The sequence below is a fragment of the Enterococcus sp. DIV0970a genome (genome assembly GCF_051711265.1).
Lineage (GTDB): Bacteria > Bacillota > Bacilli > Lactobacillales > Enterococcaceae > Enterococcus_D > Enterococcus_D casseliflavus.
The window spans coordinates 1-53,664 of record NZ_JBIOMF010000002.1; the positions used below are offsets into that span (position 1 = coordinate 1).

At 35.1% G+C, this 53,664-nt stretch carries 55 protein-coding genes, 6 pseudogenes and 1 riboswitch; of the genes and pseudogenes, 22 read left to right on the plus strand and 39 right to left on the minus strand.

The annotated features are described in order from the left end of the window. The 7 genes and pseudogenes from IGK14_RS16535 to IGK14_RS16565 all read right to left on the minus strand — a co-directional run. On the minus strand, positions 1–151 hold a 151-nt coding region (locus tag IGK14_RS16535), incomplete at its 3' end, for an ArsR family transcriptional regulator (RefSeq protein WP_438712710.1). A gap of 23 nt (positions 152–174) precedes the next feature. Further along, positions 175–2,142 carry a heavy metal translocating P-type ATPase gene (locus IGK14_RS16540; RefSeq protein ID WP_201706031.1) on the minus strand — a complete coding sequence of 656 codons (1,968 nt, stop codon included), beginning with the start codon at positions 2,140–2,142 and terminating at the stop codon, positions 175–177. A gap of 29 nt (positions 2,143–2,171) precedes the next feature. Continuing rightward, entirely contained in the window at positions 2,172–2,507 is a 336-nt protein-coding gene (locus IGK14_RS16545; RefSeq protein WP_074536935.1) for a hypothetical protein, read from the minus strand. A 384-nt stretch (positions 2,508–2,891) separates the two neighbouring features. Then, entirely contained in the window at positions 2,892–4,232 is a 1,341-nt protein-coding gene (locus tag IGK14_RS16550) for a murein hydrolase activator EnvC family protein (protein WP_201706032.1), read from the minus strand. 396 nt (positions 4,233–4,628) lie between these two features. Then, positions 4,629–5,348, minus strand: coding sequence for a glycoside hydrolase family 1 protein (locus IGK14_RS16555; protein ID WP_270288494.1), 720 nt, complete (start codon positions 5,346–5,348; stop codon positions 4,629–4,631). Between the two features lie 35 nt (positions 5,349–5,383). Beyond that, positions 5,384–5,806: pseudogene (locus IGK14_RS16560) on the minus strand (family 1 glycosylhydrolase); the annotation flags it as partial. Between the two features lie 3 nt (positions 5,807–5,809). Then, a pseudogene (locus IGK14_RS16565) lies at positions 5,810–6,259 on the minus strand (recombinase family protein); the annotation flags it as partial. A 407-nt stretch (positions 6,260–6,666) separates the two neighbouring features. On the opposite strand from IGK14_RS16565, the gene IGK14_RS16570 reads away from it, so the two are divergent. Continuing rightward, the gene (locus IGK14_RS16570; RefSeq protein ID WP_031645850.1) at positions 6,667–7,347 is read left to right on the plus strand and encodes an IS6 family transposase; all 681 of its coding nucleotides are present in this window, start codon (positions 6,667–6,669) and stop codon (positions 7,345–7,347) included. A gap of 249 nt (positions 7,348–7,596) precedes the next feature. On the opposite strand, the gene IGK14_RS16575 is transcribed toward IGK14_RS16570, so the two are convergent. Continuing rightward, entirely contained in the window at positions 7,597–9,456 is a 1,860-nt protein-coding gene (locus tag IGK14_RS16575) for a heavy metal translocating P-type ATPase (RefSeq protein WP_002337545.1), read from the minus strand. Positions 9,457–9,586: 130 nt separating this feature from the next. After that, positions 9,587–9,695, minus strand: a riboswitch (NiCo riboswitch). A 687-nt stretch (positions 9,696–10,382) separates the two neighbouring features. On the opposite strand from IGK14_RS16575, the gene IGK14_RS16580 reads away from it, so the two are divergent. The 3 genes from IGK14_RS16580 (at position 10,383) to IGK14_RS16590 (ending at position 12,856) form a co-directional block, all read left to right on the plus strand. Then, positions 10,383–11,063 carry an IS6 family transposase gene (locus tag IGK14_RS16580; RefSeq protein ID WP_031645850.1) on the plus strand — a complete coding sequence of 227 codons (681 nt, stop codon included), beginning with the start codon at positions 10,383–10,385 and terminating at the stop codon, positions 11,061–11,063. Positions 11,064–11,320: 257 nt separating this feature from the next. Further along, entirely contained in the window at positions 11,321–11,743 is a 423-nt protein-coding gene (locus IGK14_RS16585; RefSeq protein WP_002341373.1) for a cupin domain-containing protein, read from the plus strand. A 432-nt stretch (positions 11,744–12,175) separates the two neighbouring features. Further along, positions 12,176–12,856, plus strand: a complete 681-nt coding sequence (locus tag IGK14_RS16590) for an IS6-like element IS1216 family transposase (RefSeq protein ID WP_162985213.1) — start codon at positions 12,176–12,178, stop codon at positions 12,854–12,856. A 305-nt stretch (positions 12,857–13,161) separates the two neighbouring features. On the opposite strand, the gene IGK14_RS16595 is transcribed toward IGK14_RS16590, so the two are convergent. From IGK14_RS16595 to IGK14_RS16610, 4 genes are all read right to left on the minus strand, one after another. Then, entirely contained in the window at positions 13,162–13,926 is a 765-nt protein-coding gene (locus tag IGK14_RS16595; protein WP_002337614.1) for an ABC transporter permease, read from the minus strand. Next, positions 13,923–14,576: an ABC transporter ATP-binding protein gene (locus IGK14_RS16600; protein ID WP_413118968.1), complete on the minus strand. Its 654-nt coding sequence runs from the start codon at positions 14,574–14,576 to the stop codon at positions 13,923–13,925. Before IGK14_RS16600 ends, IGK14_RS16595 begins: the two co-directional genes overlap by 4 nt. An 83-nt stretch (positions 14,577–14,659) precedes the next feature. Beyond that, complete coding sequence (locus IGK14_RS16605) at positions 14,660–15,082, minus strand: cupin domain-containing protein (RefSeq protein ID WP_002307506.1); 423 nt, start codon at positions 15,080–15,082, stop codon at positions 14,660–14,662. A 604-nt stretch (positions 15,083–15,686) separates the two neighbouring features. Then, positions 15,687–16,112 carry a thioredoxin family protein gene (locus IGK14_RS16610; RefSeq protein ID WP_086293238.1) on the minus strand — a complete coding sequence of 142 codons (426 nt, stop codon included), beginning with the start codon at positions 16,110–16,112 and terminating at the stop codon, positions 15,687–15,689. Between the two features lie 374 nt (positions 16,113–16,486). Here IGK14_RS16610 and IGK14_RS16615 point away from each other — a divergent pair, with 374 nt between their 5' ends. Continuing rightward, positions 16,487–16,816, plus strand: a complete 330-nt coding sequence (locus tag IGK14_RS16615; RefSeq protein WP_333719112.1) for a hypothetical protein — start codon at positions 16,487–16,489, stop codon at positions 16,814–16,816. Between the two features lie 401 nt (positions 16,817–17,217). Here the strand turns inward: IGK14_RS16615 and IGK14_RS16620 are convergent, their stop codons facing one another. The 4 genes from IGK14_RS16620 to ssb all read right to left on the minus strand — a co-directional run bounded on the left by IGK14_RS16620 (position 17,218) and on the right by ssb (position 19,424). Further along, positions 17,218–17,361, minus strand: a complete 144-nt coding sequence (locus IGK14_RS16620; RefSeq protein ID WP_221928441.1) for a putative holin-like toxin — start codon at positions 17,359–17,361, stop codon at positions 17,218–17,220. 345 nt (positions 17,362–17,706) lie between these two features. Further along, positions 17,707–18,066 (minus strand): transcriptional regulator, encoded by a 360-nt coding sequence (locus IGK14_RS16625; RefSeq protein WP_236596215.1) that lies wholly within the window; start codon positions 18,064–18,066, stop codon positions 17,707–17,709. 186 nt (positions 18,067–18,252) lie between these two features. Beyond that, complete coding sequence (locus IGK14_RS16630) at positions 18,253–18,678, minus strand: hypothetical protein (protein ID WP_201706002.1); 426 nt, start codon at positions 18,676–18,678, stop codon at positions 18,253–18,255. 290 nt (positions 18,679–18,968) lie between these two features. After that, entirely contained in the window at positions 18,969–19,424 is a 456-nt protein-coding gene (gene ssb, locus IGK14_RS16635; RefSeq protein ID WP_333719111.1) for a single-stranded DNA-binding protein, read from the minus strand. 80 nt (positions 19,425–19,504) lie between these two features. Between ssb and IGK14_RS16640 the strand changes: the two are divergent. The 4 genes and pseudogenes from IGK14_RS16640 to IGK14_RS16655 all read left to right on the plus strand — a co-directional run. Next, positions 19,505–19,738, plus strand: a pseudogene (locus IGK14_RS16640) (IS30 family transposase); the annotation flags it as partial. 228 nt (positions 19,739–19,966) lie between these two features. Beyond that, positions 19,967–20,311: a hypothetical protein gene (locus IGK14_RS16645; RefSeq protein ID WP_333719110.1), complete on the plus strand. Its 345-nt coding sequence runs from the start codon at positions 19,967–19,969 to the stop codon at positions 20,309–20,311. Positions 20,312–20,387: 76 nt separating this feature from the next. Further along, positions 20,388–20,777 carry a hypothetical protein gene (locus IGK14_RS16650; RefSeq protein ID WP_333719109.1) on the plus strand — a complete coding sequence of 130 codons (390 nt, stop codon included), beginning with the start codon at positions 20,388–20,390 and terminating at the stop codon, positions 20,775–20,777. Positions 20,778–20,827: 50 nt separating this feature from the next. Then, entirely contained in the window at positions 20,828–21,004 is a 177-nt protein-coding gene (locus tag IGK14_RS16655; protein ID WP_010748115.1) for a hypothetical protein, read from the plus strand. Between the two features lie 114 nt (positions 21,005–21,118). Here the strand turns inward: IGK14_RS16655 and IGK14_RS16660 are convergent, their stop codons facing one another. Together IGK14_RS16660 and IGK14_RS16665 are read right to left on the minus strand one after the other, a co-directional pair. Beyond that, positions 21,119–21,457 (minus strand): hypothetical protein, encoded by a 339-nt coding sequence (locus IGK14_RS16660; RefSeq protein ID WP_333719108.1) that lies wholly within the window; start codon positions 21,455–21,457, stop codon positions 21,119–21,121. Positions 21,458–21,483: 26 nt separating this feature from the next. Beyond that, complete coding sequence (locus IGK14_RS16665) at positions 21,484–22,026, minus strand: hypothetical protein (protein WP_333719107.1); 543 nt, start codon at positions 22,024–22,026, stop codon at positions 21,484–21,486. Between the two features lie 285 nt (positions 22,027–22,311). Here IGK14_RS16665 and IGK14_RS16670 point away from each other — a divergent pair, with 285 nt between their 5' ends. Both IGK14_RS16670 and IGK14_RS16675 read left to right on the plus strand, forming a co-directional pair. Further along, the gene (locus IGK14_RS16670; RefSeq protein WP_333719106.1) at positions 22,312–22,566 is read left to right on the plus strand and encodes a hypothetical protein; all 255 of its coding nucleotides are present in this window, start codon (positions 22,312–22,314) and stop codon (positions 22,564–22,566) included. Between the two features lie 57 nt (positions 22,567–22,623). Then, positions 22,624–23,268 (plus strand): S41 family peptidase, encoded by a 645-nt coding sequence (locus IGK14_RS16675; RefSeq protein ID WP_333719105.1) that lies wholly within the window; start codon positions 22,624–22,626, stop codon positions 23,266–23,268. 525 nt (positions 23,269–23,793) lie between these two features. Here the strand turns inward: IGK14_RS16675 and IGK14_RS16680 are convergent. Continuing rightward, complete coding sequence (locus tag IGK14_RS16680) at positions 23,794–24,027, minus strand: hypothetical protein (protein ID WP_005237737.1); 234 nt, start codon at positions 24,025–24,027, stop codon at positions 23,794–23,796. Positions 24,028–24,148: 121 nt separating this feature from the next. Here IGK14_RS16680 and IGK14_RS16685 point away from each other — a divergent pair, with 121 nt between their 5' ends. Beyond that, positions 24,149–24,235, plus strand: a complete 87-nt coding sequence (locus tag IGK14_RS16685) for a type I toxin-antitoxin system Fst family toxin (RefSeq protein WP_115224856.1) — start codon at positions 24,149–24,151, stop codon at positions 24,233–24,235. 572 nt (positions 24,236–24,807) lie between these two features. Here the strand turns inward: IGK14_RS16685 and IGK14_RS16690 are convergent. From IGK14_RS16690 to IGK14_RS16710, 5 genes are all read right to left on the minus strand, one after another. Further along, positions 24,808–25,161: a nucleotidyltransferase family protein gene (locus tag IGK14_RS16690; RefSeq protein ID WP_333719104.1), complete on the minus strand. Its 354-nt coding sequence runs from the start codon at positions 25,159–25,161 to the stop codon at positions 24,808–24,810. A gap of 345 nt (positions 25,162–25,506) precedes the next feature. Beyond that, positions 25,507–25,941 carry a hypothetical protein gene (locus IGK14_RS16695; RefSeq protein ID WP_438712701.1) on the minus strand — a complete coding sequence of 145 codons (435 nt, stop codon included), beginning with the start codon at positions 25,939–25,941 and terminating at the stop codon, positions 25,507–25,509. 1,199 nt (positions 25,942–27,140) lie between these two features. Next, entirely contained in the window at positions 27,141–27,455 is a 315-nt protein-coding gene (locus IGK14_RS16700; protein ID WP_142437834.1) for a hypothetical protein, read from the minus strand. A 3-nt stretch (positions 27,456–27,458) separates the two neighbouring features. Beyond that, a complete protein-coding gene (locus IGK14_RS16705) occupies positions 27,459–27,746 on the minus strand; it encodes a PrgN protein (protein ID WP_012481689.1) in 288 nt (95 codons plus the stop codon). Between the two features lie 135 nt (positions 27,747–27,881). Next, positions 27,882–29,381 carry a primase C-terminal domain-containing protein gene (locus IGK14_RS16710; RefSeq protein ID WP_192415568.1) on the minus strand — a complete coding sequence of 500 codons (1,500 nt, stop codon included), beginning with the start codon at positions 29,379–29,381 and terminating at the stop codon, positions 27,882–27,884. Between the two features lie 552 nt (positions 29,382–29,933). Between IGK14_RS16710 and IGK14_RS16715 the strand changes: the two genes are divergently transcribed. The 4 genes and pseudogenes from IGK14_RS16715 (at position 29,934) to ltrA (ending at position 34,471) form a co-directional block, all read left to right on the plus strand. Beyond that, positions 29,934–30,845 carry a ParA family protein gene (locus tag IGK14_RS16715; protein ID WP_005237640.1) on the plus strand — a complete coding sequence of 304 codons (912 nt, stop codon included), beginning with the start codon at positions 29,934–29,936 and terminating at the stop codon, positions 30,843–30,845. Between the two features lies 1 nt (position 30,846). Continuing rightward, entirely contained in the window at positions 30,847–31,218 is a 372-nt protein-coding gene (locus IGK14_RS16720) for a hypothetical protein (protein ID WP_016612373.1), read from the plus strand. 308 nt (positions 31,219–31,526) lie between these two features. Continuing rightward, positions 31,527–32,516: pseudogene (locus tag IGK14_RS16725) on the plus strand (IS30 family transposase). Positions 32,517–33,364: 848 nt separating this feature from the next. Continuing rightward, entirely contained in the window at positions 33,365–34,471 is a 1,107-nt protein-coding gene (gene ltrA, locus IGK14_RS16730; protein ID WP_225582047.1) for a group II intron reverse transcriptase/maturase, read from the plus strand. Positions 34,472–34,714: 243 nt separating this feature from the next. Here ltrA and IGK14_RS16735 read toward each other — a convergent pair whose 3' ends face one another. Both IGK14_RS16735 and IGK14_RS16740 read right to left on the minus strand, forming a co-directional pair. Then, positions 34,715–35,143, minus strand: a complete 429-nt coding sequence (locus IGK14_RS16735) for a universal stress protein (RefSeq protein ID WP_005237651.1) — start codon at positions 35,141–35,143, stop codon at positions 34,715–34,717. 10 nt (positions 35,144–35,153) lie between these two features. Beyond that, positions 35,154–36,701: an Nramp family divalent metal transporter gene (locus IGK14_RS16740; RefSeq protein ID WP_141323609.1), complete on the minus strand. Its 1,548-nt coding sequence runs from the start codon at positions 36,699–36,701 to the stop codon at positions 35,154–35,156. Positions 36,702–37,011: 310 nt separating this feature from the next. Between IGK14_RS16740 and IGK14_RS16745 the strand changes: the two genes are divergently transcribed. From IGK14_RS16745 to IGK14_RS16755, 3 genes are all read left to right on the plus strand, one after another. Next, positions 37,012–38,811, plus strand: coding sequence for a heavy metal translocating P-type ATPase (locus tag IGK14_RS16745; RefSeq protein WP_005237655.1), 1,800 nt, complete (start codon positions 37,012–37,014; stop codon positions 38,809–38,811). A gap of 131 nt (positions 38,812–38,942) precedes the next feature. Next, positions 38,943–39,632: a helix-turn-helix domain-containing protein gene (locus tag IGK14_RS16750; RefSeq protein ID WP_034879047.1), complete on the plus strand. Its 690-nt coding sequence runs from the start codon at positions 38,943–38,945 to the stop codon at positions 39,630–39,632. After that, complete coding sequence (locus IGK14_RS16755; RefSeq protein ID WP_142437796.1) at positions 39,620–40,516, plus strand: IS3 family transposase; 897 nt, start codon at positions 39,620–39,622, stop codon at positions 40,514–40,516. Before IGK14_RS16750 ends, IGK14_RS16755 begins: the two co-directional genes overlap by 13 nt. A gap of 147 nt (positions 40,517–40,663) precedes the next feature. Here IGK14_RS16755 and IGK14_RS16760 read toward each other — a convergent pair whose 3' ends face one another. Beyond that, a complete protein-coding gene (locus IGK14_RS16760; RefSeq protein ID WP_005237664.1) occupies positions 40,664–40,864 on the minus strand; it encodes a hypothetical protein in 201 nt (66 codons plus the stop codon). Positions 40,865–40,967: 103 nt separating this feature from the next. Then, entirely contained in the window at positions 40,968–41,213 is a 246-nt protein-coding gene (locus IGK14_RS16765; protein ID WP_225582048.1) for a hypothetical protein, read from the minus strand. A gap of 237 nt (positions 41,214–41,450) precedes the next feature. On the opposite strand from IGK14_RS16765, the gene IGK14_RS16770 reads away from it, so the two are divergent. Then, positions 41,451–42,065: a recombinase family protein gene (locus IGK14_RS16770; RefSeq protein ID WP_270288498.1), complete on the plus strand. Its 615-nt coding sequence runs from the start codon at positions 41,451–41,453 to the stop codon at positions 42,063–42,065. A gap of 166 nt (positions 42,066–42,231) precedes the next feature. Here the strand turns inward: IGK14_RS16770 and IGK14_RS16775 are convergent. The 8 genes and pseudogenes from IGK14_RS16775 to IGK14_RS16810 form a co-directional block, all read right to left on the minus strand. Then, positions 42,232–42,443: pseudogene (locus IGK14_RS16775) on the minus strand (hypothetical protein). Positions 42,444–42,512: 69 nt separating this feature from the next. Continuing rightward, positions 42,513–43,610 carry a hypothetical protein gene (locus IGK14_RS16780; protein ID WP_270288497.1) on the minus strand — a complete coding sequence of 366 codons (1,098 nt, stop codon included), beginning with the start codon at positions 43,608–43,610 and terminating at the stop codon, positions 42,513–42,515. Between the two features lie 358 nt (positions 43,611–43,968). Further along, a complete protein-coding gene (locus IGK14_RS16785; RefSeq protein ID WP_160806155.1) occupies positions 43,969–44,190 on the minus strand; it encodes a hypothetical protein in 222 nt (73 codons plus the stop codon). Positions 44,191–44,763: 573 nt separating this feature from the next. Next, positions 44,764–46,416: an ATP-binding protein gene (locus tag IGK14_RS16790; RefSeq protein ID WP_160806157.1), complete on the minus strand. Its 1,653-nt coding sequence runs from the start codon at positions 46,414–46,416 to the stop codon at positions 44,764–44,766. After that, positions 46,403–47,776 (minus strand): SIR2 family protein, encoded by a 1,374-nt coding sequence (locus tag IGK14_RS16795; RefSeq protein ID WP_160806159.1) that lies wholly within the window; start codon positions 47,774–47,776, stop codon positions 46,403–46,405. The genes IGK14_RS16790 and IGK14_RS16795 overlap by 14 nt, the downstream gene beginning before the upstream one ends. A gap of 379 nt (positions 47,777–48,155) precedes the next feature. Beyond that, positions 48,156–48,422, minus strand: coding sequence for a Txe/YoeB family addiction module toxin (locus tag IGK14_RS16800; protein WP_125395864.1), 267 nt, complete (start codon positions 48,420–48,422; stop codon positions 48,156–48,158). Beyond that, positions 48,407–48,658 carry a type II toxin-antitoxin system Phd/YefM family antitoxin gene (locus IGK14_RS16805; protein WP_125395862.1) on the minus strand — a complete coding sequence of 84 codons (252 nt, stop codon included), beginning with the start codon at positions 48,656–48,658 and terminating at the stop codon, positions 48,407–48,409. Before IGK14_RS16805 ends, IGK14_RS16800 begins: the two co-directional genes overlap by 16 nt. Before the next feature lie 237 nt (positions 48,659–48,895). Beyond that, positions 48,896–49,501: pseudogene (locus IGK14_RS16810) on the minus strand (recombinase family protein); the annotation flags it as partial. Positions 49,502–49,800: 299 nt separating this feature from the next. Here IGK14_RS16810 and IGK14_RS16815 point away from each other — a divergent pair. Both IGK14_RS16815 and IGK14_RS16820 read left to right on the plus strand, forming a co-directional pair. Beyond that, the gene (locus IGK14_RS16815; RefSeq protein ID WP_003726380.1) at positions 49,801–50,160 is read left to right on the plus strand and encodes an ArsR/SmtB family transcription factor; all 360 of its coding nucleotides are present in this window, start codon (positions 49,801–49,803) and stop codon (positions 50,158–50,160) included. Further along, a complete protein-coding gene (locus tag IGK14_RS16820; protein ID WP_270288495.1) occupies positions 50,157–52,274 on the plus strand; it encodes a heavy metal translocating P-type ATPase in 2,118 nt (705 codons plus the stop codon). Before IGK14_RS16815 ends, IGK14_RS16820 begins: the two co-directional genes overlap by 4 nt. Before the next feature lie 286 nt (positions 52,275–52,560). Here the strand turns inward: IGK14_RS16820 and lspA are convergent, their stop codons facing one another. From lspA to IGK14_RS16835, 3 genes are all read right to left on the minus strand, one after another. Then, positions 52,561–53,025 (minus strand): signal peptidase II, encoded by a 465-nt coding sequence (lspA, locus tag IGK14_RS16825; RefSeq protein ID WP_201706028.1) that lies wholly within the window; start codon positions 53,023–53,025, stop codon positions 52,561–52,563. Between the two features lie 23 nt (positions 53,026–53,048). Next, complete coding sequence (locus IGK14_RS16830; RefSeq protein WP_201706029.1) at positions 53,049–53,273, minus strand: hypothetical protein; 225 nt, start codon at positions 53,271–53,273, stop codon at positions 53,049–53,051. A gap of 206 nt (positions 53,274–53,479) precedes the next feature. Then, the coding region (locus IGK14_RS16835) for an ArsR/SmtB family transcription factor (protein ID WP_438712709.1) at positions 53,480–53,664 on the minus strand (185 nt) is incomplete at its 5' end.

The following is a 53,664-nucleotide window of genomic DNA, read 5'->3' on the forward strand; positions in this document are numbered from 1 at the left end:
TGTGTGATCTTTGGACCAATGACTGTAATTCAGAGACATTTCTTTCTTGTTTCGACAAAAAAAACAGTATTTTTAGTCTGGTTCGATCATTGAGTACTTTTACGATTTTCTGGACTCCCTCAACTGATCTTTCTAAATCCTTATTTTTCATTTAGAATCTCCGTCCTATAATTTTCACATTTCTTTTTGAGGAATTAATAATCTCAATCCGTTAAAAATAACCAACACAGTACTTCCTTCGTGAGCTAAAACTCCTATTCCTATAGTCATTTTACCTAAAAAGTTTAATGATATTAATAGCAACACAATAAACATTGAAAAGATAATATTCTGCCAGACAATTTTATTTAATCGTCTAGATACTTTATGAGCATAAACTAAATTCGATATGTCATTCTTCATTAGAACCACATCCGCTACATCGATAGCAACATCCGTTCCATCGCCCATAGCAATTCCTACATCCGCATTAACTAAAGCTGGCGCATCATTGACTCCGTCACCTACCATTGCAGTTAGTCCATATGAATCCTGTTGCTGTTTAACAATTTTCGCCTTATCTTCCGGTAAAACATTAGCAATTACTTGACCAATCTTTAGCTCATTGCCAATCGATTCACCCGTAAGTTTAGCATCCCCTGTAATTAAAGTAGTGTGAACACCTTGATCATTGAAGTATTCTATTGCATCTTTTGCATTCAAGTTAGGGACATCCATTAATGCAATTAAACCTATAACTTCCTTATTGATTGCTATTAAAACAACAGTCTTTCCGTCTTTTGAATACTCATTAACTTTTTCTTTTATGTTTTTATCATAACTATTAAATTCCGAAGGTTTAGAAATTCTATACTCATTATCATTGAAAGTTGATACTAATCCTCTGCCAACCTCATTTTCTACTGATAGTGTTTTTGTCTCCGTATGTGGAAAATTACTAACTATAGCAGTCGCTAAAGGATGATTTGATTCTTTTTCCATTGATACAATAACGTCGATTACCTCCTCTTCGTCGACCCCATCAATGAAATATTGATTTGTAACAACGGGTTTTCCTTTCGTCAAAGTCCCTGTTTTGTCAAAAGAAATAGCTTTGAGTTCCCCTAAATTAGATAAAAATGATCCCCCTTTAAACAGTACACCTCCCTTAGCTAAATTAGAAATCGCTGATAAAGTAGCGGGTACCGCACTAGCTGCTAATGCGCACGGTGAAGAGGAAATTAAAAATACAATACTTCGATATAAAGTTACATTCCAGCTCCATCCAAAAACTGTTGGACCCAAGACCAATATAAATGGGAAAATCATCAATACTAAGGTCACATACTTGGGCTCTAACCTCTTTATGGTTGTTGCTGTTTTACTCAAATTTTTCTGCGATTGATCAACTAGTTTTAATATTTTTGCAAATACAGTATCGCTACTATCTTTTGAAACTTCCATAACAAACGAACCGGTACCATTAATTGTACTTCCGAATACATCGTCACCTACTGTTTTTTCTTTTGGAATACTTTCACCGTTTATAGACGACTCATCGATTGATGTTGTTCCAGAGATTATTTTTCCATCTGTAGGCACTTGTCCTCCATTTAAAACTTGCACTTTATCTCCGACCACTAATTGATCAACTGACACGACTTCAACAGAGTTGTCAATTGATAGTCTTCTGGCTTCCGTGGGATTTAGCTTTAGCAGATTCGTAATTTCTCTCTTACTCTTCCCCTCTGCGTAATCTTCTAAGAAATGTGCCCCTGCAAAAATCAAAATTAATAGACCAGCTTCCTCGAAACTGCCAATAATCATTGCAGCAGCTGCTGCTAATACCATTAAAAAATGAATATTAGGCATAAATTTTTTTGTTTTCAAACTATCTTTTATTGTATCTCCAAAGCCCTCTATGATTACATGGTACCCTGCAGAAACCACCGTAATACTAAATAACATGTTAGAAAGTATAAGTAGATCTTCTCCTAAAAATAGAGCAATTAAAAATGCGATTAACCCAATGAAGTAAAAATACACTGGGATATTCCCATGACTGTGATCGTGTTCTTCATTATGTTTATGCTCAGTACCCCCATGGTTACTAGTCTCGTTTTTAAGAGAATGATTTTTATTGTTGATTTCTTCTTTGTCCATTTATGTTACCTCCTAAATATTGTTTATGATTAATCATAGTTTTTGAATTCTTTGTTTTCATTTAAAATCTCATCCACATTTCGCCGATAAAAATCATGCTCTTTCAACCACTCCTTAAAGCTACCCTCAGATAACTGATAGATTCCTTTTATTTCTTGGTTATTGAAACCTAAGCTAAGTAATTTTAAATATTTTTCTAAAGTTAAGTCTCCAATTTTTTTGTTTTTGGAGCTATATCCTAGAAACTGTCCCAACAACTGAATTTCTTTTTTTAGTTCTGTATGATCACTATCTAACCAGTTAGGATTTTCATTTAAAAGCTTAATCAATTTTCTCCGTATTTCTTTTTTTCTTTCTTTTGACATCTTACTCATCCTTTAGTTAATGTAATAATATTATAAATGACCAACCAAACATATGTCAAATCATTCATATGTTTTTTAAAAAAATACGGTTTTTCTTCTGTGTAATTAGCTTCGATCGATTACTTTTGAACATATAGCACCAATTTTTACCTAAATTTACGTCGATATCTAAACCACATTCTATAAATGAGATTAAACTATTTTGAAAAATATTGAAATAATTATCTAATTTATATTCTTTATACTTTTCTTTAACGTATTAAAAGTTAATTCTATTACTTCGAATAGTTTAAAAAAAGGTGTATAAATCAAATGAAAAATCTAGCGTAATAAAGCATACTGCCTTAAACACTAGATTTTTCTAAAACAAAAAAATTTGCAATTCTATAAGCCTATATAAGTCGCTGGGTCCACAAAACCGGACCACAATCCTGTAGACATGCCCAAGTGAAGGTGAACTCCAGTAGAATTACCCGTCGTTCCCATCCCTCCTAAGTATTCTCTTGAAGAGACTGACTGGCCTACTGATACCGCCGGTGGTGTACTCATATGCATATAATAACTATACATACCGTTAGAGTGTTTTATAATCACATGATTTCCAGTAGACGGTCCATAACCTGCCGCAACAACTTCTCCGGAATTAATTGAATAAATCGGAGTTCCAGTAGATCCGGTAAAATCTAAACCGTCATGCTGATTTCCAGAATATCCTGTAGGATCTGAGCGAAACCCAAATCGGCTTGAAATATTAATAGAATCTAGAGGCCTAGTCCAACCATTATTTGACGAACTAGACTCCTCGGTTGATGGAACATCTTTTTCTTTGGAAGACAAATCTACGTTGCTTTTTTCTTCATCCGATACAACATTTTCTTCAGATTTACTTGTCTCGCTTGGATTCTCTTTTATTGGTTTTTCATCAACCAATTCCGCATTCTCTGCTGAATTATTATTACTTGTCTCTTGTTTCTTAGATACTTCCAAATCAGCCATTCTTTTAGCTTCTTCTTCAATTTTTCGTTGCTTTTCCAAAGCCTCTAAAGCTAATTTCTTTTTCTTTTCTGCCTCATCTCTTTCCTCAATGAGTTTCTGTTTCTTTTCTTCTTCAGTATTTAGGGATAAGGATAATTCAGCTATTTCTAATTCTTGTCCCAATTTGATATCTACTAAGTTTCTCTGTTTCTTATCTAATTCAGAAGATTGATCTTCGATGTCAGCTAGTTTTTTTTCTAATTCTTTTTCAAGTACAACACTTTTTTCTATATCCATCTGCTGTTGTTCCACTATACCATTACTCGCGTTCATAATCGTAATAGAGGCAACTGCTTTATTTATTGCATCACTAATAGATTCTGAACTGAGTAATGTCTCCATTAAACTATTTGATGAATCAGAAGTTTGAATATCTCTAGCTTGATTTCTTAGTAAATCTTTTCTTTTGTTAATCTTTATAGTGAGCTCCGTTATTTCTTTAGAAATTTCATTTGCTTTTTTTTCTGTAACTGATTTATTTTCGAGTATTTCTTTAATCTCGGCATCAATTTTCTTAATTGAATTATCGGTATCTAACTTTTGCTCCTCTATGGTCTTTGTTTCTTTCTTTATAACATCAATTTTCTGTTCCTGTTTACCGATCTCATTGTCTAGATCCTCCGCATATGCAGAAACCACTGACATAGAAAACAACATTAAAATACTGGAAATAAAAATATTTTTTTTCACAAACAGTTCTCCTATACTTTTAATAAATATTATTTATATAAAGCATAGCAAATAGAATAAATAATATTCGAAATAATAGAATTTAAAACAAATAGAAACAAATAGAAATATTTTGTCATATTTTTGAAATACAATTAACCGATTTTGATAGTAATCCGATGGATACTCAACAATATCTGATTACACCTTGTAGCATTAAAAAAGATATACACTCCCTGTTAAGCTTTTTCTTATCCTATCTCAATTTTACGTAAGTGTGAGGACTAAAGGATTTTAGCCAATTAATTCCCTTTGTAATTCTCATCTTAATAATAAGCTTTTCTTAAATTGAAATATTAGAGACTTGTAAATCTAAAAATTTTCTACATTTACAGTTCATGAGTAAGCAGTGGCTTCCTACAAGTTATTCCCATTGGAACCAATAACATCTTTATACCAATAAAAGGATTTTTTCTTGTATCTTTCAAAGTTTCCTTTCTGGTTGTCATTTCTATTGACATAAATCAACCCATATCTCTTTTTCATCTCCCCTGTGCTTGAACTGACAATATCTATAGGACTCCAAACCATATAGCCCCAGACTTCCACACCCTCATATATCGCTTGCTTCATTTCTATTAAATGAGATTTTAAGTAGTTAATTCTGTAATCATCATTAATTGAACCATCTTCTGTAACTTTATCTACTGCCCCCAATCCATTTTCTACAATCATTAAAGGAATATTATAGCGATCATACAATTTATGCATTGTGTATCTTAAGCCCACTGAGTCTATTTGCCAACCCCAATCAGAAGTATCTAAGAATGGATTTTTAATCCCACCTAAAAGATTACCCGCCGATACTTCATGCCCATCCTCGGAGGAGATGCAATTGCTCATGTAATATGAAAAAGAATAGAAATCAACTACCCCTTCTTCCAAGACCTTCTCATCATAATCAGATAATTCTATTTTTATATTATTTATCTTAAAATAGTTTTTTGCATAATATGGATACTTTCCTTTTACTTGAACATCTGCACAAAAATCGTTAAACATTCTATCCATCTCCTGAGTCAATATGTTATCCTCAGGTCGACTTGTTAATGGATACAAGGTAACATGAGCAATCATGCATCCGATTTTAAAGGATGGGTTGATTTTACGTCCTAACCTAACAACTTTGGAACTTTGGCACTTGCCATAAAAACATTGTGCAATGCCTCAAAACGTGCCTCTTTCGACTTTCTAAGATCCAAATCATTGATTCCTAGAACTTCTAAAGCTCCATCTTCTAACAAAGAAAAGTTAATTTCATTAAAAGTAATCCAATATCTCACTTTACTCTTAAATCTCTCAAAAACTGTTCGTGCATATCTCTCAAAAAATGTAATTGTTTCCTTACTATAAAAACCATTAAAATTTCTAACTAAATGCATAGGAAAATCAAAGTGACACAGTGTAACGATTGGTTCAATCCCATACTTCGCACATTCATCAAACACACTGTCATAAAATTGAAGTCCTTTCTCATTCGCGTGCTTTTCATCACCGTTAGGGAAAATCCTACTCCAAGATATAGACAACCTAAAAGCTTTTAGGTTCTGTTGCCGACCTTTGAATTTGCCTTTTTTCTTAGCAATTTCGATTCCTTGTGCCTGACGTTCCTTAATTTTTTTTCGTTCTGATTCTGCTTGATACTTGTACAATTCAATGACAAGGCTATTAATCAAACGCCTTAAATTTTCATCTTCAATACCATTCATTGAGGGTAAATTTAAGACTTCCAGGGTTGCGCCCTTAATTTGAATTTGATTCATCAATTCTGTTAATTCTTTATTATTCCGTGCTAATCGATCTAATTCAGTAACAACAACAATATCCCCTTCACGGATATAATCAAGCATAGCTTGTAATTGTGGTCGTTCAGTGGACTGTCCGCTTATTTTGTCTGAAAAGACTTTAGAAACGCCCTGTAACGCTTGTAATTGCCGATCTAAGTTCTGTTCTTTGCTACTTACTCGTGCATACCCTACTTTAGTCATGTTAAAAAACACCTCCCTTGTTAAGAAAAAAATAAATTGGATATGGATTCTATTTAATCACTTTGACTAGCAAATACTAACAACAAGACACACACACCAAAAATCAAAAATTCACTACTTTTAGTTAAAAACCACGTAACCACAAGAACTAATCCAATCCATGTAATCGGGTTCTTCAAATATTTCTCCAAGATTTTTCTCCTCTAATATGCTCAACTTAAATGACCTATTCAATAAATCGGCTCTATAATTTATGGGACTGATGAATCAGAATTGATTCTTCAGCCCCATTTTCATTTTAGGTATAAAAAAACATATCGTTCTCTAGTATGGGTTCTGTTGCAAAGTTTTCTGATAAACTGATTTTAAGGTAAAATGAATGGAAAAGATAGCTTGGAGGAATCAAGATGGATCATTTTAAAGGCAAGCAATTTCAGAAAGATGTGATTATTGTCGCCGTAGGCTACTACCTTCGGTATAATCTTAGCTATCGTGACGTCCAAGAAATCCTATATGACCGTGGCATTAACGTTTCTCACACCACCATCTACCGCTGGGTACAGGAATATGGAAAACTACTTTACACTATTTGGAAAAAGAAAAATAAACAATCCTTCTATTCGTGGAAGATGGATGAGACCTATATTAAAATCAAAGGGAAATGGCACTATCTTTATCGAGCCATCGATGCAGATGGTTTAACCTTGGATATTTGGTTACGTAAAAAACGGGACACACAAGCAGCCTATGCTTTTCTTAAGCGGTTAGTGAAGCAGTTTGATGAACCGAAGGTTGTAGTCACAGATAAAGCCCCCTCTATTACAAGTGCCTTTAAGAAACTAAAAGAATACGGCTTTTATCAAGGGACAGAACATCGTACCATTAAATACCTGAATAATTTGATTGAACAAGACCATCGTCCAGTAAAGAGACGCAATAAATTCTATCGAAGTTTACGCACTGCCTCTACCACGATTAAAGGCATGGAAGCCATCCGAGGATTATATAAGAAAACCCGAAAAGAAGGCACTCTCTTCGGGTTTTCGGTCTGTACTGAAATCAAGGTATTATTGGGAATCCCAGCTTAAATCATAGATACCGTAAGGGATTTTATTCTTTATTTAAAACTTTACAACAGAACCTTGATGACAATCAAGTTTGAATAAACGATTTTTAGCATGTATTTAAAATAGATAAAGCTGATAATTTCTGTTCAGAAATTATCAGCTTTTTTGACGATTTAGGCTTTCGCCAAGGGTAAGCTTCATTCCCTACAGATACAAATTTAAAAAGCTGTAGATATTCGCTCACCCTTTCAGCTAATATCATGATGCAGTCTAATAAGCACCACTTAATTCCGCTTTTGTTTTTTCGGACCCTAACAACCGCAAGCCGTTTAAGATGACGAGGATTGTGGAGCCCTCATGGAATAGTACTGCTAAAGGAAGTCCCAGAACGCCGAACATATTTAAAGTAATCAAGCTGACAATAACAGCGATGGAGAAAATGACATTTTGAATAATGATTTTATTTAATTTCTTGCTTAGCTGATAGCTATAAAACAATTTAGACAAATCATTCTTCACTACAACGACATCAGAGGATTCCATTGCGACTGACGAGCCACTTCCCATCGCAATTCCGATATCTGCATTCGCTAGCGCGGGCGCATCATTGATCCCATCGCCAATCATCCCAACAACTTCTTCTTTTCCTTGGCTTTTTAAGACAAAATCTATTTTATCTTCCGGTAACATGGAAGAAATATAGTCATCTACCTTTACTTCCTTTGCAACCTGTGCCGCAACCTTTTCGTTATCTCCCGTTAAAAGATAAACCTTGATGCCCTCTTTTTGGAAATCCGCAACCGTACTCGCTGACTGCGGACGAATTCGATCCCGGAGTGAGAAGTAACCGACGACTTCATTTCCCTTCGCTACAAATATGGTCGTATCGCCTTTTTCCAGTAGCTTTTCAAACTGATCAAATTTATCATATTGCTTAAATGCATCCGGTTTTCCAACTAGGATTGCCCCTTTTTTAATTCCCGAACCAGCAATTTCTTCAATCGATTCCGCTTGATTCACTTGTGCTAAGTTAATCTCTTTAAAGGCAGAAACAATTGCTCTTCCGATTGGGTGACTGGATTGTTGCTCCATATAAATGACTTCTTTTAACAGCTCTTGGTCCAAATGATAATCGACCACTTGGAAGTCGCCATACGTCAATGTTCCGGTCTTATCTGTATACAAAATATTCATTGTACTTAACGCTTCCATTGCGGCTCCACCTTTAAATAAGATACCGTTTTTGGCTCCATTACTTATCGCGCTTAACGTAGCCGGTGTAGCTGATGCCATCAATGCACATGGACTAGCCACTGTTAAAAGTACCATTCCACGATAAAATGCTTCTTCTAATGGTAGGCTTAGGAAATAATATAGAAAGAAGATGAAAATAGGTATGATAATTAAAACGCCAATCACGTACTTACTTTCAATACGGTCTATAAACTTTGCGATTCGAGAAGGTTTGTTTTGTGCTTCTTCAACCATCCGGATAATATTGGAAAACATGGTTTGATTCAGTGTCTTGTTTACTTCTATATGAAAAACATTTCCTTCATTAATCGTTCCGGCAAAAACTTCCTCCTTTAACTCTTTTTCTACTGGGACAGACTCACCCGTTAAAGCCGCTTCATTCACGATTGCATTTCGGTCGATCAAGCCATCAATAGGGATTTGACCACCTTTCGATACCACGACAATGTCCCCAATAACTAACTCTTTCGTAGGGGTAACCACTACATCCCCATTTTCTTTTAGCACTTGGGCTGTGTCGGGTACTTGCGCCATTAATTCTGAAATCGCGCTGGTGGATTTGTTCGTTGCATAATCTTCCAAAACTTCTGCAGCAGCAAAAATCAATAGCAACGCCGCTCCTTCAGACTCAAAATCAATGATTACTGCACCAACTGCTGCCAAAACCATTAATAGGTCGACATTTGGTGAGCGATCTTTAATCGTTTCAACAACAGCATGTTTTGCCGCATAGAAGCCTAAAAAGAAAATTGAAATATAAAATAGTATGGAACTGTATGCATCATTTAGTGGGATAAAGATAAACCCTAAGATTGTAAATAAAACACCGACAACTAAAAATTGTCCTTGCCTACTTTTTGTTAGATACTCAACCATTTCTAAAACCTCTTTCTTATTTTTTGTTTTTTTGCTTACCAATTATTACAAATCCATTTCATCTCATCTTTTCACTCCCCTTTATTTAGAAATATATATATAAAAAAGGGCACACCTATAGAACAGAATTAACTGTCCCACAGGTATGCCCTTATTATTTACATACTCTGCTGCCGCAAAAATTGCAGCCCGGCTGCATGGACCTTTTATATGTCCACCGCCTGTTCAGATCACAATGAATATAACCAACAAACAAAATCTGTTATATTCCAAAGCTTTCATTATTTAGTTTTAATATGCTTCATTGATTCTCATGTGACTATTATAACAAATTTTTTTTGAATTTCAAATCGCTTTTCCATTATTTGAACAGGGTAGAATAGCAATCGCAGCCATAAGCTTTGTGGCGGATCGAAGTCTAGGAAATGTATGCTTCCTTAGTTAGTTCATAAAGTTTTATTTCCACTTTTTTAAATAATTTTTGATATTCTTCTCCCATTTTTTGGTAAATTTCTAATAATTGCATCAATTCTTTTTTTTTAATAAATCACCCATGTGTTCACTCCTGTTCTCCCTCTGTTGTTTTGAATATTCATAATACTTTAAAGTTAATATTCTTATTTTACCCTATTCCGTTATACGATTGTTTGAAAGTATTCATATAATTATTTACTCTTTATACTATTTTCCTACCTGATATTTTCTGGATTTATTTTCATATTAGAAAACAAACAAATACGGGTCAACAAAATATGTTAATCTATCAATAATTAAAAATGAACATATAAAAAAGGTTCTTAATAAGGCTAAAAAAGACTTAGTAAGAACCTTTCCCAATTTTAAAAAATTATGGTTCTGTTGCAAAGTTTTCTGATAAACTGATTTTAAGGTAAAATGAATGGAAAAGATAGCTTGGAGGAATCAAGATGGATCATTTTAAAGGCAAGCAATTTCAGAAAGATGTGATTATTGTCGCCGTAGGCTACTACCTTCGGTATAATCTTAGCTATCGTGACGTCCAAGAAATCCTATATGACCGTGGCATTAACGTTTCTCACACCACCATCTACCGCTGGGTACAGGAATATGGAAAACTACTTTACACTATTTGGAAAAAGAAAAATAAACAATCCTTCTATTCGTGGAAGATGGATGAGACCTATATTAAAATCAAAGGGAAATGGCACTATCTTTATCGAGCAATCGATGCAGATGGTTTAACCTTGGATATTTGGTTACGTAAAAAACGGGACACACAAGCAGCCTATGCTTTTCTTAAGCGGTTAGTGAAGCAGTTTGATGAACCGAAGGTTGTAGTCACAGATAAAGCCCCCTCTATTACAAGTGCCTTTAAGAAACTAAAAGAATACGGCTTTTATCAAGGGACAGAACATCGTACCATTAAATACCTGAATAATTTGATTGAACAAGACCATCGTCCAGTAAAGAGACGCAATAAATTCTATCGAAGTTTACGCACTGCCTCTACCACGATTAAAGGCATGGAAGCCATCCGAGGATTATATAAGAAAACCCGAAAAGAAGGCACTCTCTTCGGGTTTTCGGTCTGTACTGAAATCAAGGTATTATTGGGAATCCCAGCTTAAATCATAGATACCGTAAGGGATTTTATTCTTTATTTAAAACTTTGCAACAGAACCAATTCACGTCTTTTGTTAACGCCAATAATCACTATGAGGCTATTAGGGATATGATTTAAGTTAAATAAGCTATTGGAATTTGGAATTGATTATCATTGTCATATAAGCCTGTTTGGTAATTGATTTAATATGTGTCATGTTATAGTATTGATAGGATGAAGAGAAAAAATTTTCACCCTACAATAAAAAAGGAGGGTTTTGAAATGAGTTTAGATTATTCAGATCGAGGGAAACAACCTGTTGTAGAAAATATTGAGGCGATGACTGTCGAAAATGAAAATTTTCGAACAACTATTTGGACTGGTGAAAAGTTACAAGTGACGGTTATGTCAATTGAACCTGGTGATGATATTGGCTTAGAGATTCATGAAGGAATTGACCAATTTTTGCGTATAGAATCAGGTAGTGGAGTTTGCAAGATGGGACCAAAAGAAGATGATCTTTCATTTGAAAAGCCAGTAAAAGATGATGATGCAATTTTTGTTCCTGCTGATACTTGGCATAATGTGGAAAATACGGGAGACGTTCCTTTGAAACTGTATACTATTTATGCGGGGCCAGATCATGTAAAAGGAACCGTTCACCCTACTCATGAAGATGCTAGAAACGATCCGAATGAAGATTAGAAATTAATAAATGACTAGATAATAAGCAACCCCTACTATTTGCCGGTAATTTTTCGGTAAGTAGTAGGGGATATTTTTTTCTAAAAACCGAATTTGCAAAGTGTGTAAAATTTGCTAACTATTATTCGAAAATGTCCACCATTCATAAACAAAAATTTGTTTCATAAGCGGTTGACAAATGAATGGTCGTTCATATATGGTTGTCTTAACATATGATTCTTGGTTCATATGAATGAATTTAATGGTTGAGGAGATGAAGTTAGGATGGATAATTCTAAAATGAATAATTTCGAACAACATAGTCATACACATAGCTATGTTGGTGAGCATACACACGAACATACGCATGATCATAGCGGTTCTGTTGCAAAGTTTTCTGATAAACTGATTTTAAGGTAAAATGAATGGAAAAGATAGCTTGGAGGAATCAAGATAGATCATTTTAAAGGCAAGCAATTTCAGCAGGATGTGATTATTGTAGCCGTGGGCTACTATCTTCGTTATAACCTTAGCTATCGTGAAGTTCAAGAAATCTTATATGATCGTGGCATTAACGTTTCTCATACGACGATTTATCGTTGGGTGCAAGAATATGGCAAACTACTCTATCAAATTTGGAAAAAGAAAAATAAAAAATCCTTTTATTCATGGAAAATGGATGAAACGTACATCAAAATTAAAGGAAAATGGCATTATTTGTATCGAGCCATCGATGCAGATGGTTTAACCTTGGATATTTGGTTACGTAAAAAACGGGACACACAAGCAGCCTATGCTTTTCTTAAGCGGTTAGTGAAGCAGTTTGATGAACCGAAGGTTGTAGTCACAGATAAAGCCCCCTCTATTACAAGTGCCTTTAAGAAACTAAAAGAATACGGCTTTTATCAAGGGACAGAACATCGTACCATTAAATACCTGAATAATTTGATTGAACAAGACCATCGTCCAGTAAAGAGACGCAATAAATTCTATCGAAGTTTACGCACTGCCTCTACCACGATTAAAGGCATGGAAGCCATCCGAGGATTATATAAGAAAACCCGAAAAGAAGGCACTCTCTTCGGGTTTTCGGTCTGTACTGAAATCAAGATATTATTGGGAATCCCAGCTTAAATCATAGATACCGTAAGGGATTTTATTCTTTATTTAAAACTTTGCAACAGAACCGTTCGTCGAAAGTTCTCATTGGTTGAGGATAGGCATGTTCAAAACAATCAGTCCGATATCCTTTTAATCCAGTTGCTGCACTATATAAAAAATTTCATCATAGTTTCGCCCTAGTCGTTCCAAAGATTCGATGACAAAAATATCCTTCTTCCTTAAAAAATGAAGTTCTTTTTGCAATTATTCTCGTGAGGTCTTCTTTTAACTACATAAAATTGTAACCACTGGTTTTAAGAGTAGTGTATCATCCCAAATCATATAATTAATTGACTGCGATTGTTATAAAACTCACGGTAAGCCATATAACTAGCAATAAACGAAGAAATCGCAGTAACTGAAATCAACATAAACATCACAACAATTTGGTAACGAATCGCTTGAACAGGATCAATTCCCGCAAAAACCAACCCTGACATCATACCTGGTAGGCTGACAAGTCCAACCGTTTTTGTTTGGTCAATTGAAGGAGCCATGCCCGTTTTGACGCTTTCTCTTACAATACTCATGGACGCTTGTTTTTTATTGGCTCCCAATGCCAATTTTTCCAATACCTGTTGGCGTTGGTCCGTAAATTTTGAATTCAAAGACCGATAGGTCACTCCAATCGCAGTCATGGCGTTGCTGGCAATCATGCCTGTAATTGGAACGATTTGGGAAGGGGACCAGTCAATGACTCCTGAAAAAACAAGAATGAGTAAGGACAAGGCTGTTCCTACTCCAATAGCCGTCGTTGAAATTTTAAAAGAGCGGTTGATCCCCTCACTGCGTGTATGGGCGTTATAAGAAGCGTTGAACACAATGAACAAAACCATCGCTAAAGTGAGAAAGTTGTTATCCACTCGTAATACGTAGCTCAATACATATCCAATAAGGAATAATTGAACGACAGCGCGAATTCCCGCAATAAAAATGTCGTTTCCTAATCCCAATTTCTCTTTGTAATCAATCAACAAGGCAACTATCAAGAGGACAGAGGATAAAAGCAAAGAAAGATTACTGATTTCCAAATTGTTTGTCATTTCGATTCCTCCATTTTTCCACCTTTGATAGTAATCAGACGAGAAGCTTGGTCGATTTCTTCCTGGTTGTGAGTGACGGCCAACACCGTAGTTTGTTGGTCTTTCATCATGTCTCGGACTAAATCAAGGACAATCGCTCTGTTTTCTTGGTCCAATGAACTGGTAACTTCATCCAGGAGCAACACTTTCGGTTGATACATCAAATTTCGGACCAATGCAACCCGTTGTTTTTCCCCTCCTGATAGTTCCTTGACCTCTTTCGATAAGTAAGTTTCAGGTATTTGAACTCGTTCTAACAATTTTTTTGCACGCTCCCGATCAAATCCTTCTTCTCTTATGCGGGCAGGAAAAGACAAGTTCTCTTGAACTGTCTCATCGAATAGAGAAGCGTTTTGAAAGAAATAAGAGACTTCTTTTCTATACTCCACAGAATCGATTTTTTGCAGATCCGTACCTCGATAATAAATTTTTCCGGAAGTTGGGGAAAGCAGCGTACCAATTAATTTCAAAAGGGTACTTTTTCCACTTCCAGAAGGACCAGAAAAAACAATCACTTCCCCTTTGTTTACTGTAAAAGAGATATCTTGAAGGATTTGGTTTCCGTTTGCCTGAAAACCAACCTTCTCTAATTGAAACAATGAATCACTCATACCACTTCTCTCCTTTATAAAAAAGCCCTGCACCAGTGGACCATCCATACGGGTGCAGGGCTTTTGTTTCATCCTAGTGTACCTCAGTGTTCGTTTGGATCGTTTTTGGCGTCTTCATGAGTAGGGTGAACCGTTCCTTCAAGGTGATCTGGACCAGCATAAATGGTATACAGTCTGAGCGGCTTATCACCGGTGTTTTCGATGTTGTGCCACATGTCCGCCGGAACAAATACGGCGTCATCATCCATCACTTTTTGTTGAACATGTAAGTTATCTTTAGAAGGCCCCATTTTACACACGCCTTCTCCTTCTTCAATACGGATAAATTGGTCAATGCCTTCGTGCACTTCCAAACCGATGTCATCGCCCGGTTGAATGGACATTACGGTGACTTGCAGTTTACTGCCTGTCCAAATGGTCGTCCGGTAATTATCATTTCCTGTGGTGGCGTCTTCAATATTAATGATATACGGCTTCTTCCCATGATCCTTGTAGTCTATTTCCATCTTCCATTCCTCCTAGTCTTTGTACTGAAACAATGATACCTACTTCTTATTTATAATAATTCTAATTAATGGTACCACATCTAAAATTCTATGCAAAAAAATTGGCTTTTTGGAGAGCGATTCTAAACAAAGACCATATAACCCGCAATTACAATTGGTACCCCTTAATCCTCAGCACATAAAGGAAAAAATATGGAATCAAAAAATAACCGATATGTACTCTGGTTATGACTTGAATCAGGGAGAATTTCAGAGACGACACATCATACTTTTTTAGTTTGCACTTGTAAACTAACTAGCGTACATTAATTGTAGCCTATCCAGATCTTTATAAATGTAATTAAAGCAGCGATTCCTGTTAGGACTGCAGGGACGAACATTACGTATGTTGATTCAATTACGTACGCATCTACAAGGTATCCTTGCATTACAGAAAATGCAAGAACTGAAATGATATTCAATATAGTAATAATATAAAGTAAGTAATTTTTATATTTTTCTCGATTATTATCCTTTTTATAGACTATAAGTAACAAAAACACTTGTAGCAAAAATGGGACAACAGTAAGAAAAAAACCGATATTTTCTAACATCAAATCAACCTCTATTCTAAAAAATTATTTATGCTACCAATTTGATCGGTATAAGAGAAGCGCTCTTTAGTTTTCATATTTACTATAGTTGGAACTTCGGTTATCTCTAACTCATTAATATACCATAAAGTAGAAGGATTAGTTTCTTTTGTGTCCGTATCTATAATCAAGAATTTTTTATCTTCATATTGAGAAGATAAAAATAGTTTAGGGGCAAATGCATTGCAATACGGACAAGATTCTCTTGTAAATAGTACATAGTCAAAGTTATTAATATCTGATTTAGTAGTCACTGAAGTTTTTGCAGAGATTTCTTTTTCATAATAACTATATGAAAATACTGATCCAGAGGTCAACTGATTTTTAAACAAAAATAATACAAGCAAAATCGAGGTCAAAGCAAAAATACTTGAAATAACTTTAATTACTATTCTCATTAAGGATTACATGCCTTTGCAACAGTACCAGCAAACGTCTTCCATTTCCTTTTTTTTCAAATACGTCCTCAATTCTATCAATTTTTTTGCAAGGATTAAACTACCTTTTATCAACTTGATTCATTAGTTATAAAGGATTTATTATTTAACGAGCTGTATTAATAATACGTTTTATTTTAATTACATACATCGTTTTTATTCTAAAAAGTAAAATTTATTTTGCTTCAAACAATATGTTCAAGACACTTGGTATTTATCCAATTTAGCATCATCTATTTTTATGTTATTTTATAAAATGTTTTAATCTCATGATATTGTAACCCCTTTCTCAAATTTAAATTTAGTGTTATACTATAAAAAAAGGGGATTAAACTATGTCGAAAATATGTTTTACGCTAACTTCAAATTCTGGTATAGGAACAACTACAATATTCGCTACTCACGCTAGACTTAATATAGATGATTTATTAGCTTATTTTTCTGAATATTATAATGTAACAGCAGATTACCCAGAAGATAAAGATACTGTCGATATACTTGTTATCCCAGATTCCTTTGTAGCATTCATTAATAAACGCAATCTACCTGTTATTAAGGTACCTACAATTTTATTTTTAGAGAGGGACTTTGAGAAAATCAAGTTTTATATTGATAACTATTTTTTGGAAACTTCAAAAAACAAAATTCAGGTAGACAAAATATAATTCATTATTTAACAGTAGCTCTATTCAATGTCTCAGAATTTTTCATTGTTCACTCAGTTTCTTCATGCGTATGAAAGGTATTTCAAGTACCTGATGGATTTAGAATACCGAGGAGATAGTTTGTTAAATTACGAAACAATGGTGGTACTTAGGCCTTTTTTTAAGAAAGAAAAGCGATCTTTTTTGCCCTCTACGTTCCAGCCGTTTCCACCACTTAGGAGGACAAAAAAAATAGACGTGCAAGGCACATCTGTAGAGCAAAAGGTTGATATTTCACTGAAATCTTGCTATACTAACTATGTAAAGAGGAGTTGCGCTAACAACTCCCCTACAGCACCGTTTAAGACGGTGGCAGTACTATTATTTAAACGAAAATAACCGTGACCTGCTAAAGTAGACGGTTATTTTTTTTTGTCATTTTTCACTGCTGTTAGGATGCCAAAGATGATCGTTGCGATTAAAGAACCGAAACTAATCATTAGCCCTAATGCTTCAGCTACAGACAAAAAGCTTCTCCTTTCTAAAGAGTGAACACTTACTTTCATAAGCATCACCACCTTCCAAAAGATAGCCACCGTCACAAACTTTACTGTACTCATATTATACCATAACCCACGCTGAAAACCTATATTTATCAAGGTTTTTAGCGTTTTTTATCAACATTATTTAAGCCAATAAGCTTGTTCCTTCAGTCGCTCCAGCCACCACCACCGCTCCTTCAGAAACCGTGTTGTGGACACAACCCGAAGTGATCAATAGAAAAAAGTACCAGCATCAGGCAGAGATCTCTTGTTCTTTTAAAGCTAAAATAGACAAAGCATTCGCAAACTGCAGTAAGCTGGATTGAGAATCATCGACGATCACATTTTTCTGATAATGGATCCGATCGCTCACATGATTGATAATCCGTAGACAAAACGCATCAAAAAAATCTTTCGTCTCCGATCGGTGATTTCTGGTTTATATGGATGGCTAGTGGCCGTCAGACCCAAAGAAAATAAATGGTGAAAATAAAGAAACTCTTGTTTGAACTGCTGATTTTCTTGAACAAAGCTAGAGTGTTTGATTTCTGGTATATCTTGGTCTAAGAGCGAATACGTAGAATGGATCGGCGGCATCCTCGTCAATCCCATCCTTTCTCTTGAAACAAGATAACTAGAGAGCATCGATCCGATCTCTCTTTTGGTTTTATCCCAATCAATCACCTTTTTTTCAGGTAATTCAAATTGGTGAACATCAAATAATCGCACGTTTTTCCTCTTTTCATATTAAAGTAGTCACTGTTGTATGAGTATGGTTTACTCATACAGGCTTTGGCTAAGACGAAGGTGTAGCTTATACTATTGTCATTTGTTTTTTAGACACGAAAAAGCCCACGAGAGAATCATCGTGGGCTTTTTATAGATTAACTTATATCAGAGAATCAAACTCTAATATTAGTTAGAAATAAATAATGCACCTGAATAAGTTGCAATGTAAGAATTTCCACTTTTTTTAGATGATTGGAAAGTCAAAGTTCCTCTGTACCAAGCATTATATTTATATTCACTATATTTTGTACTTGATGGAAAATTTGTATTGCTGAAGGTCATTGTAATTGTTTTGTTATACGATCTGATTGGGACAACAGCTGCGGCTATAAAACCAGAATCGTTATTGTTACTTTTTTCTGGTTCGACTGAAATCCCTTCTAAAGAACCTAAATACCCCTTTTCAAATTCTAAATACTGCTCATCGTTCACTTCTACTTTTGCACTATTACCATTTATCTCTGCGTTATCAGTAACCGTAGAAGCATTTGCCTCATGTGAAAATACCATAAAAGATCCTAACGCAAGTAACATAACCATCAATTTTTTCATGCAATTAACTCCTTCTTATAAATATTTTTAAATTTTAAAAATACCATGAAGAATTTTTTAATCAATAAATCTATTTTGAACGATCCAACAATCATTATTTATTCTTCAACACTTAGAAATTGACTAGCTATTACCAAAATAGTAAGCTAAAGCTATGTTGATTATATGAGGTTAAAAAATCCAATAAGTGCACCTTTTATTTTCAACTCTCTCAGTGCCAACGTTACCAAACGTTGGCACTTTTTTGAGTTTTATTTCTGCAATCATTGGCTTTTGTATAATTAAAAAGGTTAATAATCATTTGACACATCAATTGCCGAACTGCTTTGTGCAAATGGATCCGTTTCTTGTTTTGGTAGCGGCGGCGGTGTTGGTTTGTTTTTTTCAGCTGTTTCGTTGGATTCATTCGCACGCTGCTCAGACACATCTTTTGATTCCATTAATTGAAACGTCTCTGCCACGACTTCTGTGACGTACACTCGCTGTCCTTGTGGGTTATCGTAAAATCTTGTCTGAATACGTCCAGTCACGCCGAGAAGCGTCCCTTTCTTTGCGTAAGTGGCAAGGGTTTCGGCTGGTTTACGCCAAATGACACAATTTATGAAGTCAGCTTCTCTTTGACCGCTTTGATTGGTAAAATTTCGATTCACGGCCAAAGTGAACGTGACCACTGCAGCACCGTTCGGTGTAAATTTTAATTCTGGATCTCTCGTTAATCTTCCTACTAATACGACGTTATTGATCATGCTTTATTCCCTACTTTCTTTGCTTTTTTTGGCGCATTGACAAATGAGACAAAAGTGATCTGTCCCGTATCGCTCAACTTGATTTTTGCATTATAGAAGGTGACACCATTGTCGGTAGAAAACATAAAAGTGCAGTCATTACTCTAGTGGAACAATTGTCCAAAGTAATCATTACGTTAAAACCTACTGGTAGACAAGCCAAGGATATTGAAAATAGATTGAATCAGTGGTTTGAAGCTGTCCCTAAACATTTATTTAAATCAATTACATTTGATTGTGGAAAAGAATTTTCTAATTGGAAAAGTATTAGCAACATCGATGTATCCTTAACAAGAACAAGCAAGTGGACGGATTTATAGTCCACTTGCTTGTTCGATAAATTTATTTGATATAAATATAGTGATTCGGTATAATTTTCACAATATTTAAACTTTTCAAAATATTAAATGTTCGGGTGAGAAATTCGAAAGAAAGGAGTAGATATAAAAAATATGAAGCGTTCAAAACAATAAATTCTCTGATTTGTATTCCCAAGTTTCTACATGGGAAAAACTGGGAAAACGTATACTACCAATGAAAATGGTATTGGGTATTCTGTTGTTGAAATTAGTACTGAAAATATATTTGAAGTGCCAGCCAGTCTTCCTATTACAGCTACAGATTATGAAAATGGCGTATTAGTTGATTACGATGGAAATGACAATGATTTTCAAGTGACATGGACAACAAGCGGAAATATGAGCGAAACGGTACACATGGATTCGAGTTTTAACGTTATAGACGAAACAACTGGAAAAACAGTTTCTAGTGAAGATATGAAAGTTGTAAAAAATGTTTTTACTAATGTGAAAGATAAGTGGAATCAAATCAATCAAAATTTGCAATAGTTTGAAGTGTTGTGCATGAAGAAATATTTGTTTTTATTGGGAGTAGTTGTGTCTTTGGGCGTATTGTTTTCTAAAAATGTTGAAGCTTCAGAAACGAAGGTCGCTACTATTTGACAACGAAACGGTAGCTTTAGAAAAAGTTGAAGACTTAGAAACAATTAGCTCGATTTTAGAAGAATATGGTTACTCGACAGAAGAAGTTGGATCTGTATATAAATATACTGTTGAAGATCCTGTACCAGTTTTTAATCGCACACGTGCTTACAGAGTGGATGTTCTATCTGCAGCTTATAGAAAGCATAAAATTGCTACAGGAGCAGCAGTTGGGGACTATTATAATAAGCGCTATAAGGCTTTAAATGTTCGAAATGGTTATGAATGGATAAGTGGGTATGCAGTTTATGTCAAGCAGGTAAGCACGACAGAGGAAGTTCTGGATCATATTCGAGTTTATAGGACATGGTAATATGCCATCTAAAAAAGTGATTCTTGAAAGGAAATAAGAGGTATTTAGAAATGAAAGTATTATTAGGCTCACAAGTAGACATTCTATTTTTAAACGATAAAATAGAAAATATTAGAGGTACAGTAATAAATATTTTTGAAGATTCTATGAGAGTAGAAGTTGAAACAACAAAAAAGCATTTAATCATATTGAAAACAGCAATCGCAACAATAACACTTTTGGATTAACTCAGTTAGTTTAAATATAGTTAACACAAGACGCCCGTCAATCAAACGATTGACGGGCGTTCTTTGTGATTTTCAATTGGTCTAGCTATGTTGAAAGCCTAAAACGTCGGTAAATCAAGCTTCTTCTCTTTGGGTCTTTTGTGAAGAAACCGGGGGGACGAGTTGGAACGGTGTTATGTTCCAAGCAGGACTCGTCGCAAGATAAGCGAAATGTTGCTTTTCTAACAAGCGTAAAATGCAGCGGACTTGATCCGCTGTTTTGTCAGACGCAATGGCCAGACATTCCACAAAGTCAGCAGGCAAGGAGAAAACGGAACGATTCGCTGTCTGCCAACCAGTGACGATCGTTGGATCAAATTCATACCTACGACAAAAATCACCCACTGATAAACCAAGGTGACCTACGATATACGCAGTCACAGGATAGCTGGCAACATAAGCTGAAAACGACATACACAATTCATCCTTTCAACACTATCTTAGAGTTCACGGAAAAAGTGCCACCACTTCTTCTGTCTTTCTTGTTTCGGTCGCATGACTTCATTTTCAGGAGTAAATTTCCCTTTATGTTCTGAGGGGCTCTCATAACCAATCTGAGACGTTTTAAAATTTTTGGTATTATTGTAGGATTCTTTGTTTAAATCTTCTGAAAAATGTTCCTGCGACGTCAGAAGCAGTATTTGTTTGTTCGCTTGCAAAGTTAGTTGTTGTTGCTGATCAAGAAGTTTTTGTTGTTGGGCTAATAACGACTGCAGCTGTTCAATTTGTGCGTCCTTTTGTTGCAACTGTGCAAACAACTTAATTTCTATACTGTCAGAGCTTGCTACGTCAGGAAGTTCGAACGCTTCAAGCAATTCGGTACGTCCTAGCTTGTCAGCAAGGTGCAACACCCCTGACCATAGCACTGTCTTGTATCCTTGGCTATTTTTAGCAAGGTACGTTGGCTCTAGGTTGTCAACATGTTTCCTCATAGCTTGTCTGCTAATACCAAAAAGTTCAGCAAGTTCTTTTACTGTCAACATTTGTTTTGGTTATCTATCCGTTGTCACAAGGGTGTCACCTCGTTTGTTTTTCTTTTAGTATACAGGAATCCAATCTAATAAACGAATTTCAATAAGATCCTTTCTAATCAATTAGAAAATATTTTTCAAAAATGCATATGAAAAAAATATAATAAGCAACTATTTAGAGATTAGAGAGAAAAATGAACGCTAATAGTTTTTATCACTAATCGGTCGAAAGGTCCATGGTTTTCCATCCAAATTATGTTTTAATAATGTTAAAATCATTTATGGAGAATACTTAGTATGAAAATAGTGAAGCGTATTTTATTAGCTGTAGTGACAATATGTGTTTTATTTTTAGGGATTATCTATTTTTGGGGGTATAAATTAAACATATATTTAGTACCACCATCCCCTCAGAAGTATGTACAAGTTGCCCTAAATAACATGGACGAACTTGGGCTGTTCACTGACTCAAAAGAATGGGTAGAAACTAAAAAAAATACGATACAAGAAACATCAAATGCTAAAGATTATGCAGAAACAATCCCTAATTAAAAAAAGGCGATTAGAGTTGCAGGAGGCAAGCATTCGTTTATTGAAGATGAAGAAAATATGTCAAAAAAAAGTATTGAAGAATATATAAAACCCAAGGCAGAAGTCGAAAATGATATTTTAGTATTAACTATTCCTGCATTTACTGGAAGTGATAAAGAAGCTGAAGAGTATACTACTATTTTAGAAACGGCATTGCATAAGAAAATTTATAAGTCCGTAATTGTTGATTTACGTGGAAATACAGGAGGAGATATGGCTCCTATGATATTAGGTCTATCTGCCATATTACCAGATGGTAAATTATTTAGTTATGTAGATAGAAACAACGATTTAGAGCCTGTAACTCTTAAAAGTGGCGAATTAAACAGTAACATCTCAACAATAAAAATAAGTGATAACAAAAAAATAAAAAAAGTGCCGATTGCCATATTAATAGACAGTAATACAGGGAGTTCTGGCGAATTAACCGCTTTGTGCTTTAAGGGGATCCCTAATGTTAAATTTTTTGGGTCTGATTCAACAGGTTACACTTCTGCCAATCAAACTGTCTATTTATACGATGGATCGACATTACAAATAACTTCTGCTTTTGTAAAAGACAGAACAAATAAAATTTATAAAAATGTTCCTATTAATCCAGATGTTCAAACAAATAATAGCAAAAGTTCTGCAATAGAATGGATAAAATCTCAATTAAAGTAAAAAAACTTGCAAAGAAAAATCTTTGCAAGTTTTTTTTACTTTGCTACTTGTGCTTTTTTCTTGCAACATGAGTAAATCCAATACTTAACCACCCGAAAAATAACACTAACCAAATTGTACTATGTCTTGCTAGAAATGCGATTAAACTTAAAATAGCGACAATAAAATATAAAAAATAATCATATTTTGAAAAGAATTTACCCATAACTATTCCACCTTAGAGTTATATTTTCTATAATATATTCTCTTTTCTTAATGTTGGTCTATCAGTTTTTAGTCTTAGTATACGTGCAGCTGCTGTGTCAGGAACTTCGAACGCTTCAAGCAAATCGGGACGACCTAGCTTGTCTGCTGATACCAAAAAATTCAGCAAGTTCTTTTACTGTCAACATTTGTTTTGGTTATCTGTCCGTTGTCACAAGGGTGCCACCTCGTTTGTTTTTCTTTTAGTATACATGAATTCGCTTTGCCAAGAGAAACCGATTGAATGCAGCAATCAAAGTAGAGGAACATGCAGTAAGAAAACTACATGTTTTCTTCTAGTAATTTTAGTGTATAGTCGTCCGCTATGATCTCACCTTGCATGATCAGCAGTAAATGGTCGAAAGGGATTTTTGTGGATTTACTGAGTCGGTTCAGTTCTTCCTCACTCTTGATCCTTTCATAAATTTTTTTGGTTCGCTCGATTCGATCCCATTCTGTATTGGTCAAGTAGCGGGAAAGTTCATAGGTTAGCCGAGAATCCTCTTCACCGTGCACAAGATCAACTCCTCTTTTTATGGATTATTATAAAGGCAATAGAAAATAAAGAAACAACTGATCACTTGAATTGTTCATGTTATACTCGTTAATGGCAACTGCCCCGTGAGGGGGTGTAAATATGCTAGAAACTTTAATATCGCTGATTATCGCTCCACTATTCGTGGGTCTAGTACTCTTACTAGTTGATCGCTGGCTAGACGATTAGCCGATAGTCGAAGCAGTTGCCTTCTGGCCCCAACGCTGGAGTCGCAACAGCGCAAAAAAAGCCCTCCTATTCGCAGTAGGAGGGCTTTTTGGTGTAAACATGCTTGTTCTTTAATATCGCTTCGCACATTTATTATAGCAAGAAATTTTGAAAAAATCAAAATGCAGCAATCAGTACCGATCGTTTTTTCACATTGAAACTATTTGCGATTTTCTGTCTAAAAAAGTTGGTTACATTCTCAACTTTTATCGGTCAAAAATGTAACCAACTTTAAAATTGCTCAATCCCTTGCAGCACTGAGGTTTTTCTGACCTCGTTACATGTAGGAAGTCGTTTCCTAACCCCCCTATTAGTAAATGGGGGTCACGGTCACTTCAGCTTGCTGTGCGAGCTGAAGTGACCCAGAAAGGCTACAAGGATTTTTTGCTAGCGCAAAAATCCTACAGCGTCTGCACAGCAAACGCTGTACGCCATTTCTCTTTTTTATCATAACGAAAGTAAACTATTTTGCAAAGTTTTTTCTCTCTAGCTAAACAAAAGTTTTGTAAAAAACGATCAATGATATCTGCGCTTCAACCCTTTACTTTAAATGAGTCGCTCGTTTTAAAATCATAAATCATTACACAATCTGCTTCTATATTTTCTTTGAGAAGAGGGTTTCTTTTTTTGTTTGTTTCTGCGTTGATTGCACGTAGTGTAATAAGGTCTATCTCTTTTTTTAATGCGCTACTTAATTTACTTTTTAACCGAATCACATCAAATATATTGTGGAGCAAAGACCCTTCAGCGTCGATTAAAATATCTAAATCACTGGTTTCTGTTGCTTCGTTTCGAGCGTATGACCCAAACAAAAAAGCTTTTTTTATTTTCCATTCTAAAAATATTGGTGTACATAATTTTTGAATGTCACTAATTATATAAATCAACTAACCGAACTCCTTGTCTTCAATTTGAATATTAAAATAAAAATGAAAAGCGACAATTATACTCACCGTTTAGGAAAAAATATTGATAAAAAAGTGAAGGAACAGGTAAATCGATTGCTTCTTTTAGATCAAAAAAGGGAAAGAGCATAAGGTAAACGCACCACTCTCATGTTGAAAGTGGGAAAATAGGCTGTGCCTATTGCGTTTTGAAGAAAATAAATGTGATATCACAGCATAGTTTTTAGCAGTTGTCAGGGAGTTGTTCAGAGACTACTCAAGTAGTCATTTTTGCGAAAAGTAGTCTCTAGGTACCACCATCGATCGTCCTTTTTGAAAGACAAATTTTTACAAATACTTCGCAATCAGATCATTGTAAGTGAGCGATTCTGAATTTTTTTTTTCTTCTTTTGCTTTCTCTTTTTGATTATTAACGGGTCTTTTTTGTGATTTATTTTTTGCTTTTTTTCGCCGACTATTCGCCCATTTTCCTCTTTGTTGTGCCTTTACTTCTTTGTATTTTTCAGAATTTTCGAGATCAAAAATATCGACGTCCATCGTTTCCGCAAAACTATTTGAATAAATTAAAAGTTCATCCAAACGGTTTAAAAGTGCCCGCATTTGGATATTTTCTTTTGTCTTTAATCGATACAATTCCAAAATAATATAGCGAATTAAGGCACTATCCGTTGCTGAATCTTCCACTGCTAACAGTTCTTTTAATTCTTCTAATGCTTCTCTATGTTCAGGATCAATATAAATTTGCAGCCGTTCCTTTGTCATTTGTTTTCACTTCTTTCAGTCTGTTTATTTTTTAGTCGTATATTTTGTTACTTCTTAGGTATAATAAATATAAACAATTAAAATATTCAGAAACAACGGTGCAAATAATGTTAGTGGGTTTTGGTTGTGCTAAACACTTTATATAAATCTTCATATTGTATTATCCCCCTCTATTTGTAACAACCGTCATGCATTTTACGAGCTTTATCTAAATGATCAATAGGATTTATCTTATTTATTCCCTAGTCCATATTGTTTTCCATATGATATTCTAGATATTCTAAATTATTAGTATAGTGAAGTTTATTCTCTTCTTTACTTCTATTTAACGCCTCACCTATTGTATTAATAAATCTCGATCTTGGTTAATAAGATCAATTTTTAAAACCAAATATATATCCTGATTTCAATCACTGACAACACATAGATTCTTCTTCTCTAACGAATCTATTATAAATTGAGATAGTTCATAATCGCTAGATATGAATTTATCCACTGTCGAATTTGCTGGATTAGATACTAGTATTATAAATGTATTTTAAAGAAAACAAGTGTCTTCTTCATAACTATTACATCTCCTCCATCCTCAAAAATTTATACCAAAAAATAAGAAAACAAATGCAATATAAAGGAGGATTCCCCCTCCCAAAACAATAAAAAAGTAGAAAACGTATTTAGTCGTTTTGCTAATATCATTCGCATTTCTTATCTTAATACTAATAAAAATATAAAACCCTATGAGTATTAAAAGTGGTAGCATTTTGATCAACAATTTTTATCCTTCCTTTGAGAAAATCATTTTGGAACTTTTTTTTTATGTTAACCGATATTATAATTTAAATTTTAATGATTATTCATACACATTATATTCGTCAAGTAAATCGCTATAATTAAAAACTAAGAGATATACTGTAACAACTATACATAAAATAGCAATACATTTTGAAAATGGATCAACTTCAACGTTAAAGACACTTTTAATTATGTTAGATAAAGTAATCGCCACAGTAACTCACATGGTTTCTTGAAAACTAAAAATGCGGACGCAATCCTTTAGGAATTTACTATAGATCTATTTACACCATTTTTCTGACAAAAATACTACCTGTCCAAATAATACTCATATTCCACCTGTATACATTTTAAAAACATAAGAGAAAGCCTAGTATTCTTTACTCAGCTTTTATAGATACATATATCTATACCTTCAATTCCTTCTTCCAACATTCATAAGACTCAACAGTTGCACTTTTTTTCATTCTCCTGCAAATTCCACTAAACAATGACCACTTATAATCATCAAGAATGGCAGTACCTACTCCCCCTAATCCTAAGAAAAACAGTAAAAGTAAATATAAAAATAACATCATATTCGTCCATAACGATAAAAAAGTCAACAAAAGAGAAACTAAGCCTACTGTAACAAATGAAAAGAACAGAATACCATAATAAATCTTCAAAAGAACAGACCATTCTTTGATTCTATTAAGAACAGATAACTCCTCCTCCGTCATGAATCAGTCCACCTGTTCTTTCTTCTTCTTTGGATCAATACTCTTTAAAAACCTCTCCTCCAATACCAATAAATGACGATAAACATCATCCATCGACCAGCCTGAAGAAAGACTAAGACAATACAAAAAATCACAAGGCAACGTCTTTACGGTACGGTTTCTTGTTACCCAACTTGCTACTGTACTCTGCTTATAGCCATGCAACTCACAAAATTGCTCTACTGTCATCCCTAGCCGCGAAATAATAAATACATTGATCGGGTAGGGATATACAAAGGTATTGATACTCATAGTCAGAAAGACCTCCCACCATATTATTACGTTTGCGATAATAATACTACTCTTTCTTAAGACCAGCAAGCAAGGCGGAGAAAAAAAGGAACGTATCATAGATATAATGTAAAAGGCAATTTGCACCTTTTAGTTTCAACCTGTATCGATCATGAACAGATCTGTTTGCACACCGATCCTATTAGGTTCTATCAAGCGTTTCAGGGCTGTCTGGATAAACGTGTATTCTCTTCCAAAAGCTTCTGAGATCGCAGTGAAATAAGCCCCATGGCTTTCTTTTTTTAGCCGGATAACGGAGCGCATCAATCCATGTATCGAAGCTAGCATAATACCTCCATTACGACCAGCACGAACACGAAAATGAATTTTGTTCTCTTCTTTTAACTGCTTCAGTACTTTGTCCAGGGAACGTTTTGGGATCTTTAAACGTTCAGTTAACTCTTTTTTTGTAGAAAGAATGTATGGTTGTTCTTCATAGGATTGCTCATTCAAATAGGACAGTAGATCTTCTGCCCATTCATAACTATGTGAGTACTTGCGAACAGCTCTTTCTTTCTTGAATTTCCACCAACCCCGTTTTTTATTGAATAGCTGCTCTTCAGAAAGATTGGCATCGACCCACTCTTGGCATAATAGGACAACTTTTTCTCTGTGCGCTGCTTGATATTTTCCGGAGTAAGCGGAACGAATGATTCTGGTTAATTCTCGATCAGATAAAGGGTTAGCCAAGCGGTCATTGAATTCTAACATCGTCAATTCACATGCTTCTACTTCGTATCCTGACGAAAAGTATGCCAAAGACAAGGTGAATATGACATTATTTCGACCATATACGCCCTTTTCACCTTGTATTTTTTGACTTTTTAGCAACAGCTGGAACCATGGTTCATCGACTTGACGAAATTCTTGAGTAGATGGTAATACAAAAACGTTCTTGATCTCCGCTTTTTTGTCCGCATCTTCTCTCATTGACCAGTCGATCCATTCTTCGAAACTATAACGATACTGTGGTTCAAAGAATAAAACATTCTCTTCAGAAGGCATTCGTGTGATCCCAAAATGATTGGCATTTACATCAACTGGAAACCGATAATCATTTGAAAATTTGTTTCTTAGATTTTTTGAAATCATTTTGGCCACATTGATCACTTTAAAATTTGATTTCTTCGTCACGTATGCAGGCTTGTCTAGTACATAGAAAGCTTGAAATCCATGCGGTGTACGTAGAATCATTGTCGGCATAAAGCCGATCTCGTGACTAGCTAAGATAATTTCTCCGTAGTCAAAGTTTGGATCCAATGTGTCAAAATCAACAAAGAAAGTATTGATTTGGCGTAAATTGTCCTCAGAATGACCTTTTGTAAACATTCTGGCTTCATCAGCATACGTTCCATAGCGAAATACATTTGGTGTCCAATGAGTGAATCGATTATTGTTTTCGATCACCCCTTCTTCTGAAGTGATCACTAGTCCAATCCCCTCGATCATGTGTTCCTTTGAACGGTACGCAAAAATAGCCCCCTTTCCCGACTGATCACTAAAAGAGACCGGTTTTAAGTGGCTGTTTTTATATTTAAATTTACGGATACCATTTTGTAATACCGTCGAATATACGACATCCAAAGAAGCTGCCATGACTTTATTCCTTCCCAAACTAAAAGAGAACACAAATAATCTTAAAGATTTGTGTTCTCCCAATAGCTTAGAAGTCTTAAATGAATGACAAAATAAGCGTGTATATATTGAGTTGCTCGTCAAAAAATGGTAGAATAAGTCTGTAAGTTCGGATTGTCAGTCCGAAAAACTTATCAAAATTACATAAGTGGTTGTCAGCCACTTACATAACTTCTGAGACGAGCGAGAACACATAGGCTTTTTATGTGATTCAGATAGAATAGTGAGGCCAATTTCACTTTTTTATCCGTCTCTTTTTTTTTATGTAATTTTCTTTTAAAGTGTAAACTTTTTTTTAATGCTGTAAACCTTTTTTTTATACTACAAAGTTACCCTATTTTTAAACATTTGTAAAGATTATCAAGTGGCTTGATTATAAATTATATTTTATAAACTATACTTTATAAAATATAATTGACAACATATTTCCTTCTGGTATAATGTTCTTAGACAGATATATATATTATATTTTGCAATTTATATTTTATATTTTATAAACGGGAGGTTTGTTTAATGGAATTATCGCAAGAAAACTTGAAATTTGTTTTTGAATATAGAAATGTCGTCAGAAGACCATTAACTATTACTGTAGCAAATTCCAAGGGTGGAGTAGGTAAAACTACTATTATAAGATACTTGAGCTATGTACTTGCTAATATGGGATTTAAAGTGTTGGTAGTGGATGCCGATCCGCAATCAAATACTACAAAGACAATGTTGTTGACTAAAAATTATCACTCTAAAGACGATGACATTTTCATTATTGAAAAAACTATGCTAGCTGGAATCGTTGAACGAGATTTGAAACAATTAGTTCTTCCAATAATTGAAAACTTGGATTGCATTCCATCACATATAGATTTTAAAAACTTTCCAAAATATTTAACTAAGCTTTATGGGGACGCTATAGAAGGAATAGACGCTGATTATATCGAGGTCGAAAAAAACAGAATTTCAGTCTTGAAAGATTTACTTGAACCAGTCAAGCCGGATTACGATTTTGTTCTCATCGATACCCCACCTACTATGTCTGATTTCACTAGGAATGCTGCTTACGCTTCTGACTATATTATTATGGCTTTTCAAACTCAATCTGACAGCTTAGATGGCGTTGAAGATTATATATCAGAAGAAGTCACTCCACTTGTTGAAAAATTTGATTGTAAGACTGAAATAGTTGGAATACTTCCAAATCAGTTGAGTAAAGGTAGTATAGATCGCCAAGTTGTCAATGATGCTATCGAAAAGTTTGGTGATCAAAACCTTTTTGATAATATTTTACCACATGTTAAGCGAGTGCAAACAACACCGAGGACAGGTTTAAATACTGACACTTATTGGGACAAACTTGCTTATGAAGAAGTTTTTGTACCTTTAGCAAAAGATTTCATTCATAGAATAAAGTTATTCGAAGGAGAAAACTAACATGACCGATAATGCAAAACCAGGTTTCTTTTCAAAGCAAAAACCTGATAATTCTTATAAAGAAATCCCTAAACCGAAATCAGCATTTACTTCTGACAACACAGATTTACTAGAAAATATTCACCCTGAAGAAGACGTATTAAAGATAAACAACAAGTCGCTTGGTATACCAGCCATAGTCTGGTGCGAATTTACTGCTTTGCTTGATACTACTGATAATGATTATACCTATGAACTACTCGAAGAATTAATTCACGAAAGAACTGCACGTTTCGATCACAATCAAAAAACAACCTACAACCGAATATTAGAGCGTAAGAAAGATCAGGAAAGAGAACGGATATATAAGAAAGAAAAAAGGAAGAAGATATAAATCTTCTTCCTTTTTATATTTTGTAAAGTACAATTTATAATTTATATTTTGCAAATTATAAATTGTAACAAAAATTAAGCCTTTAAATACACATAATTACTCGCTGGCAGAGGTTTTATAAATATTGTTTTATAATTTATATTTTATAATTTATAAATATACCCAGCCGTGTTCTCTTGACTAGAAAAGCGAACGTGTGTTCTAATGTGTATGGTGAATGTACAATTTAAGTGCAACACCAAAAAAAGCCATAAACTAAATTCCTGTATAATGGTGTTTGACGAACAATCATTAGGAGGAATTTAGCCATGGCTTCATACACACATCTTACTACACATGAAAGAGAATTGATATTCTTATACCACGGATTTGGATTTTCTTATCGCCGTATCGGACGGCTTATCAAAAGAAACCCTTCAACTGTCATGCGTGAGTTAAAACGTCACTCGACAAAGAAACGCGCTTATTCACCATCTGTTGCTCAAAAAACATACAAGAAAAATAAGAAACGTTGTGGTAAGAAGCGATTGCTAGATTCCTCTCCATTAAAAGAATGTGTTAGAAAGTTATTTTTAGAAAACCAATGGTCTCCAGAACAAATTTCTCAGAGAATCAAGTTAGAAAATAACGGTGAATCGATTAGCTATAACACGATTTATCGCGCTATCTATCGTGGATTATTCAATGATGGTTTTACAAAAGATAGTAAAGAGGCTAGAAGGAAGCTGCGTCGCAAAGGAAAGCCTAAAAAAAGCGCTCTTGATGGACGAGGACAATTCAACGATGCCCCTAGAATTCACGATCGACCAATTTCAGCAGAAAAAAGAAGTGAAATCGGTCACTGGGAAGCCGACACAGTGATTGGTGCTTAAGGGAAAACTTGTTTGGTCACACTTGTTGATCGGAAATCACGTTTTCTTCTGGCAAAGAAGACACCAAAAAAAGACTCTAAATCGGTCAAGAAGACAATTATTGATTTGTTTTCCGGGGTCAAACAAGCAAATCTTAAAACGATTACGCCTGACAGGGGACAAGAGTTTATGCTTTATCATGAATTTAGTAAAGCATGCGGTATTGACTGTTTTTTTGCGGATCCTTATAGTCCTTGGCAACGGGGAACAAATGAAAATACTAATGGACTACTGCGAGAATACCTACCCAAAGGGCAAGATTTAACTGAAGTATTAGACAGTACAGTGGATCTATTTGTTTCTAAACTAAATCTACGACCCAAGAAGTGTTTGGGTTGGAAAACACCTTATGAGGTCTTTTATGACAAGGTGTTGCACTTAATTTGACAATCTGCGTATATAAAACGTATCTTTTTTTAGAAAAGGGGATTTATCATGGTTATGCAATTTGGCGTAAATCCAAGGTTTGACTATACTAAAGAACCCTCACGAGATATTCTTTGTATCGACTGTAAGTCATTTTATGGTGCGAAACGTTCCTAACTGAAAAGGTTAGGCACACAAGATTTTCTTGTGTAGAACTAATGATTTGAGGAGTGAAATGACGGTGTAACGCCCTGAAGCGCTCCCTCTGATACTCCGATTGGCAATACCTTAAGTTAGAATAGGAATTGTCAAAAGCTCGGTAAAGTCGGCTGAGAGTTACCGCAGTTGCATTATGCAATCGAAAGCTGTTCAGCGGTGAATGGTGTAACCTATAGGCCGGGAGTCCAGAAATTACTCATGGTGAGAATGTGCAGCTGCACTGACGAACTCGCGAATGTACGAATCTATAAGCTTGGGGTACAGAAATGTATCTTACCCGCACAAATATTACTGTGACAAAGGGTGTAGCTTGCGGTTAAGTAAGAATCGTAGATATGAACAACCGTGCAATGTAGTAGGCATTGGAAAGTTACAGGTTCAGAGTGAGCGCCTAAAAGTAAATGTAGGGATAAAATCATTGGAACGTTGAAAGCTAGTGTCGTGGAGGACTAACTTCCTTTGAAACGGTTGAGACGAAGAATAATAAGCTCATTTACACTAGTGAGAGTAGTGGCACAGTACCTATGAAGCAGTGATAATAAGCTGTGGAGGGATAGCCACAAGTCAATTTGCTTTACTAACAGTTATGATACAATCCATAGAATCGAGTATGACAAAATAAACGCCGACGTCCGAAAGGAGGCGGTGCTATGGAAAACGTATCAGCATCACATTCAATTCGCCATATGGAATATTATGGTCTTATTGATAGCTTTGATTCTCTTTACAAAGAGAGTAGCGAGAACAAAATTTTCAGTAACCTTATGGAAATTGTCACTTCTCCTAATAACATTCTATTGGCATTTCGGAATGTTAAAGGAAATTCTGGTAGTACTTCCCCAGGCGTCGACAAAAAGAATATTGATGATTTAAAAGCAATACCGAATATCGAGTTTATAAAAACTGTTCAAACAAAATTTTCAGAATATAAACCGCAACCAGTTAAACGAGTAGATATTCCTAAGCCAAATGGGAAAACTAGACCACTAGGTATACCAACAATATGGGATAGAATCATACAACAGTGTCTACTACAAGTTTTAGAACCGATCATGGAAGCAAAGTTTCATGATAAGAACTATGGTTTCCGACCTAACCGGTCGGCACATCATGCATTCGCTCAAGCAGTACGAATGGCGCAACTTTCAAAACTAACTTTTGTAGTAGACATAGACATAGAAGGATTCTTTGATAACGTAAACCATTCAAAACTTATTAAACAGTTTTGGACATTAGGGGTACGTGATAAATGGCTTCTAGGTGTTATCCGAGCAATGCTTAAAGCACCTATTATTCATAGGGATGGACGCATTGAACATCCAAAGAAAGGAACCCCGCAAGGCGGTGTTCTCTCTCCACTTCTTGCCAATGTTGTTTTGAATGAACTGGACTGGTGGATATCTTCTCAATGGGAAACACACCCGACTAGGAAAAACTACGATTGTTATCATCAAACAAGAAAGCAATGGATTAAGAGCAACAAATATCGAGCACTGCGTGCTTCGAAACTAAAAGAGATTTATATTGTTAGATACGCAGATGACTTCAAAATCTTCTGTAGAAAACGAAGTGACGCAGACAAAATCTTTCTAGCCACTAAATTATGGTTAAAAGACCGACTGAAACTTGATATAAGTGCTGAAAAATCAAAGGTAGTGAATCTAAAGAAACAGAAATCTGATTTTCTCGGATTCACAATGAAACTGGTACGCAAAAGAAAAAGCTTTGTGATTGAAACGCACATGTGCGCCAACTAAAACACGACGGACTCACTCCGATGGAAATCAGAAGTAAGGCTGTCGCTTAAGTCTTTTTATTAACCTGTAAGAGGAGATAGAGAAAGGGACTTTCTCTATCTCCTCTGAAGGCCAGTTCGAGTGAAACTCGAACAAATCTTTTTGTTTTTTTTGACTGTCTACTTGACAGGGAGCAGTTCAAAATAACTTTTGGATTTTATGGTCTTTTTGCTCGTAGATAAATAATTCTGTTTCCGCCTCTTTTTAACGATATACTAAAACAGAAATTGTCGCATTTTTCGCCATGTAACTAGCCTGTGTGCCTAAGTATTTCCGGATAGGGTTACGTGATTTAGAACCAATGATTAATAAATCAGCCTTTGAAATTGGAATAAATTCTTTGACAATAACTTCACCCGGATTTCCTTGACCAATGAGAACTTCCACATCTGTTAGTCCTTGCTCTTTTGCGTAAGTACGATAGGTTTCACCTTGGCGAATTAATTTTTCTCGAGCGTTCTTTAAAAAGGTCTTATCCAGAATTTCATACGTATTAATGTCTTCGTTTTCTAAAACAAGTGCGATGATAAGCGAAGAGTCTTCTAGTTTCGCGCGATGGACAGCATAATGGAAGGCTTTTAACGCATCTTCTGACTCTTCCACACCAACTAAAATTCGTTTGAACGCATACATATTGCTCCTCCTACTCCGTTTCACGCATATTATTTAATTGAATGCGCGCATTTAATTTTTTGTTTCCTTTATATAGATCATAAACTGTCCATGCCAACAAAAGAAGCACAATAGCTATCGTAAAGTAGGCAATGCTATCTGCAATGACAAGATCTGTTTTACTTGCGTTGTCACCGAAGAACCCTTCAATTTGTCCGGGCAATCCGATTAGATTTAAATATGTTAATCCGATGACTGAAATCCAACCTAATAAGCGAATGATCCATGAGTTTTTGAAGCGATCACCCATTTCAAGACTACTATCCGTCATCATGAGTAGTGGGACCATTGAGAATGGTAAGGCAAAAGCTAGAAAGACTTGAGAATTATTCATTAACGTATTTAACGCAGTATGTTCTTCAATAGCCGATTTACCACTGGTTAACGCCACACAGACTAAAACCGGAATCACCGAGATTAAACGAGTAACAAGGCGCCGTAACCAAATCGGCATTTTCATATGAATGAAACCTTCCATGATTACTTGTCCTGTCAAAGTACCAGTAATCGTAGAATTTTGACCAGATGCAAGTAGCGCAACTGCAAAGAGAGTAGACAATAAACCAGATTTCGCAACCTGAACTAGGATACCATTACTTAAAGTTGAAGGATCTGATAAGGCTTCATACAATCCAAAGAAGGATGGATCTTGGACAGCACCAGTTTTAAATACAGCAACACCCATAATAAGAAGCAACGAGTTAACAAAGAAAGCCATCGTTAATTGAATATTAGAATCCCATGTGGTAAAGCGAACTGCTTCGGCAACATCATCTTCATCGCTATGATCAATGGCACGTGTTTGAGAAACAGCCGAATGCAAGTACAGATTATGCGGCATCACAGTTGCTCCAATAATTCCTAGTGCGCCTGTTAGAGGAGTTTGACCGCCGATACTTTTCGATGAAGAGAATGTTTCGCTTGTTGGAATAAAGCCTTTCATCACGGCAGCCCAATCTGGATTTGATAGAGCAACTTGATAGACAAAGACAAAAAGAATGACAAAAATCAAACAAACCACGATTGCTTCGATCTTACGGAATCCGACTTTTGTCAACAATAAAAGCAACAAGACATCAAAGACGGTAATAAAAACAGCATACAATAAGGGAATATCAAATAGTAGGTATAAGGCAATAGCTGCCCCGATAACCTCGGCAATATCTGTGGCCATAATCGCTAATTCAGTTAAAATCCACAAAATAATACCTAATGATTTGCTCGTACGCGCTCGAATCGCTTGCGCCAAGTCCATCTGAGTGACGATTCCTAGTTTAGCTGCCATGTATTGTAAAAGCATAGCAATCAAGCTAGACATTAAGATCACCGACATTAATAGGTATTGAAAATTTTGTCCACCAGTAATAGAAGTGGACCAGTTTCCCGGATCCATGTAGCCGACTGCCACAAGTGCACCCGGCCCCGAGTATGCGAACAATGTTTTCCAAAATCCCATACCTTTAGGAACAACGACCGTCCCATTTATTTCCTCAAGTGATGGACCATTGGCGTGTTCCATCAACTTGTGCTTATGAGCATGATTTTCATTTTTACTCAAGAAGATAACCACCTTTCATTTCTTTTCAACGCTAGTTTACTCCTCAAATGAAAAAAAGAAAAGGATTTTTTCGGAATGCCTAAAAAAAATGATAGGCACATCGACGTTTAACTCTAACTACCTAGTGGATTAACGTATTAAATTGAAATAAATATAATATAAAATAGGATTTTGATAGTTGCATCTGATTATCGTTATCAATTAGAGGATTATATTATCATTCGAAAAGTTGTGGTGCTACACTCTTTTTGTGAAATAGAGGAGGAGAACAATGAAAAATTACCAACGATTTATTCTAACTTTAACAATCGGTTTCGCAGCCTTACTAGCTGAATTTCTATTCAAAAATCCGACAATAGCTTATATGATTGTAGCGATTACGGGTGGGTTAATTGCCATTCAAATGTTGATTGGCATGATTGCTACACTGCGTTCGGGAAAATACGGTGTGGATATTTTGGCTATTACTGCCATTGTAGCGACATTGGCGGTCGGTCAATATTGGGCTAGTTTAGTTGTGCTAATTATGCTTACTGGTGGAGATAGTCTAGAAGATTATGCTAGCCGACAAGCTAGTAAAGAATTACAAGAATTGTTAAGCCATTCCCCTCAACTTGCTCATGTGATTAAGGGAGCGGAAATCATTGATTGCAAAGCTGAGACGGTGCAACTCGGTGAGCTTGTCTTAGTTAAACCAGGTGAGCTTGTACCAGTGGATGGTGTGATTAAAGAAGGTCAGACGACGTTGGATGAATCTTCTTTAACAGGTGAGTCATTACCAGTCGAAAGAGGAATTGGCGATGAAGTGATGTCAGGGTCGCTAAATGGCGATCAAGCATTTCGTTTTAAAGTAACTAAAGTAGCTGCTGATAGTCAATACCAATTATTGGTCAAATTAGTAAAAGAATCGGCTCAAAAACCGGCCAATTTTGTTCGTTTAGCAGATCGGTATGCGGTACCTTTCACGATTATTGCGTATGTGATTGGTAGTTTGGCATGGTTTTTCTCTAAAGATCCGGTACGCTTTGCAGAAGTCCTAGTAGTCGCATCACCGTGTCCTTTAATCTTAGCTGCTCCGATTGCGCTAGTCGCAGGTATGAGTCGGTCTAGCCGCAATGGTATCGTGGTGAAAAATGGGACAACCATCGAAAAACTTGCAACCGCTAAAAGCTTTTCATTTGATAAGACGGGGACAATAACAGAAGGAGCGCTCTACATTGATCAATTATCTTATACGAGTGGTTATACGGAAAAAACATTTTTACAACTCGTAGCCAGTGCGGAGCAAGAATCGGGGCATGTCATTGCACGCTCCATTGTTCGGGAAGCCAAAGAAAAAGGTGTGGCATTATTGCCAGTGAAAGATTTGGAAGAAGTGACTGGTCAAGGTGTCGTATGCTTTATTGAAGGAAACGAAGTAAAAGTAGGTAAATCGACCTTCGTAGGGAAGAAAGATGTCCATCGCTTAACAAACGAAGTCGCGGTATTTGTTGCTGTGAATGGTGTCATGATAGGACATGTGACTATGAAAGATCAAGTCCGTCAAGAGGCAAAGGAAACGATGCAAATGCTAAAGGCGGAAGGAGTAGAGAGCATCCATTTATTAACAGGAGATAAGCAAGAAGTAGCAGATAGTATTGCAGACCAAGTAGGCATTGATGTGGTGCATGCTGATTGTCTACCGCAAGATAAAATCGCCTATATTCAAGAAATCCCAGCGCCACTTAGACCAACAGTCATGGTCGGTGATGGAGTAAATGATGCTCCAGCTCTTTCCGTAGCGGATATCGGAATAGCGATGGGGGCGCATGGTTCGACAGCTGCCAGTGAAAGTGCAGATATTGTTATTTTGAAAGATGATTTGGCTAAAGTAGCTCAAGCCAGAGACATTGCTAAACGAACAATGGTCGTAGCGAAACAATCGGTATTGATTGGTATCATTATTTGTTGTGTATTAATGGTAATAGCTAGCTTTGGAATCATTCCAACATTATTAGGGGCGGCTTTACAAGAAGTGATAGATACGGTTGCGATTTTATCGGCTTTACGAGCACGAAATGATACAAAATAGTAAAGAGGCTGAGATAGAATGATTCAGCGACAATAAACCAGAAAATCCAGCAATTGTTTTGATATGCTCCCAACATAGTAGACACTAGAAAAAACAAAAATTTCTAGACTACTATGTTGGGAGTTTTTTATATGTCAAAAAGAGTAAAGTTTAGCGTTGATGAAAAATTATATTCTGTTAATCAAGTGTTACAAGGGAGGATATCTAGAAATGCTGAAGCAAAAAGAATCGGTATCAGTATCGGGACTTTGCATGATTGGCTTCGTAAGTTCGAAGAAGGTGGTTCTGAACGACTTAAGGAACTTAGAACGTGGACGACATACTCAGAGGAAACCAAGTTATGTGCTGTTAAAGCCGTCATAGACGGAGGGGAATCCAAACTGTCTGTAGTCAAAAAGTATTCTATTTCAGGTAACAGTGTTTTGAATAAGTGGATTTCCAAGTATACTAGTGGTAGCGAAGTTAAATCCACTAGCAAAGGAAGGTCAAAATCCCGTATGACTAAAGGCAGAAAAACCGACTATAAAGAACGAATTGAAATCGTGCAGTACACGATTGCTCATGAACTTGCCTATGATAAGGCAATCGAGAAGTATCAGGTGAGTTACCAACAGGTTTATTCGTGGGTGCGAAAATACCAATCACTTGGACAAGAAGGATTGAAAGACGGACGTGGTCGCAAAAAGAGTCTAGAGGAACTAACAGAGCTAGATTGTCTCAAACTAGAAAATAAGAAGCTTCAAGCAGAAAAAGAACACCTTGAGATGGAGGTGGCTATCCAAAAAAAGTTGCAAGAAATTCGGGATCGATTCAAACGCTAGCGCTATCTCGAAAAGAAGCGAAATTTTTAGCAGTCAAAGAGCTTAATGAAGAGCGTGGTTGGCCAATCAGCCGACTTTGCCAACTAGTAACTGTCTCAACGCAGGGGTATTACAAATGGAGCAAACGTGTTCCGACTAGCCAGGATGAAGAAACGCAACACATCGCTGAAGTCAATACTGAAATCCATCTTGGATGTAAGAAAATCTACGGTTATCGCCGAATGACAGTGGCTGTGAATAAAAAGCTGGAAACGCGCTATAATTGCAAACGAATTCACCGTATTATGCGTATTCTAGGATTCTATTCGGTTATTAGAAGACCGCGTCCGTCTTGGCAACGGTCAAATCCTATTCATCTAGCAGAGAATATTTTGAATCGTAACTTCGACGCCGCCACGTCCCCAAATCAGATTTGGTGTACAGACATCACTGAGTTTAAATATGGGAATGGTCAGAAAGAATTTCTGAGTGCGATCGTTGATCTTTGGGACAAGTCTATCATCGCCTATGTATTGAGTCCTAGAAATGATAATGAAATCGTCATGGATACACTAAAACAGGCCTTTGAAGCCAACCCAGGAGCACGACCACTGATCCACAGTGACCGTGGGTTCCAGTATACTTCTCATGCTTACAAAACATTGAGAGATACGTACAAATTTACCGCAAGTATGTCACGAGTTTCGAAATGTCTAGATAACCAACCAATCGAAAGCTTTTGGGGCACTTTAAAAGCAGAGCGTTACTACCTGAATAACTATGCGACCAGAGAAGCTTTGGTCACGGACGTGGAAGACTATATTCACTTCTATAATCACAAACGTATCACACTAAAACACGACGGACTCACTCCGATGGAAATCAGAAGTAAGGCTGTCGCTTAAGTCTTTTTATTAACCTGTAAGAGGAGATAGAGAAAGGGACTTTCTCTATCTCCTCTGAAGGCCAGTTCGAGTGAAACTCGAACAAATCTTTTTGTTTTTTTTGACTGTCTACTTGACAGGGAGCAGTTCAGATTCGCTTGTTTATGATCAATTCTGTTTAATTCTATCTAGGATCACTTCAAATGTTTCAAAGGTATCTATATCTAACTGGCACAGCCAAAGCAAGTATTTCTTTTCCTTATATGTCCAGTCGACAGTAGGGTAGGACGACAGCAAATTGGTGTACCTTGCTCTTTGCTCACTTGAAGCCAGTTGCCAGCGCTTTTCAAATATTTTTTCTTCTTCCATTATCGATCCCCCAAAAAGAACGCTGCCTGAAACTTCAATAACGGGCAGCGCAAGTCTAATGACGAAGATCTAAGTATATCATAACAAACAATTATGAAAAAACTTAGAAGGTGCTAAATGTTCTACCGTCTTTTGCTTTGCTTCTATTCTTAATGTGTTTCATTATGGTCGCTCTACATAATTTTTCATTGATCACGCACTCGTTAATTGTTGAGTACTTCCTTACATTGCTTTCTTGATCAATCACTTTTATTCCATTTGCATCATGGTAGTTCATAGGAGAAGCTCGACCATCAGAAATAGCTGCTCTTATCTTTTGAACTTCTTTTACAATTTCTGGAAAATTCATCCATCCTGACTCAGATGTCATATGTAATAATCTATAGTACTTATCTTTTTTTTCAATCTAGGGATTCACCACTCCATTTTTTCTTCTATTATAAACTATTTAGTATTTACAATTCAAAAGCTCATTGCATGTTTAAAGTGTACCCTAAATAGACATGTATATAACATTGAAAAATATGGCTTTCCAATGTATGATTAGGGTGTATTTTATATAGATCGAGAAAGCAGGTAAAAATTAATGAAAATTGCATATATCCGAGTATCATCAATCGATCAAAATGAACAACGGCAAATTGAAGAAATGAAAAAGTTTGGTGCTAAAAAAATTTTCATCGAGAAACAATCTGGAGCGACTATTAGTCATCGTCCAATTTTCCAGGAAGCTTTAGATTTTGTCAGAGAGCAAGATATTTTTATTGTAGAAGCCATCGATCGACTTGGACGCAATTATGACGAGATTATCGATTCAGTTAATTATCTAAAGAAGAAAAATGTGCGACTCATTATCACCAGTTTGCCGATCATGGCTGAAGCAATCGGAAATCCTCTCCTGGATAAATTTATCAAAGACCTAATCATTCAGATTTTGGCCATGATTGCCGAACAAGAGCGTACTGAATCCAAACGTCGTCAGGCACAAGGGATAAAGATTGCTAAAGAAAACGGCGTCTATAAAGGTCGTCCTAAGTTATACAGTGCAGACACAAAAGATCCTCAACGACGCCTTGTTTATAAAAGCATCGTTCAGGATCTTGAGAATGGAGTTGCTATCTCAAAGATTGCAAAGGATCATAATGTAACAAGACAAACTATTTATAGAATAAAAGAAGATAGCGCGGTCAACATCGATTAGATGATCATGCTGGTTTCTTATCTGTAAAACTGGCTACACTTGTATTATTCAATAGAATTTTATTTAGTAATACAATTAAAATAAAAGAAGTGACCGTAAACTAAAATTGTACCTGTAGGTTGGACACTCTTTTTTACAAGTGTCCTATCTACAGGTACAATTTTATTTATAGATTCGCTCTTTTGTCACTGCTACGTTTAATTTTATTTAGGATCACTTCAAATGTATCGATATCTAGTTGGGAAAACCAAAGTAAGTACTTCTTTTCCTTAGATGTCCAGTCAATATTAGGGTAGGAGGATATCAAACTGTTATATCTTGCTTTTTGCTCACTTGAACTAACTTCCAAGGTTTTTTAAGAATTTTTTCTTCTTCGATAACTAGTCCTCCTTTAAAATTTTTAAAATATATTTATTAAGTAGAAACTTTCTATTTAATAGAAAGAAACTAGTTTAAATATTTATTGAAAAATTCGTTTTCTCTTTCTTTTATTATATCTTTACTGATTGATCGGTTCTCAAAAATAATTTCTCTGTATATATCAATAGCAGCTTGAACCGATACATCTGTGATATAGTTTTTACCTTGTTTCTCAAAACTACGAACTCTTTCACAACACCTGAAAATATCTTCAAGTTGTTGACGATCATCTTGATTAAATTTATCATAGTTGAAATCCATTATTATATCGTCATCTTTGTGATAAACTCTATTTTTTGATTCCAAATTCTCGGAACTTCCTGAAAATGCTTGCTTAAAAAAATCTTTACCAGCGTATTCATAAATATATTTTTTTTGATTAATTAATTGTTTATAAATATCACCAGTTTTAAATGCAATCACATCTGTATTTTCGTTTATTTGAGTTTCACACAACAAAAGAATAATATAATCAACTTCTTTACTATCAATTCTTTCTAACATTTCGACGACATCATTAAACATAGGCATAATGCCTGTTAAACTTTTTTTAGTACCTCTTTTATTGGTCAAGTATTTATTTTTAAATTCACTGTGTACCTCAATCAAAAAAGCTAGTTCTATTTTTTTCCCATTTGCTATTTTCTTCAGTTCTTCTCTATATGATTCTACTTTTGCCATATGCTTATTTAATGAGTACTTAAAAGAACTAATAAAAGTGGGATAATCGGTATTATTAACGCGTTTAAACTGATTCCAAATTAGATTTTGAATATCATTAATTGCTGCAAGATCAATCTCTGGAGATTCACCTATTTTTGAATTCCATCTATTAAAGACACTTTTAGACTCAATATTATGCATTATTCCTGTCGATCCCACTCTTCCGTCTTTTTTTTGCAAAGAAAGGTGATCTACTCTAAAGTGCTCTATACCAACAATACATTCATCACGTCTGTCATTTTGAAAAGTTTTTTTTACAAAATCTGGTCGTTCCTCAATTTCTCTATAAATAAAATCGCCGGAGAGTCTCGAGGCTATTTTTTTTGTAACTGAATGCTTAGAATTCCCAATCTGTATAGCTTTTTCCAATGCATACAATTCATTATTTTTTTTATTTTTCATTCAAAACCTCCTATATTGAATAGCTGTAATTAGTCTCCTCTTTAAATCATACACCAATCGAATTGATGACACACTCTTTCAAATGCAAAACTGCTGCTAAACTCATTCTTTACACTTAATTTTCGTGATAGACCTGTTTGTTTAGCAAATTCTTTTAAATTCTAAGTTCTTCTTCTCTGAGATAAACAGTATTACCTGTTTGATTGCCTCTAATCAAAATCTATACAAACGTTTAAGCAAAGTTATTTTGTCCTATTTGAGGATCTTTAAAAGTTTTTACAGGGAATATAAAAGCGTTCTAAGCAATGCAGCATAAGTACAAAAGATACAAAGATAACAAACAAAAAAAGCGGATCTTTCATAGATTCGCTCTTTTTTCATTACTATGTTTAAATTTATCTAGAATCACTTCAAACGTCTCAAAGGTATCTATATCAAGCTGACACAACCACAACAGATACTTCTTTTCTTTGTAGGTCCAATCAACAGTAGGATAGTAGGACAGCAGACTATTGTATCTCGCTCTTTGTTCAGTTGAAGCAAGTTGCCAGCGCTTTTCAAAAATTTTTTCTTCTTCCATTATCTATCCCCCAAAAAGAGCATTGCCTGAAACTTCAATAACGGGCAGCATAAGTCTAATTTCGCAGATCTAAGTATAGCATAACAAATATTTTTGAAAAAAATTTGAAAGGAATCTTTAGCTTTTATTCTGTTGAGCATATCGATAAATAGACATTATTTATGAAATAATGCATGAGACTATCATCAATATCTCTCAGAGAAGCAGTTAAAACAACCTCATTTTTAAAAAAATATTGTCCCTCATCATAGCTAAATTGTGTGCGTTTTGCATAACTCAGCTTGACTAATTCATTTTCTTGACGAAGGTAAAACACATCATTGGGGGAAATATTCACTCGGGTAGAAGTAAGTTCCACTGAAATAATTAAAATTAGATCGTTTTCTTCCTAATGATTGACAATATGCATTGCCTAACAGACAAATATAAGGGAATGTCACACATCTCTTATATTTTTTTAATCTTCACTAGTAGCCTTTCCGTCATAGTAATCTGTTATGATTTTATTTTTCTTATTGCTTCTAAAAGATCAAATATGACCTTTTAGAAGCAAGTTTTTGGACACCTAATAACTTACTCAGCATCAATCTTTGAATTGTATAATAAGCTTGGAGTATTATTATTATGCGAACGACTACACTTGCTAACTGTTATATATAAATCCTTTAAGAGATTTATACTGGTAAGTACAGCCTCACCTGTATTCAATTTCTTAATTTGCCCAATTTGATTTTCAGAAAGATGATTTTGAATTGCCTTCAATTCATCTGGAGCTGTCAGCCTATGTACTAACAATGTTCCAATTTGACCTAGTAAAATTTTATCCACATCGTTTGGATTCTGCGTTGTTAGAAAAAGAAAAATCCCTTTTTTGCGCCCTTCCCTAGCAATAATGTTTAGTCCTGTACAAAATGAAAATCCTTCATTTGATACACTTTTTGTATAACGGTGAATCTCATCAATAAATATTATAAAGGGATTGATTTTATCTTTAGATAAATTAATTAGATGGTTTGTTATTAAATCTACAATCATCCCCCCAACTTCATCAGTCGTACCGATTCTTGAAGTATTAATATATAAAGATTTTCTTGTATCATTTGATGACCAATAGTCTACAATGTCTAGCAATCCTTGATTATCAGAATTGAAAAAATTTAAAAAACTTGTATTTGATAGTTTATAATCAATTTTTTGCACTAAATACTGATTCGAATTAAAGTTAAAATCATCGTAAATGAAATAATAATCCTTTCCACGCTTCTCTCTTTTGATAGCTTCGTTTGCTACCTGTTCTGATAAAAAACAAACCTCAAATTCTTTGTCGCTTGGAGAAAGTGATGCCATATGTTGCGTGACCACATCTACTTTTTTTTCAAATTTTTCATATATACCAGATAAATTATTTTTCTTTTGGTATCTTAACGAACTAATTGCTGAGGCAAGAACAGCTGGCTGAGTACCATCGTTTGTTTCGAATAATATAGACCATTGCTGCATGGATAAGGCAGAAGATGAAATAAAGGCATCTTCTCCCAAAATATACTTATCAACCTCTTCTTTTGTGAACGAATCACAATATTCCCCAGTAGGGTCTATTATCAAGGTTCTTATCTTATCATTGATCAGTTTATCCAAAATGCTCAAAGCAGATGTAGATTTACCACTATTAGTAGTCCCAACTGTCATTAAATGTCTGTTGAACAGAGTCTGCGGTTGTAATTTAATAGGGTAGCTCTGAGAACTGAAGGCTAAATTTGCAAAGTAAGACATCTGTTTCTCTCTCTCCGGATCAACCTCTATAGATTCAATAAAAAGTTCAATAGCTTTTTCATTTGCAATATACACTTTATCCGTAATACCAACTGTATTTGTACCATTGAGTTTAAAATACTTCTCACCAAGTGGGATATATCCAAGTATATCAATACTTATTTCTGGAAATATTTTTTCTTGCAGACCATTTGTTAACATCTCATGAACACTATCTGAATTTGGAACTTTGGATTGGAAAATTTCTCCAAAAAACAAACCATTGCTAGAATCAATCAAGACATAGAAATTTATTGTATTTGGAGAGAGAATATCGGTTCTTAATTTCCTGTATGAAAGTAGCGAAAGATTTTCAATCTGAATCGTAGAATACGAACGATTTACTTGTGAAATCATTCCAAGGTAATAATTACTTTTATCAGCTACGTTGAAAAAACTGTCAATTTTCATCATTTAAGTACCTTCCACTCAAGTAATCCACTAAGTCGCTGTTCATAGTTGCTTTTAAAAATGAAATTGGGTAACCATCACACATTAAACGGATGAGTCCTGCCCAATTTTGATTATACTTAGAGTCTATCTCATCAAATTCGATATATCTATTGTCTTCTTTATCCCACTCTCTATTGGGGTCAATATTAAAATCGGTGACCAGTAATTTGAGGCTAGAGTTATTTTTTAAAGCTTGAGTAATCATTTGAGATATATGGTCGTCCGCAAAACTAAATCCAGAAGAAATAAGCAAAGTATTTGGACGCTTTATAAGATCTTGAAACTTTGCAAATAGTTCAAAATAAGGTTCTTGATAACTCTGTGCAAACTTGTCTGAGCTAGGAAAAACTATTACCATTTTATCCGTATCAATAATACTATGCTTATCTTTTCTCAAAATATCACCGTTATCTTGTTTCTCCCAGGTAAGGGATCCATGTATTTTTACCAGATTAAACGTCTTATCTTTGAACTCAACTTCTCTAGTTTTAATATTCTGAGCTTCTTTAACGAGGTTCCATTCAAATATATCGCTATCAAACTTTGGTACTGATGTAAAATTGAAACCATCAAATATAACAAAATTGTTTTCAGCTGCGGCTTGCTCAAATAAGTCATCATAATTTGTTGTAATAACTGAAAATTTATTTCCATCTTTTCCTGATAAATTAGATAAAAGATTTAATAATGCTCCGTGTTTCAAGACTTTGCTATCATATGAATAAGTTGTATTTTCCTTAATTAAAAGTAAAATTTTTTCGATAGTACTATTAAATTTTTCTTTATCATTATCAGGTACATATGGTCGATAATGAAATAATGTCGACAAGAAATCCTCTAGATTAAAATTGTCAGCCAGTTGAGGAATGTGTTCTGCTTTAATTTGATCTCTAGCTAATATGTATCCGTCGTTGTATTTACATTTTTCTGCTAATTGTTCCAATGTATAAAGATCATCAATCTCATGTAGCTTCAAATATACATCTTCAGCTATCATCTTTACTGTTTTCCCATACTTTGGATTTAAATCAGGCGCTACTGATGCTCCTGCACCTGCTAGGAAAACAATGTTGGAATACTTTTCACCATAAACTGTTTTACGGATTTTCTCACTAATTAAACGTTTAAAATCAATCTCTTGAAATTGACTTTGAGAATCATCTGTTAAATTTTGTTTCTCAAGTATACCACTGGAATCATAGAAATTCGTAACGCCAGAATCATTCTTTTCTATGCCAAATTTACTTGACTGCGACAAATAATGATACTCTATCTGACTCTCCTTAGGGTTACTAACTTCATCAAAAAAGAAGAAAAACATGGCACTTACTCCTCCACTTCAAACTTAGGTAAACTATTGATTATATCAACATTTTGATAGAAATCGTTGGTGAAAACCTTAATGATACCTCGTTCGCCAAGATGATCACTAACCCAACGAAAAGCTTTAACATGAGTAGCATATAGAACTTTTTAGTCAAGGCAGCCTTTGAATATGAAGCATAGGTCTATGCGAGCTGCTTGTCTAACTTAGTATAAAAAATATCTTAATTATTGTCTTTTTGGCTAACTTGACCAATAGAACAAGGTGGATTACCAATGATAGAAGTAAATAATTCCCAAAAAAAGAGCGCTGCGTGAAACTTCAATAACGCGCAACGCTAGTCTAATTTATGCAGATCTAGGAATAGTTTATCATATTATAGTCCACGTTCATAGTGTGACCAAACAGAGAGAATTGTGATCGTTTTACTCTCTTCCTCCACGCTGTAAACCAGTCTGTGTTTTATATTTAGACGTCTTGAATAGTAAGGTAATCCAGTTAATTTTTCGTATGGTGGCGGTGTCTGAAAAGGATTTTCCTTTATAACTTTGATCAGTTCATCAAACTTACTAGCTAGATTTACACTCTTCAATTTAGGCAAATCTTTGCGAGCATTCTTTTTAATCTTTACATTGTATCCCAATCAATTTCACCTAAGTCTTCACTTTCTTCATTATCAAAGTGTTTTATCCGATCCAGTACGCCCGCATTTTGTAAGTAGATTGTTTCTTGTAACGAGTTCCAATCGCTCTTACTAATCATTATTACGCTTTCTTCCTCTTTTGTACTTGCAATTTCTACAGGTTGACTGTCGGACACAACGTGCTTAATGATTCCGTAAAGATTTTTTCTTGCATTCGTCGGTGTAATTACTTCCATAAGTTCTCCTCCTTTTTTTATAAATCTCTTAAGTATATTATAGCGTACGTTTAAACGTACGTCAACGAAAGGAGAGAATATATTTGCCATTTCTTACAAATCTTCAAGTCTTGTCGTAATCGTTTTTTGATCCTTGATTTGTTGTTTCGCTTGCTTAAGGTGCTTATTGTTTGCAGTCCTATTTAACAAATGAGCGGTTTCTTGCATTGATTCATGGTCTTTAGCGGCCGTTAAAGTCATCTGCTCTTCAGCGGCTTGCTTTTTGATCCGTTTTAAAGTTGATAAGGAGATTTTCATCATCTTCTCTACTTCCCTCATACTATGGGTTTCCATCAATGTTAGTGCAAGTTTGTAATGATCATTCAGTATACGTTTTGGACGTCCTTCTTTATAGTTCTTCTTATTGGCTTTATGCCATTGTTTCCCCTCTTGTGTCCTGGTCACGATTAAATCTCTTTCAAACTGTGCAAAGCTTCCAAGCATGTTCATCATCAATGTTTGCATAGAATCTTTTTTATTTGGTTCAAACGTCAAGGCATTGTCTAAAAAAGTAACTGTCACGCCTGCTTCGTTTAAAGTTGAAATAATCGAATTTAAATCAACGATACTTCTTGCTAAGCGATCGATCTTTGTTACTAAGACGAGATCACCTTCTTCTACTATTGAAAGTAGTTCTTCTAATTCTCTTCTACCTTCTTTTTTTGTACCAGTATATTTTTCACTAAAGATTTTTTCAGCACCCGCATTTTCTAATTTCAAAATTTGCGTTTTGTAATCTTGATTGCTGGTACTGACTCGTGAATAACCATAAATTGCCATTTTTCTCTCACACTTTCTGGACATAAGTTTCTGACACCTGTCAAAACCAAGTATATCAAGAAAAAATATTGTGGTCAAAAACTTTTAAGTTTCTGACCACAGTCAATGTTTGTCCTAATACTCATAAATTTAAATTTATATTGAACAATGATTTATTTTCGAGTTTATGAACACAAAAATAAAGTGATACCTATCAATTATGCTATCTAAAAGAGTGTCCAGAAATATGTCATTTTATGAACATTCAAACATTCACTTGAATATAGATGGATGTTCTGATACAATACATTCAAACAAGCATTTGAATGTAAAGGAATGATCGTATGAATAATGAAATTTGTGAAATAACTTGTATTCATGAAGACAAAGTTAATCGTGCTAAATCTAAACTAGCAAACTTTGATACTCCGTCAGTAAGTGGTTTCTTTAAAATATTGTCAGATGAAAATCGACTTAAAATTGTACATGCTTTAGTTCATGAAGATGAGCTGTGTGTTTGTGATATTGCTAATATCATTGATGCTTCGGTCGCAACAACTTCACACCATCTGAACTCCTTAAAAAAATTGGGAGTAGTTGATAGTCACAAGGATGGTAAGTTAGTCTACTATTTTATTAAAAATATCAAAATCTTAAATCTTATGGAGCTTGGCGTAAATTTTAAAGAAGAGGTGCTAGCATGAGTGAGAAAATGACCGAAAAAACCTATCGAATAGAAGGATTAAGCTGTACAAATTGTGCAGGTAAATTTGAAAAAAATGTAAAACAGTTGCCAGGAGTTACGAGTGCAACAGTAAACTTTGGTGCAAGTAAGATTTCAGTAGAAGGCCAAACAACAATTGAAGAACTCGAAGAAGCGGGAGCCTTCGAAAATCTTATCATTCGTGATGATCAAGAAAATGATGAACAAGTTAGATCAAAAGAGTCTTTTATTAAACGGAATATCGCTTTAATCATCTCTCTTGGTTTTATACTTGTTGCTGTGATTTCCCAACTATCATTGGGCGAAGATCATTTATTAACGAAAGCTCTTTATATATTGGCAATAATAATTGGTGGATTTGATTTATTTAAAGAAGGGTTCTCTGATTTGATCAAATTGGACTTCTCCATGGAATCTTTAATGACTATTGCAATTATTGGGGCCGCATTTATTGGAGAATGGGCCGAAGGTTCTATTGTAGTAATACTATTTGCTATTAGCGAAGCTTTGGAACGATTTTCAATGGATAAAGCAAGACAGTCGATTCGTTCTCTTATGGATATAGCTCCCAAAGAAGCTCTTATCAGGAGAAACAATGTAGAGCAATTAGTCAGTGTCGATAAAATCGATATCGACGATATTATGATCATTAAACCCGGACAAAAAATAGCCATGGATGGGCTTGTTATCAACGGTCATTCTTCAGTAAATCAAGCAGCAATAACAGGAGAATCGGTTCCTGTTGAAAAACAGTTAGATGATGAAGTGTTTGCAGGAACACTAAATGAAGAAGGTGTTCTTGAAGTCAAAGTAACAAAAAAAGTAACGGATACAACGATTGCCAAAATCATTCACTTAGTTGAAGAAGCGCAAGGAGAACGAGCTCCTGCACAAGCCTTTGTAGATAAATTTGCAAAATACTATACGCCATTCATAATTATTATGGCCCTTTTGATAGTGGTTGTTCCTCCGCTATTCTTTGGTGGTGACTGGAATAAATGGCTTTACCAAGGGTTATCCATTTTAGTTGTCGGATGTCCTTGTTCATTAGTGATCTCAACACCTGTTTCAATTGTTTCGGCTATTGGTAATGCAGCAAAAAATGGTGTTTTAGTAAAAGGCGGAGTCTATCTGGAAGAAATTGGTCATTTGAGAGCAATTGCTTTCGATAAGACTGGAACCTTAACAAAAGGAAGGCCTGTCGTAACGGATTTCATTGCAACCAGTTCTGAAACTGATATAAATTATCTATCGATTATTTCATCGTTGGAATCTCTTTCTCAACACCCATTAGCTTCTGCTATTTTAAACGAAGCGGATAAAACTAATGTGGATTACAAGTCAATACAAATCGAGGATTTCCAATCTATCACAGGTAAAGGACTTACAGGTATACATCAAAACATACGTTACTATATTGGAAGCCCTAAACTGTTTTCTGCATCAGTAATCGAAGAAACAGCGGTCAAAGTACAATACAGACAATTTCAAGAACAAGGGAAAACCGCCATGTATTTCGGTACTGACGAACAAATTTTAGGAGTAATTGCTGTCGCGGATGAAGTAAGAGATTCAAGTGCTGCCGTTATTTCTGAACTCCACAAGTTGTCAATTGAACACACTATTATGCTTACTGGTGATAATACTAAAACCGCTGAATCTATTGGTAAGCAATTAGGTGTGACTGAAATAAAAGGAGATCTAATGCCTCAAGAAAAATTAGATTCGATTAAAGCGTTGCGGACAACTTATAATAAAGTAGCAATGGTGGGCGACGGCATTAATGATGCACCAGCATTAGCTGCATCGACGGTTGGTATTGCAATGGGCGGTGCAGGAACAGATACGGCTCTCGAAACTGCTGATGTTGCTCTAATGGGCGACGATTTACAAAAATTACCATTCATTGTTAGACTTAGCCGCCAAACTCTAAAAGTAATTAAGCAAAATATCACCTTCTCATTAGGTATAAAACTATTAGCTCTACTACTAGTCATACCAGGTTGGCTAACACTATGGATTGCTATTGTAGCAGATATGGGAGCAACGCTTTTAGTAACATTAAACGGATTACGATTGATGAAAGTTAAATAACACAACAAATAAAAGAAGGCATGTTTATAAGCGTGCCTTCTTTTTATGATACATTTTTAGTTTTTTTGAACGCTAGTTATGAAGCAAACTATGCGCCATTTAAATATTAAAATGACAAGGCCCTAAAAGAAAAGTGATTTCCTCTTAGAGCCTCTAAGGATGGAGCGATTTTAACGAATGTGACAGAATCTGATTGTGTCACATCCGTAAAATTTATGGAATATATTTAAGCAGATACTTTTTAGTAGCACTTTTCCCAGAATTGTCTTGCATAAGACCATTAAAATCACTGATTTTTATTCTCTACATTTGATATTTTATCTGATAGATAATCAGTGATCACCAAAAGCACACCAAACGTCAACATTACATCCGCAATATTAAATACAGGGAAATTTAGAAAATCAAGACGCAGCATATCAACTACATAGCCAATCCTTATTCGATCTACTAAGTTTCCCAATGCACCTGCAATAATAAAAATCAGGCCACTCGTCAGAATCTTTTTTTTACTTTTTAACATTAGCCAACCCAACATAGCGATTATGGGCACCGATATAACAATCAATAAGTTTGTATTATTACTCAAAATCCCCCAAGCTGCCCCACTATTTTGAATATAGGTCAGTGAAAAAATATCGGGAATAATGACTCTTTCTTCATATAATGCAAAAATACTAACTGTCAATAATTTAGCAATCTGGTCTACACTTAGAAGAACGAATATTGATATTACACTTAAAAATAACATGAAAGCCCTCAACATCTAAATTTTTATTTATTGAATAAATTTGAAAGTTTTTCCCATAACAACAATATAGTTTCCTTGTCATTAAAAAAAGGCATTTGCACAGTATCTAAATTTTCAAATAATCCAGCTGCCTGATCATAATAATCTGCTAAGAATGTAGCTTGTTCATTCAAAAGAGCATTTGCTTCTTCAATATTGCCATTAGCTATTAGATCTTTGATTGTTTGTAAAATTTCTTCTCTATTCATTAAGTTCCTCCGTATCAAAATATTTACCTCAATTACTTAACACATCAGTTAATAATCACAAATTAACGCTGATAAAGATAAATGATACTATAATTAAAACTAGGAATATTTGAGTTAAACAGCCTAAGCAGCCTCTGTTACTTCTATAGGAACCATGATTACCATGATGTTCTTTTTTGTAAGTGTTACTTTTATGGTGGTCATCTCTATAATAATCTTTTTTGTGATGGTGTCCCACAAAATTCACCCTCTTCCATAGTGTGTTCAAACATAACTTTTAAAATAGTTTTTATATGTTCATCTTTCAAGGAGTAGTACATATACTTTCCTTTACGCTCTGCTGAAACCATCCTATTACTTTTCAACTTAGAAAGATGATGCGATGTTGCTG

Coding starts and splice junctions, on each gene's coding strand:
- IGK14_RS16745 (WP_005237655.1), top strand. CDS start 37,012: ATGAAAAATTACCAACGATTTATTCTAACTTTAACAATCGGTTTCGCA.
- IGK14_RS16780 (WP_270288497.1), bottom strand. CDS start 43,610: ATGAAAAATAAAAAAAATAATGAATTGTATGCATTGGAAAAAGCTATA.
- IGK14_RS16620 (WP_221928441.1), bottom strand. CDS start 17,361: ATGAAAGTAAGTGTTCACTCTTTAGAAAGGAGAAGCTTTTTGTCTGTA.
- IGK14_RS16790 (WP_160806157.1), bottom strand. CDS start 46,416: ATGATGAAAATTGACAGTTTTTTCAACGTAGCTGATAAAAGTAATTAT.
- IGK14_RS16715 (WP_005237640.1), top strand. CDS start 29,934: ATGGAATTATCGCAAGAAAACTTGAAATTTGTTTTTGAATATAGAAAT.
- IGK14_RS16655 (WP_010748115.1), top strand. CDS start 20,828: ATGAAAGTATTATTAGGCTCACAAGTAGACATTCTATTTTTAAACGAT.
- IGK14_RS16695 (WP_438712701.1), bottom strand. CDS start 25,941: ATGACAAAGGAACGGCTGCAAATTTATATTGATCCTGAACATAGAGAA.
- IGK14_RS16540 (WP_201706031.1), bottom strand. CDS start 2,142: ATGGACAAAGAAGAAATCAACAATAAAAATCATTCTCTTAAAAACGAG.
- IGK14_RS16675 (WP_333719105.1), top strand. CDS start 22,624: ATGTCAAAAAAAAGTATTGAAGAATATATAAAACCCAAGGCAGAAGTC.
- IGK14_RS16720 (WP_016612373.1), top strand. CDS start 30,847: ATGACCGATAATGCAAAACCAGGTTTCTTTTCAAAGCAAAAACCTGAT.
- IGK14_RS16765 (WP_225582048.1), bottom strand. CDS start 41,213: ATGAATTTTCCAGAAATTGTAAAAGAAGTTCAAAAGATAAGAGCAGCT.
- IGK14_RS16595 (WP_002337614.1), bottom strand. CDS start 13,926: ATGACAAACAATTTGGAAATCAGTAATCTTTCTTTGCTTTTATCCTCT.
- lspA (WP_201706028.1), bottom strand. CDS start 53,025: ATGTTATTTTTAAGTGTAATATCAATATTCGTTCTTCTAAGTGTAGAC.
- IGK14_RS16665 (WP_333719107.1), bottom strand. CDS start 22,026: ATGTTGACAGTAAAAGAACTTGCTGAACTTTTTGGTATTAGCAGACAA.
- IGK14_RS16770 (WP_270288498.1), top strand. CDS start 41,451: ATGAAAATTGCATATATCCGAGTATCATCAATCGATCAAAATGAACAA.
- IGK14_RS16605 (WP_002307506.1), bottom strand. CDS start 15,082: ATGGAAATAGACTACAAGGATCATGGGAAGAAGCCGTATATCATTAAT.
- IGK14_RS16580 (WP_031645850.1), top strand. CDS start 10,383: ATGGATCATTTTAAAGGCAAGCAATTTCAGAAAGATGTGATTATTGTC.
- IGK14_RS16645 (WP_333719110.1), top strand. CDS start 19,967: ATGGGAAAAACTGGGAAAACGTATACTACCAATGAAAATGGTATTGGG.
- IGK14_RS16670 (WP_333719106.1), top strand. CDS start 22,312: ATGAAAATAGTGAAGCGTATTTTATTAGCTGTAGTGACAATATGTGTT.
- IGK14_RS16585 (WP_002341373.1), top strand. CDS start 11,321: ATGAGTTTAGATTATTCAGATCGAGGGAAACAACCTGTTGTAGAAAAT.
- IGK14_RS16575 (WP_002337545.1), bottom strand. CDS start 9,456: ATGGTTGAGTATCTAACAAAAAGTAGGCAAGGACAATTTTTAGTTGTC.
- IGK14_RS16685 (WP_115224856.1), top strand. CDS start 24,149: ATGCTAGAAACTTTAATATCGCTGATTATCGCTCCACTATTCGTGGGT.
- IGK14_RS16820 (WP_270288495.1), top strand. CDS start 50,157: ATGAGTGAGAAAATGACCGAAAAAACCTATCGAATAGAAGGATTAAGC.
- IGK14_RS16570 (WP_031645850.1), top strand. CDS start 6,667: ATGGATCATTTTAAAGGCAAGCAATTTCAGAAAGATGTGATTATTGTC.
- ltrA (WP_225582047.1), top strand. CDS start 33,365: ATGGAAAACGTATCAGCATCACATTCAATTCGCCATATGGAATATTAT.
- IGK14_RS16600 (WP_413118968.1), bottom strand. CDS start 14,576: ATGAGTGATTCATTGTTTCAATTAGAGAAGGTTGGTTTTCAGGCAAAC.
- IGK14_RS16650 (WP_333719109.1), top strand. CDS start 20,388: ATGTTGAAGCTTCAGAAACGAAGGTCGCTACTATTTGACAACGAAACG.
- IGK14_RS16750 (WP_034879047.1), top strand. CDS start 38,943: ATGTCAAAAAGAGTAAAGTTTAGCGTTGATGAAAAATTATATTCTGTT.
- IGK14_RS16830 (WP_201706029.1), bottom strand. CDS start 53,273: ATGAATAGAGAAGAAATTTTACAAACAATCAAAGATCTAATAGCTAAT.
- IGK14_RS16740 (WP_141323609.1), bottom strand. CDS start 36,701: ATGGAACACGCCAATGGTCCATCACTTGAGGAAATAAATGGGACGGTC.
- IGK14_RS16795 (WP_160806159.1), bottom strand. CDS start 47,776: ATGTTTTTCTTCTTTTTTGATGAAGTTAGTAACCCTAAGGAGAGTCAG.
- IGK14_RS16700 (WP_142437834.1), bottom strand. CDS start 27,455: ATGACGGAGGAGGAGTTATCTGTTCTTAATAGAATCAAAGAATGGTCT.
- IGK14_RS16545 (WP_074536935.1), bottom strand. CDS start 2,507: ATGTCAAAAGAAAGAAAAAAAGAAATACGGAGAAAATTGATTAAGCTT.
- IGK14_RS16805 (WP_125395862.1), bottom strand. CDS start 48,658: ATGGAAGTAATTACACCGACGAATGCAAGAAAAAATCTTTACGGAATC.
- IGK14_RS16630 (WP_201706002.1), bottom strand. CDS start 18,678: ATGAAAAAATTGATGGTTATGTTACTTGCGTTAGGATCTTTTATGGTA.
- IGK14_RS16710 (WP_192415568.1), bottom strand. CDS start 29,381: ATGGCAGCTTCTTTGGATGTCGTATATTCGACGGTATTACAAAATGGT.
- IGK14_RS16615 (WP_333719112.1), top strand. CDS start 16,487: ATGTCGAAAATATGTTTTACGCTAACTTCAAATTCTGGTATAGGAACA.
- IGK14_RS16735 (WP_005237651.1), bottom strand. CDS start 35,143: ATGTATGCGTTCAAACGAATTTTAGTTGGTGTGGAAGAGTCAGAAGAT.
- IGK14_RS16610 (WP_086293238.1), bottom strand. CDS start 16,112: ATGAGAATAGTAATTAAAGTTATTTCAAGTATTTTTGCTTTGACCTCG.
- ssb (WP_333719111.1), bottom strand. CDS start 19,424: ATGATCAATAACGTCGTATTAGTAGGAAGATTAACGAGAGATCCAGAA.
- IGK14_RS16785 (WP_160806155.1), bottom strand. CDS start 44,190: ATGGAAGAAGAAAAAATTTTTGAAAAGCGCTGGCAACTTGCTTCAACT.
- IGK14_RS16660 (WP_333719108.1), bottom strand. CDS start 21,457: ATGTCGTTTTCAGCTTATGTTGCCAGCTATCCTGTGACTGCGTATATC.
- IGK14_RS16815 (WP_003726380.1), top strand. CDS start 49,801: ATGAATAATGAAATTTGTGAAATAACTTGTATTCATGAAGACAAAGTT.
- IGK14_RS16760 (WP_005237664.1), bottom strand. CDS start 40,864: ATGGAAGAAGAAAAAATATTTGAAAAGCGCTGGCAACTGGCTTCAAGT.
- IGK14_RS16705 (WP_012481689.1), bottom strand. CDS start 27,746: ATGAGTATCAATACCTTTGTATATCCCTACCCGATCAATGTATTTATT.
- IGK14_RS16555 (WP_270288494.1), bottom strand. CDS start 5,348: ATGATTGCTCATGTTACCTTGTATCCATTAACAAGTCGACCTGAGGAT.